The sequence below is a fragment of the Actinomycetota bacterium genome, from assembly GCA_035765775.1.
Lineage (GTDB): Bacteria > Actinomycetota > CADDZG01 > JAHWKV01 > JAOPZY01 > DASTWV01.
In genome coordinates this window covers 225,531-280,367 of the sequence record DASTWV010000059.1, presented here as the reverse complement: position 1 = coordinate 280,367, position 54,837 = coordinate 225,531, and the positions used below count along the sequence as shown (strand labels likewise).

Here is a 54,837-nt window from a genome sequence, read left to right as displayed (position 1 = left end):
TGGCCGCCCTCGTGCTGTCCGCCGTGCCCCTGGTGTCGATCCTCATCGAGGTGATCATCAAGGGGCTCCACGCCATCCACGGCGTCTCGTTCTTCACGCAGCCGCCGCCCGGCGACCCCACCTCGACGGCCGGGGGCGTGGGCAACGCCATCATCGGCACGGTGCTCATGGTGCTGCTCGCGTCGGTGGTGTTCATCCCCCTCGGCATCCTGGGAGCGGTGTACCTGGCCGAGTTCGCCCCCGGGACCCGCCTGGCCCGGCTGGTGCGCTTCTTCGCCGAGGTGATGACCGGGATCCCCTCGATTCTGTTCGGGGTCTTCGCCTACGGCCTCGTGGTGGTCTACGTCCACCACTACTCCGGCCTGGCCGGGGCACTCGCCCTCGGCATGATCATGTGGCCCATCGTGCTGCGCACCACCGAGGAAATGCTCCTGCGGGTGCCCTCCGGCATCCGGGAGGCGTCCCTGGCGCTGGGCACGCCCAAGTGGAAGACCGTGCTGAAGGTGGTCCTGCCCTCGGCGGGCGCCGGCATCACCACCGGCGCCATGCTGGCCGTCTCCCGGGCGGCGGGGGAGACCGCCCCACTGCTCTTCACCGCCCTGGACTGGCAGTTCATGTCGTTCAAGATCACGCAGCCCATCAGCTCGCTGCCGGTGGCCATCTTCAGCGGTGCTACCTCGGCCTACGACCCCCAGGTGGCCAGGGCGTGGGGCGCCGCCCTCACGCTCCTTGCATTTGTCCTGATCCTCACGTTGGCCGCGCGGTTCGTCACCGCCCGAAGGAGTGTCACCTGATGGCATCGAGCCTCGAGATCTCCAACCTGAACGCCTGGTACGGCAGCCGCCTCGCCATCGAGGACATGTCGCTCTCGGTCGAGCCCAACCAGGTCACGGCCCTCATCGGCCCCTCCGGGTGCGGCAAGTCCACGTTCATCCGGTGTCTCAACCGGCTGCATGAGCTGATCCCGGGCGCCCGGGCCGAGGGCACGGTCAGCCTGGACGGCGAGAACATCTACGACGACGCTATGGACCCGGTCGCCGTCCGGCGGGCTGTGGGCATGGTGTTCCAGCGCCCCAACCCGTTCCCGACCATGTCGATCGAGGAGAACGTGGTGGCCGGGTACCGCCTGAACGGCCGGAAGTCCCGCACGGAGATCAACGAGATCGCCGAGAAGGCGTTGACCGGAGCAGGCCTCTGGGACGAGGTCAAGGACCGGCTCGGCTCCCCGGCCACCGGCCTGTCCGGCGGGCAGCAGCAACGGCTGTGCATCGCCCGGGCCACCGCGGTCGAGCCCGAGATCCTGCTCATGGACGAGCCGTGCTCGGCCCTGGACCCGGTCGCCACCCTCAAGATCGAGGACCTGATCATGGAGCTACGCGAGCGCTACACCATCGTGCTGGTCACCCACAACATGCAGCAGGCCGCCCGGGTGGCGGACCGCACCGCCTTCCTCCTGGCCGAGAACACCGGCGACCCCGGGCGGATCATCGAGGTCGGCCCCACCAAGAAGATCTTCACTCAGCCCGAGGACAAACGCACCGAGGGCTACATCACGGGGCGGTTCGGCTGATGGTCGAGACCCGCAAGCGTTTCCACGAGCAGCTCGCCCACCTGGAGCAGCAGATCCAGGTGATGGGACGGGGGGCGAGCGACCTCTTCCGGGCCGGCCTCGCCACCATCGAGGCGGACGACCTCGCCAGCTGTGAGGCCGTGGTGGCGGGCGACGACAGCGTCGATGCCCTCTACATCGAGATCGAGCAGGGGGTCGTCGAGCTGTTTGCCCTGCAGGGCCCGGTGGCCAGCGATCTGCGCCTGCTGGCGGCGCTCCTCCACATCAACCTGCACCTGGAGCGCATCGCCGACATGGCGGTGAACGTCGCCAAGATCACGGCCGCCGCCCACGGGCTGCCCCAGCAGCCCACCGTGCTCGGCCACCTGCGCACCATGGGGGCCATCGCCCTCGAGATGCTGGCGGCCGCCATGGACGCCCTCGAGCGTCGCGACAACAATCTCGCCCGGGCGCTGCCGACGATGGACGAGCCGCTGGACGACCTGAACCGGGGCATGCTGGCCGAGATCCTCACCGAGTCCCGGGGCAAACCGATGCTGGAATGGGGCGTCCAGATGCACCTGGTGTCCCGCCAGATCGAACGGGTGGGCGACCACGCGGTGGACATCGGCGAGCAGGTGGCCTACCTGGTCACCGGCGTCTTCGAGGAGTTCACCGACGCCTCGCACCCCGAGGTGGAGGCCAATGCGAAGCTGACGGAGGCCGGACGTTGAGCAGCTCTGACCTGGCCACCGGTGCCGAGTTCCCCGAGGCACCCGCCGTCGCCGGACCCATCCTGGTGGTCGAGGACGAGGAGGCCCTGGTCGGGGCCATCTGCTACCAGCTGCAGCGGGAGGGCTTCGAGGCCCTGTCGGCGATGGACGGCGCGCGGGGCCTCGACCTGTTCCGGGAGCGCTCGCCTGCCCTGGTGATCCTGGACCTCATGCTGCCGCGCATGAACGGGCTGGACCTGTGCCGCATCATCCGGGCCGAGTCCGGGGTGCCCATCGTCATCCTCACCGCCAAGGACCGGGAGGCCGACAAGGTGGCGGGCCTGGAGATCGGCGCCGACGACTACGTCACCAAGCCCTTTTCCATGCGGGAGCTGGTCACCCGGGTCCGGGCGCACCTGCGCCGGGCCGGGATGCTGCCCGCCAAGGGCGGGGAGGGGGCCCGGGGCGGCAGCCTGGTGGTGGGGCCGATCGAGATGGACACCCAGCGCCACGAGGTCTCGGTGCGCGGCGAGCAGGTCGAGCTGCCGCCCAAGGAGTTCGCCCTCCTGGAGGCCTTCATGCTGCGCCCGGGCAAGCTCGTGACCCGCCAGGTGCTGCTGTCCGAGGTCTGGGGCGTGGAGTACTTCGGTGACACCCGCACCCTGGACGTCCACATCAAGCGGCTGCGGGCCAAGATCGAGCAGGACCCCCGGCAGCCGGAGCATGTGAAGACCATCCGGGGCCTGGGCTACAAGCTCTCGCCGTAAGGTTTCTAGCCGTAAGGCTTCTGGGCCGGGGCGCCGCTCGGGAGGGGCTCGAGCGGCGGAGAAGTAGGCACCTGCCCGCGCACGCTATACCCGTAGTGTATAGTTGCCCCGGGTGCGGGCGGCTGGTGAAAGGCAACCTCGATGATCGCCGTTGAAGTCCGCGGCCTGCGCAAGACCTACCGGGGTGGCTTCCGGGGCCAGCCCCGCCGGGCCCTCGACGGGCTGGATCTGACCGTCCCCCAGGGCGAGGTCCACGGCTTCCTCGGCCCCAACGGGAGCGGTAAGACCACCACCCTCCGGGTCCTGACCGGCCTGGTCCACGCCGACTCGGGGGCGGTCTCGGTGCTCGGCCACTCCCTGCCCGGCGGGCTCGCCGACGTCGTGAACTCGATGAGCTCGGTTGTCGAGAGCCCCCGGTTCTTCCCGCCCTTTAGCGGACGCTACAACCTCGGCCTGCTGGCCGATGTCGCCGGGTTCGACGCCAAGCGGGTGGACGAGGCCCTGGAGACCGTCGGGCTGATCGGTCGGGAGAACGACCCGGTCAGGGCCTACTCGCTCGGCATGCGCCAGCGGCTCGGCATCGCCGGTGCCCTCCTAAAGCGGCCCCGGCTCCTGCTGCTCGACGAGCCCACCAATGGCCTCGACCCGGGCGGCATGCGGGAGGTCCGCACGCTCATGCGCCGGCTGGCCGAGCAGGGCGTCACGGTGCTGCTCTCCTCCCACCTCCTCCATGAGGTCGAGCAGGTCTGCTCCTCGGTCACCATCGTGGCCCGGGGCCGGGCGCTGCGGACGGGCTCGGTGACCGAGGTCCTGGCCGGGGCCACGGGCGACGGGTCGGCGGCCAGGCGGGTCCGGGTCACCGTCGAGGACCCTGCCGCCGCAGCCGCCGTCCTGACCCAGGCGGGGCTCACCGCGGTCGCCGGCAATGGCCATTGCATGGTGGGCGGCGCCCCGCCCCGGGAGGTCAACCGCCTCCTGGTGGCCCAGGGGATCTGGCTGGACGAGATCACCGTGGACCAGGCCGAGCTCGAGGACGTGTTCATCTCGCTCACCGAGGACCCCTCCGCCCAGGGCACCGGTGTGCTGGCGCCGGTGGACCGGCCCGTGCCGGGCACGCCTGCCGGAGGGGCGCCGTGATCCGCCTCACGAAGGTCGAGCTCCGGCGCCTGTTCAAGCGCCGGCTGTTCCGGGTGCTGCTGGCCGCCCTGTTCCTGACCGTGCTGGCCATCATCGTCGTGAACGGGGCCCTCTCCAATCGCGACCTGGCGGGCGCCCACGCCAAGGCCCAGCAGGAGGCGCAGGGATTCCTGACCCAGCGGCCGCCCGGACTCGAGCAGGCGTGCGGGGGGTCGGTCACCATCACGCCCGCCCCGGCGAGTGCCTCCCGGGACGGTCCCGGGCCGGTGCTCAAGGGCGCTGGCCCGTGCACCATCTTCGCCCCGTCCGCATCCGACCTCTACCAGGATCCCCGCTTCTCCTTCGCCGACAACGGCACGCATCTGGTGGTCGCCGCCATCGCGCTGGTCAGCATCCTGGGCTTCGTCATCGGGACCGGGTTCATCGGGGCCGAGTGGACCGCCGGCACGTTCCCGCTCCTGCTCACCTGGGAACCCCGCCGGCTGCGGGTGCTGGGCTCCAAGCTGGCTGCGCTCATCATCACCTTCGTCGCCATCGGGGTGGTGACCACCGTGCTGCTCCTCTTCGGCGGCTGGCTGATTGCCGCCACCCGGGGCACGACGGCAGGCATCACGGGCGCGGTCAAGCACCACATCCTCATGTACTCCCTGCGCGGCCTGCTCCTCGTCGTGGCCCTGACCGGTGCCGGGGCGGCCATTGCCGGGCTGACCCGCCACACCGCGGCGGCCCTGGTCGGGGCGGTCGGCTACCTGGTGGTCTTCGAGATCGTCGTGCGCCGCCAGCACCCGGAGTGGATCCGGTGGCTGCTCACCACGAACGCCGGGGCCCTCATCGGTGGGTGGGTGCACGTCGATCCGGTGATCCGGGGGCCTGCCCGCTTCTTGTCGACCCCGCCGCCCTCCGTCTTCGTGCACGCCGATCGGGCGGCCCTGTTCCTCGGGATCCTGCTCGTGGTCCTGGTCGCCACCTGGGCGCTGGTCCTGCTGCGCCGGGACATCGACGAGTCGGCCCGCTAGGGACGGGGCCCTCCGACATGCGCGGCCGGGCATGAAGTTCTGGGGAAACTTTTCCGTCAAAAAAACGGCAAAAAGTCCCCAGAACCTTTGCCGAGCGAACTAAGGCTAGGAACGGCGCAAGGCCCGCTCGAAGGCGGCGTACGCCTCGTCGCCCAACAGCACGAAGCGGATCTCGTCGAAATCCCCGCCCGCCGCCCGGACCGTGGCCACCGCCACCGGCGCCGCCTCGGCCAGCGGGTAGCCGTACACCCCGGTGGAGATTGCCGGGAAGGCGATCGTCCGGGCCCCCAGCTCGCTCGCCACCCGCAGGGCATTCGTGTGGCAGGCAGCCAGCAGGGGGGAGCGGTCCTCCCTTGGCGACCATACCGGCCCCACCGTGTGGATCACCCAGCGGGCGGCCATCCGGCCGGCAGTGGTTGCCACCGCCTCGCCCGTCGGGAGCCCGCCCGGGTGGCTCGTCCTGCGCAGCTCCCGGCACGCCGCCAGGATCTCGGGGCCGCCCCGGCGGTGGATCGCCCCGTCCACGCCGCCGCCGCCCAGCAGCGAGGAGTTCGCGGCATTGACGATGGCGTCGACCTCCTGGGTGGTGAGGTCGCCCCGCACGATGCTGATCTCAGCCAAAGCCCCTCGGTTCCCCTTTGTGCGCCCCCCGTCGGGCGACGCTCGTTAGAGTTCCCCCATACAACCTAGCGGCGGTGCCCCTGGGTGGCTCGGTTCTGGTCAATCCGGATAGCATGTCGCCGCATGGCCCGTCTGGCCCTCGCCCGATTGGTGGGCGACCTCCGCAGCTCGCATCGAGCGCACCGCGCGCACCGGCGCACCGCAGCCGTGGCTGTGTTGGCCTGTGCCCTGGCTGTGCTCGCCCCGACCCTTCCCCCGCAATCGGCCGGGGCGGTCTCGCAGGCGACGGTCCAGGCCCAGATCGACACCCTGTCCAGCAAGATCGCCACCCTGGATGAGGAGTACAACCAGGCCGAGATCCACCTGCAGCAGGTGCAGGCCCAGATCAACGACGACAAGGCCCTGTCCGCCAAGGCGCAGGGCACCCGGGCGGAGCTGGTCCAGGTGGCCTCGCAGCAGGCGGCAGCGTTCTACAAGGTCGGGGCACCCACGGTCCTGGAGGCGTTCCTCAGCTCCAAGGACCTGAAGGAATTCAACCAGCGCATGGAGCTGATCACCCAGGTGAGCAGCTGGGAGTCGGGGATCATCACCAAGCTGCAGATCGCCGACCAGCGCGCCCAGAACGCCGGCACCGTCCTGGCCAGCGCGCTCAACCAGGCGCAGGCCATCAGCGCCCAGCTCGCCTCAGAACGCTCCAACCTCAAGACGCAGCTGGCCTCCGAGCAGGTGCTCCTCGGCCAGATCAACGCCGCCAGCCGGACCGCCGCCGCCCGGGCCGCCGCCGCCCGGGCCGCCCAGGTGCAGGCCCGCCTGACTGCTGCCACCGCCTCCGCCGCCAACCTCCCGGCCCTCCCCACCTCGGGCGCGGCGGGCGCCGCTCTGCGGGTGGCCATGGAGCAGATTGGCAAGCCCTACCTCTGGGCCGGGGCGGGGCCGGGCAGCTTCGACTGCTCCGGCCTCACGATGTTCGCCTACCGGGCCGCCGGGATCTCGCTGCCCCACTCGGCCGCCGCCCAGTACTACTCCGAGCCCCACGTCGCCCGCAGCCAGCTGCAGCCCGGGGACCTCGTGTTCTACGGGAGCCCGATCCACCACGTGGGCATCTACGTGGGCAACGGGATGATGGTGCACGCCCCCGAGACCGGCGAGCTGGTCCAGGTGGCGCCGCTGCAGGGCGACTACGTGGGCGCCGCCCGCCCGGGGGTGTAGACCCGTCCCGGCATAAGCCGGAGGGTGGGGTCACTCTGCCCGCATTCGCGTGCCAATCGACCTGCGATGATGTGGGCGGCGGCCCGAGTCCGGGCTGAGGTGGGGGACTTTCGTCCCGGCCAGTGGGACAAATGTCCCCCGAATGATGGGGGGCGGCGGCCCGGTGGCGTCTGACCCAAAAATTCCTGGCTCGGAGGCCAGCTTCGCCAAGCTGTGCGGCGCGGCCCCCCAAGTCCCCCCAACCGGTCGCCGCCACGGCTTGACGATCTATAGGAGCATCTCATAGCGGCCGACGGCGACCGACAGCGGCCCACGGGGCCGGGTTACGAGTAGAGGGCGCCCTGCATCCCCACCGATCGGTGGTACTTGCAGTAGAAGATGAGCGGCTTGCCGTTGGCCGGCAGGGTCACGGTCACCGTGTGCCGGTCGCCCTTCTTGCTGAGGGCCACGTCGATGTTCTGCCCATCGATCGTGAAGGTGTGGGCGACATCGCCCTCCTCGACCACGGTCACCGTCACCGCCGTACCGGGCGCCGCCTTGACGAAGGAGGGGGAGAACCAGTCGTCGCCCATGTTCACCGTGACCGACGGGGCAGCGGCCGAGCCGAGGTTGACCGTCCCCTTGTTCACCACCGAGCCCGGCATCGACACCGGGGTCGGCCCGCCGCTGCTGCACGCCGCGCACAGCACCAGCGTGGCTGCCAGAGCCACCCGCCGGAAGCCGTGCCCGCTCACGCCGCTGCGGCCGCGGTTGCCGACACCAGCCGGCGGAGCGTCTCGACGCCCAGCACCGGCTCGACGATGATCCCGTGCGGGTTGGCTACCACGCCGGCGCCCTCACCGTTGCCCTCACCATCGCCCAGCCCGTCCACCACCAGGTCGGCCCCGGTGAAGTCGTGGTGCCGCGTGTAGCTGTTGCGCACCGCCAGGCAGGCCAGGCCGGCCGCCTTCGCCGCCCGCAGCCCCACCGCGGAGTCCTCCACCGCCACCGCGTGGTCCGCTGGGCAGTCCAGGCGCTCGAGCGCGATGCGGTAGGCGGCCGGGTCAGGCTTGTGCACATCGACGTCCTCGCTGGTCACCACCGCCCCGAAGGTCCGGGTGCGCACCGGCCCGAACACGGTGCGCAGCAACTCGATCACCCACACCCGGCCCCCGGTGGTTGCCACTCCCAGGCGGACCCCGGCCGCGTTCAGCTCGTCGATCAGGCGCAGCATGCCGGGGCGGGGCGGGATCGCCCCGGCGCGCACGAGGGCCAGGAAATGGTCCTGCTTGCGCCGGTGCAGGGCGCGGGCCATCGATGCCGCCGCCCCGGCCTCGTGGCCCTGGGCGGCCAGGTAGCGGGCGATGCGCCCCTCGCCGCCGGGCAGCTCCAGCAGCACGCCATAGCTCTCGGCGTCCCACTCGTAGGGCAGGTTCGCCTCGGCGAACGCCTGATTGAACGCCACCCGGTGACCGTGGCGTTCGGTGTCCGCCAGGGTGCCGTCCACGTCGAACACCACCGCCTCCAGCGTCACCGGATCCACCCCTGTGCCAGGTACCAGTCGATGGTCTCCCGCATCCCCCGGGCCACGGCCTCGGCGGTCCCGTAGGCGAGGGCGTACCCGGTCCCCAGCAGGGCGTCGATGCTCAGGCGGTTGTTGCGGTTTTGCTTCTTCAGGAACCGCAGGCGCTCGTCGGTGAACAAGATGGCGGGCACCATGCCGCCTGCCGTCATCGCTTCCCAGGCCTTGCGCCGGGAGGTCAGCGACAGGCCGCAGGGCGGAGCCTCGCAGGCCTGCAGCTCCAGGCCGAGGTGGGTGGTGATCAGCGCGGCCAGCTCGAGGGCGGAGGGGTACCAGGGGGCGACCACGTTGTAAGCCTTCCCCTCGACCTGGGGGAGGTCCGCCGTCGCCAGATGCATGGCGGCCCCTACGACATCGGCGATGTGTACCAGCCGGAGCTCCACCGGGGCACGCTCGACGGCGAAGGTGGCCTGCCCGGCGAAGCGCTCGATGGCCACGTCCAGCACCGCGCTGGCCACCAGCTTGATGGCGCCCGGCCCGAACACCGACACGGGGCGCAGCACCACGGCCGGGAGGCCCTTGCGGGCGCCGGCCCAGACCGCCTGCTCCGCCAGCCACTTCGCCTTGCCGTAGCCCCGGCTGGGGTGTGGCTCGACGGTCTCGACCACGGGCTGGGGGAGCGGCTCCTCCTCGCCGTAGACCGATGTGGACCCCATGTGCACGAAGCGGCCCACGCCCGCCCCTAGCGCCCCCTCGACCAGGTTGGCGGTGGCGACCGCGTTGGACTGGTGCATCTCCTCGGGGGACGACAGCGAGCTGGTGGCGCCCGCCAGGTGGAAGACGGTGTCGACGCCGGCGCACACGGCTTTGAGGTCGGCGCCCGGGTCGGCCAGGTCCACCGATCCGTAGCCCACCGCGCCCGCCAGCCAGGCGGGCCGGGGTCCCCGTGCGGTGGCACGCACCTCCCACCCGCGGTCCAGCAGAGTGGGGATCAGGTGGTGGGCCATGAACCCGGTGGCCCCGGTGACGAGCGCGACGCGCTCCGACTGTGCGCTGAGGTGGGTGTCCAAGGAGCCCCGAATCCTACTGGAGCAGGCGGGCGCACCAGTCGTCGACGGTCGTCACCTCCGCCTGCCGGGGGAAGACCTTCTCCATCAGGACCCGGTGCACCTCGGGGTCGGCGTCCAGGCAGCCGTCCGCCAGCACGATGAGGCCGTAGTCCCGGTCGGCCGCTTCCCGCAGCGTGGAGAGAACGACGCCGCTCGTGGAGATCCCGGTGAGCACCAGGGTGGTGATGCCCTGCGCCCGCAGGACCACGTCCAGGTCGCTGCCGGTGAAGGCGCTCACCCGGCGCTTGAGGACGGTGATGTCGCCCGGCTCCGGGCCCAGGGCGGCCACGATCGCCGTGGCCTCGTCGGCCTCGGAGAATCCGCCCCGCTGCTGCAGGGTGCCGAAGAACCGGTTGCGGGAGCTGACCTCGGGATAGCCCTCGCGGAAGGCGATCCGCACGAAGATCACCGGGATGCCGGCGTGCCGGGCGGCGGCGATGGCCCCGCCCAGGGCCTCGAGCAGCTCTCCGGCACCCGCCTCGGCGTAGCGGGCGGCAATGCCCTGCATGAGGTCCATGACCAGCAGGGCGCTGCCCGCGAGGGTGGGGTCGGCGGGGGCCATGCCGGGAGCCTAACCGCCCGCCCCCGGCCTCCGGAGCTTGCAGCCTCCGCCCGGGCCGCGCTAATCTACCGGCCGGTAGACAGATCGGGGCCCCAGGCCATGCCGCTCAGGGGCTGACCACCACCACCCGCTCTCTACCCGCGCGCGGGGGCGCACAGGGACAATGATCCGAGAAGGCTTGGCAGGCAAGCGCATCTGCATGACCGGGGCCACCGGTTTCCTGGGCACCGCGCTCCTGCAACGCCTGCTGATCGACATCCCGGTCGAGCGCATCGACCTGCTCATCCGCCGGGACGGCCCGGCCCGGCTGAAGACCATCCTGTCGGGCTCGGCCTTCAAGCCGACGGTGGAGGCCATGGGCGTGGATGCCCTCCGGGAACTCGCTGCCGCCAAGGTCCGGCCCCTCACCGCCGACCTCACCAAGCCGGACACGATCCCGGTGGCCGACGACATCGACCTCATCATCCACACCGCCGCCACCGTCTCGTTCGACCCGGCGGTGGACGATGCCTTCGAGACCAACCTCAAGGGCACCCTGAACCTCTACAACGCCGGCGGTGGCAAGCCCTTCCTCCACGTCTCCACTGCCTACGTCGCCGGGCTCACCCGGGGCACGCAGCCCGAGGAGCTCCTCGTCCGGCGGGTGCGCTGGCGGGCCGAGGCCGAGTCCGCCTCCCGGGCCCGGGACGACATCGAGGCCGACTCCCGCCGCCCCGAGCTGCTGGCCAGCTTCGAGTCCAAGGCGCGCAAGGAGATCGGCCGGGCCGGCCCCCAGTCGGTGGCCAAGCGGGCCGAGCAGTTCCGGCGCAACTGGGAACGGGACCGGCTGGTGGAGTACGGCCGGGCCCGGGCGCGCAGCCTGGGCTGGCCCGACGCCTACACCTTCACCAAGGCGCTCACCGAGCTGGCCCTCGACGAGACCGCGGGCGACAACCCGCTCGCCATCGTCCGGCCCTCGATCATCGAGAGCGCCCTGGAGCGCCCCACCCCGGGCTGGATCGAGGGGTTCCGCATGGCCGAGCCCGTCATCCTGGCGTTCGGCCGGGGCGCCCTGCCCGAGTTCCCCGGCATCCCCGAAGGGGTACTGGACGTGATCCCGGTGGACCTGGTAGTCAACGCCATCCTGGCGGTGGCGGCCTCCCCGCCCAAACGCCGGGCGGTGCACCACGTCTCCAGCGGCTCCCGCAACCCGCTGAAGTACCGGGATCTCTACGACTACTGCCGGGCCTACTTCCTGGACGACCCCCTGCCCGAGCGGGGCCGGGGCGCCTACAAGGTCCCGGTGTGGACCTTCCCGGGGCGGCTGGCGGTCAAGCGCAAGATGGACTTCGCCGAGAAGGCGATCTCCACTGCCGAGAAGGCGGTCGGCCGCCTGCCGCACGGCGAGTTCGCCCGCAAGACCGCCCGCCGGGTGGACGACCTCCGGGGCCGGCTGGACTTCGCCAAGCGCTACGCCGAGCTCTACGGCCCGTACGTCGAGGCCGAGGTGATCTACACCGACCTGCGCACCAAGGAGCTGTTCGAGACGCTGCCCGCCGAGGACCAGGCCGAGTTCGGCTTCGACCCGGCGTGCTACACGTGGGCGCACTACTTCCGGGACATCCACCTGCCCCAGATCACGCGCTCGTTGCGCCGCGTCTCGCCCGCCCGGACCAAGCCGGCGGTGAAGCTGGCCCCACCCGCCCGGGATCAGCTGGTGCTCGCGGTCTACGACATCGACCGGGTGATCGTCGCCTCCAACGTCATCGAGCCCTACCTGTGGCTGAGGATGGCCGAGCAGGACGGCTTCGAGCGGGCGAGGGAGTTCGTGGGCCTGGCCGGGAAGGGCCCGGGCTTCCTCTCCGCCGAGCGCCGGGACCGGGGCGAGTTCCTGCGCAAGTTCTACCGCCTGTACGAGGGGGCCTCGGCCGCCGGCATCCGGGCGCTGGCTGACACCGTGCTGCCCGAGCTGATGCTGAAGCGCATGGCCCCGGCCGCCATCCGCCGCATCCGCCAGCACCGGGCCCTCGGGCACCGGGTGATCCTGATGACCGCCGGCCTCGACTTCTGCTTCGAGTGCCTGCGCCCGCTGTGCGACGAGCTGGTGTGCGCCTCGCTCGGCGAGCTCGACGGCGTCTTCACCGGCGACCTCGCCCGGCCCCCGCTGGTGGGCGAGGCCCGGGCGTCGTGGCTCAACGACTACGCCCGGGACACGGGGGCCGATCTCTCGGCCTCCTACGGTTACGCCGACTCGCTCACCGACCTGCCGATGCTGGAGGCGGTGGGGCACCCGGTGGCGGTGAACCCCGAGGTCCCGCTGGCCCGGATGGCGAACTCCCGGCGGTGGCCGGTCGAGATCTGGGAACCGGGCAAGGGCACCCCCAAGGTGCTGGTGCCGCCGACGCCCGAGGACTTCACCTGGTGAGCATGTCGCTGGAGCTGTACCGCTCCGTCCCCAAGTACCTCGGCGCCCGGGCGTTCGGCCATTCCATGCCCGGGCTGGTCGCCGGCCCGCTGTCGCCGCTGCGCTACGTCGACCGGCGGGAGCAGGCCCCGCCCGGCCCCGGCTGGGTGCGCATCGCTCCCCGCCTGTCGGGCATCTGCGGATCAGACCTCAACACGCTGGCCGGACGCTCCAGCTTCTACTTCTCGGCGCTGGTGTCGATGCCCTTCATCCCGGGCCACGAGGTGGTCGGGGACCTCCTGGACGAGGCGGGCGACCTGCACGCCGGCCAGCGGGTGGTCATCGACCCCGTCCTGTCCTGCGCCCCCCGGGGCCTCGACCCGGCGTGCGGGCCGTGCCAGAGCGGCCAGCCCTGGCTGTGCGAACGGGTCGTCGCCGGGCACCTGAAGGCGGGCCTGCAGACCGGCTACTGCAACTCCACCGGCGGGGGCTGGAGCGGGACGATGATGGCCCACACCAGCCAGCTCCACCCCGTCCCGCCCGGGATGAGCGACGAGGCGGCGGTGATGATCGAGCCGACCGCGTGCGCCATCCACGCCGTGCGCCGGGCCGGCGTCCAGCCCGGGGCCACCGTCTTGGTGGTGGGGGCGGGCACCGTCGGCCTGCTGACCATCGCTGCCCTTACATCGATGGTGCCCGACGTGGCGGTGATCGCCGTCGTCCGCCACGGCCGCCAGGCCCGCCTCGCCGCCGAGCTGGGCGCCACGGTGGTCAGCTCCAAAGAGGCCATCGGGGCCGTCCGCCGGGCCACCGGGGCCTTCCGCCTGCGCCCCGAGCGGGCCGAGCCCTTCCTGCTGGGCGGTGCCGACGTCTCCTTCGAGTGCGTCGGTTCCAAGGACGCGCTCGACCTGGCCCTGCGGGCCACCAAGGGCCGCGGCCGGATCGTGCTGGCCGGGATGCCCGAGGGGGCGGACCTGTCGCCCGCGTGGTTCCGGGAGCTGGAGCTGGTGGGGGCCTACACCGGGTCGGGAGCCTTCCCGGAGGCCACCCGGCTGGTGGCCGAGGCCGACCTCGGCCGGATGGTCAGTGAGGCCTACCCGCTCTCCCGGTACCGGGATGCGGTGGATCATGCGATGTCGGCGGGCCGGCTGGGGGGCGTGAAGATCGCCTTCGACCCCAGACTCGACGCCTGAGTCGACGCTACAGCTCGACGCTACAGAGAGGAGCAGGAGTGAGCAGACCGGGCTTCGTGCTGGAGGTGGACGAGCGCACCCCTCCGTTGCTGTTCCACAACGGCGAGGGGTTCCGCCTCGAGCGCCTCCCGCTGGGGAGCCGGGTCGTCTACCCGCCGGAGTCGCTGCCCGGCATCAAGGACGTCGATGCCGCCATCGACCACGCCCTCGACCACCCGCAGGGCAGCGAGCCCCTCACCGCCCTCCTCACGCGGGGGATGAAGCTGACCATCGCAATCGACGACATCTCAATCCCCCTGCCGCAGATGAAGACGCCCGACATCCGGGGCCGCATCCTGGAGCACGTCTTGGAGCGGGCCGCCCGGGCGGGCGTGGACGACGTAGAGATCATCATCGCCACCGCCCTGCACCGCCGGATGACCGCCGCCGAGGTCAAGCGGGCGGTGGGGGAGCGGGTCTACCGCTCGTTCTGGCCCCACGCCCTGTACAACTTCGACGCCGAGGACCCCGACGCCCTGATCCACGTGGGCAAGACCGAGATGGGTGAGGACGTCGAGATCTCCAAGCGGGCGGCCACCAGCGACCTTCTCGTCTACGTGAACATCAACCTGGTGGCCATGGACGGCGGCCACAAGAGCGTGCCCGTGGGCCTGGCGAGCTACAAGAGCCTGAAGCACCACCACAACGTCCACACGATGCTGCACAGCCGCTCCTACATGGACCCGCCGGCCAGCGCCCTGCACTCCTCGGCCACCCGCATGGGTCACCTGCTCGCCGAGCACGTCAAGATCTTCACCATCGAGACCACGCTCAACAACGACACCTTCGGCCCCCCGTTCGACTTCCTGATGCGCCGGGAGTGGGAGTGGTCGGCGAAGGACCAGGCCGCCTACCTGGCCACCAAGGCGTCCACCGACCGGGCGCCGGCCCACCTCAAGCGCTCGATCTTCCACAAGATCTACTCGCCCTACGGCATCACCGGGATCAACGCCGGCGAGACCGAGGCGGTGCACACCCGCACCCTCGCCAACCTGCACCGCCAGCAGCTGGTCGAGGTCAACGGCCAGTCCGACATCCTCATCGCCGGGCTGCCCTTCGTCGGGCCCTACAACGTCAACTCGATCATGAACCCGATCCTGGTGGTGTGCCTCGGGCTGGGCTACTTCTTCAACCTGTACCGCAACCAGCCCCTGGTGCGGCCGGGCGGCGTGATGATCATGTTCCACCCGGTGCGCCGGGAGTTCCACCAGGTGCACCACCCCAGCTACGTGGACTTCTTCGAGGAGGTGCTGGCCGAGACCACCGACCCGGCGGTCATCGAGTCCAAGTACGAGGAGTCCTTCGCCACCGATCCCTGGTACATCCACCTGTACCGGACATCGCACGCCTACCACGGCGTCCACCCGTTCTACATGTGGTACTGGGCGTCGCATGCCATGCAGCACCTGGGCGATGTGATCTTCGTCGGCGGCGACCGCAAGACGGTGGCCCGCCTCGGCTTCCGCTCGGCGGGGACGCTGGCCGACGCCCTGGAGATGGCGTCCGAGACCGTCGGCCGCACCCCCCGGATCACCGCCTTGAAGGTGCCGCCGCTGCTGCTGGCGGACGTCCGGTAGGGGGGCAGGAGATGGGCATAGCGGACGACGTCCGCCAGGTGGCCCGGGGCTGGCGCTGGACCCGGCGGCCGCTGGTCCCCGCCTCGGTGGAGCGCGAGCTGACCGCTCCGCACGACTTCCCCACCAGCTGGATCCGCACCCCGCTGGGCAAGGCCGCCCGGGAGGTGGCCCAGCGCTGGGCGCTCGGGCCGGTGCTGAACTACGAGGTGGACGTCGAGATCACCGGCGCCGACATCCTGAAGCCGCTGAAGCCGCCGGTGATCTTCGTGCTCAACCACTCCAGCCACCTGGATGCCGCCACCATCGTCACCAGCCTGCCCACCGAGTGGCGGCGCAAGGCGGCCGTCGGGGCGGCGGCCGACTACTTCTTCGATGTCTGGTACCGCTCGGTGGCCACCACGCTGTTCTTCAACGCCTTCCCCATCGCCCGGGGTGGGGGCCTGCGCTCCGCCCGCCTGGCCCGCAAGCTGCTGGCCGATGGCTGGTCGCTGGTCCTCTTCCCGGAGGGGACCCGCACCAAGGACGGCTGGATCGGCCAGTTCCGCACCGGCGCCGCCTGGCTGGCCATCGAGGCCGGCGTGCCGGTCGTCCCCGTCGCCCTCACCGGCACCTACCAGGCCATGCCCCGGGGCCGCTCGTGGCCCAAGCCCGGCCGGCCGCCCGTGGGGGTGCGGTTCGGGACGCCGATCTGGGCCGAGGACGGCGAGCGGCCGCAGTCCTTCAGCGACCGCTTGCGCCTGGGGCTGGGCGCCGTCATCGAGGAGGACCGCACCGGCTGGTGGCAGACGTTGCGGGCCGGGGCCGAGGGCGAGCTGCTCGACCCGGGCGGGCCGCAGGTCGCCCAGTGGCGGCGGATGTGGGAGGGCTCCCGGCCCGCCCGCCGCTCGCACGCCCGCTCGGTGTGGGAGCCGGAGAAGGACGAGTGGAGCCACGAGGCGCCCTGGTCCGCCGGCGAGCTGCTGGCCGGCGGGTTCCCGGGCGAGGGCCCGGAGGCTTTCGATGCGGGGGACGACGAGGAGCCGTGAGCCGCCTCCCCCGTGAGCAGCGGCATCAGGAGCTGGTGCGGGAGGCGCTGCGCGCCTTCGGCGATCGGGGGTACGAGGCCACCACCCTCGATGCCATTGCCGAAGCGGCGGGGGTCCGCAAGCAGACCCTCCTGTACTACTTCCCCACCAAGGACGACCTCTTCGACGCCTGCGTCGACGCCCTGATCGAAGGCCTGGAGCGCTCGCTCAGCAAGGTGCTGGTCAGCCGGGACGAGGGCCTGGATCGGGTGGAGTTCGTCATCCGCACGCTGTTCCGCCTCGCCGAGCACTGGCCCGAGTTCCCCCTTTTCATCCGCGAGGCCGCCCGGCGCAGCCCGCTGGTGGTACAGCGCATCGCCGACGCCCTGGAGCCCTTCCGCAAAGCGGCCATCGGCTTCCTGGAGCGGGGGATGGAGGTGGGCGAGTTCCGCCGCCAGGACCCCGGCCTGCTGCTCTTCACCCTGTACACCGCCGTCGTCGGCACCCTGGCCGAAGCGGGCACCTTGCGGGCGGTGGCAGGCGACGCCAGCGGCCACACCGCCCTGCGCCAGCGGGAGCAGGAGCTGGTGACCTTCGTCCGCCACGCCCTGGAGCCGTAGGGCGCCTGTACGGGCCATAGTTGGTGGAGTGGTACATCCACCAGCTGTACTACTCCACCAACAAGGGGGGGGCGGCTCGATCCCCAGACGGTAAGTTGACCTGCCGATACCGCGTGGAGGTCTGACGCATGCTCGTGTTGTCCGCCGATGATGTTGCCGCTCTCCTCGACCTCGATGAGCTGGTCGGCGCGGTAGAGGCGGCCATGGTCGATCTCAGCGCAGGCCGGGCGTCGATGCCCTCGCGGGTGGCGGCGAGCGTTACGGATCGACGGGCAATGCTCGCGGCAATGCCGGCGTTCTTGCCCTCGGCGGGGGCGCTGACCACCAAGCTGGTCAGCTTGTTCCCTGAGAATACCGATCGACCTACCCACCAGGCGCTGATCTGCTGTTTCGATCCTGTTACCGGCAGCCCGCTGGCCGTCATGGACGGAACCTATGTGACCGCGACGCGCACCGCTGCCGGTTCGGCGTTGGCCGCCCGCCTGCTCGCCCGCAAGAACGCTGAGGTGGTGTCGGTGATCGGGACGGGTGTACAGGCCGGCACCCATGCCCGAGCGCTGATCCGGCTGCCCCAGGTCAAGTTGGTGCAGATCGCCGGGCGCGACCGGTCGAAGGTCGCCCGACTCATCGACGACCTTGCCGAAGCCGCCGTCGCAGCACAACCGGCGTCGTCGATCGAAGACGCCGTCCGCTCGGCCGACATCGTTTGTGTCGCCACCCACGCCGACGCGCCGGTCGTGCGCCGCGCATGGCTGCGGCCCGGCACACATATCAACTCGGTCGGCTACAACACCGCCGGGGCAGGCGAGATCGACGGCGAAACCGTTCGCGACGCCCTCGTGGTCGTCGAGTCGCGCGCGGCCGCGCTGGGCGCACCGCCATCAGGAGCCGTGGAGCTGCGCCGAGCCATCGAAGCGGGCCTGATCGGCGCCGACTACATACCCACCGAGATCGGCGAGATCGCCGCGGGGCAGGCCACCGGCCGCATCGATGATGAGCAGCTGACCCTGTACAAGTCGGTCGGCGTCGCCGTCCAAGATGCCGCCGCGGCGGCCTTGATTCTCCAGGCGGCCCGCGCACGCGGAGGGGGCCTCAGCGTCGACATGTGACGGCCGGGCCACTGGCCCTCCCCGATAGCCTTTGCGCTATCGTATGGGTGATGGACGCCTCCGAGATGCTCCGGCAGGCCCGGCGGCGGGCCGGGCTCAGCCAGCGCTCACTCGCCGCCACCACCGGGGTGGCCCAGCCCACCATTGCCCGGATCGAGTCCGGGCACGCCGACCCGCGGGTGGCCACCCTCGCCCGCCTGCTGCAGGCATGCGGCCAGGCCCTGCAGGCGGCCCCCGCCCCCGCAGCGACACCGGCCACCGCACCCCTACCTGGGGCGGGCATCGATCGCACCGCCATCGGGGAGCTGCTCGCCCTGACCCCGGCGCAGCGGCTGGAGGCCCTGATGGACGAGTCCCCCGTTCTGGAGCGCCTCGACCGGGCCCGCCGAGTCGAGTGACCGCCGCCCCGGCGCGCTTCGACCCGTTCGCCGCCCTGCGCGCCCTGCAGGCCCACCAGGTGCGCTTCGTGGTCATCGGTGGGGTGGCCGGGCGGCTCTGGGGATCCCCCACCATGACCAATGACCTCGACGTCTGCTATGCCCGGGACCCCGAGAACCTTACCCGGCTCGCCGCCGCCCTCACCGAGCTCGGGGCGACGCTGCGCGGGGCTGAACCAGACCTCCCCTTCCACCTCGACGCCAAGACGCTCGGCCGGGGCCAGAACTTCACCTTCACCACCACTGCCGGCTCGCTCGACGCCCTCGGTGTTCCGGAGGGCGTCAAAGGCTTCGGCGAGCTCGACGCCCACGCCGTGGCCTTCGACCTGGGGGACGGCCTGGTGGTCCCGGTCTGCGATCTCGACGACCTCATCCGGATGAAGCGGGCTGCGGCCCGGCCCAAGGACCGGATCGAGGTGGAGGTGCTGGCGGCCCTGCGGCAGGAACGCGGCTAGTTCCGGGACCGGTGGATACTGGGCGCACAACCCCAGAGGCGGGAAAGGATTCCTATGACGACGCCCACAGCCCCGGTGCGGGGCTTTGCCTTCCCGTCGACCGGTGACCTCGGGCTGGTCGCCACCATCGCCGGCAGCGCCGAGGAGTTCGGCTACCGAACGGTCTGGACCAACGACGCCCCACCGGGCGACGGGTTGGCGTGCGCCACCGCGATGCTCGAGGCGGCGCAGCACATCCGGGTAGGGGTGGGGGCGGTCGCGGTGGACCGCAGGCCTCCCACCGTGATCGCCCAGGCCCTTGACGGGGCAGCCCGCGGGGCCGCGGGCGAGCGCCTCGTGGTGGTCCTCGGGGCGGGGATGAAAGCCACGGTCAACCAGGTCCGGGCGGCGGTCGGCGAGCTGCGCGACCTCGCGCCCGACCTCACCGTCGGGGTGGCCGCCATGGGGCCGAAGATGTGCCGGATGGGGGGCGAGGTGGCCGACTTGGTGCTCCTCAACTGGATGAACCCGGAGCGCATCGCCTGGGCCCGGGAACGGATCCGGGAAGGGGCGGCCAACCGGCTCGCCGGCCTCCGGGCGCCGGAGCCCGAGGTGGCCTCCTACGTGCGGGTGGCCCTCGGCCAGGGCGCCGGGATGCGGGTGGCCGCCGAGGCCTCGCGGTACAACCAGATGCCGCAGTACGCGCAGAACTTCGCCGCCATGGGGGTGGCCTCGGCTGGCATCGGGGCCCCCGACCCGGAAAAGGCGATAGCCATGGCTGAGCCCTACGAGGCGGTGCTGGACGAAACCGTCCTGCGCTGCATCGTGAACATGCCCGCCGGCGAGAACCCCGAGCTCGATGAGGTCTTCGAGGCCCTCGGGGTGCTGATGGAGACCGCCAGCCGTTTCGCCCCCGCCCCGCCCGCCGACCCGGACCAGATCGCAGCTGAGGAGGGCTGAACCCCATGTGCCGCAGTATCAAGACGCTCCGGGGTGCTGACCCCACTCCCGAGGAGATCCACGCCGCTGCGCTCCAATACGTGCGCAAGGTGAGTGGCTACCGGGCACCTTCCCGGGCCAACACGGCAGCGTTCGAGGCGGCGGTCCAGGAGATCACGCAGGCCTCTGCCCGTCTGCTCGACTCCCTGCAACCTGGCGTTCGCCAGGAGATTTCCGGGTCCTAGCTCGCAAAATCCAGCCGATTTGCCCCAGCAAGGCTGCAAACGCTGGACATCGGTCCCCACGGGATGGCAGGATGGTCCAGACGAGGGCCAGACCTCGCGCGCGCCGGAACGCGGATGCTGGCTCGACGACCAGTCCGTACAGGGAAGGAGCATCCCGAGCAATGGAGCAGTCCACCTCACGGGCGCGCCGTGCGGCGGTGCTGTCCACCGTGTTCGTCCTGCTGCTGGCCGCGTGCAGCAAGAGCACCAACCACTCGACCGGTGGTTCCACGCCCAGCGGCGGGACCACTGCCAGCCCCACCGCGGTCAACGGCAACGGCCAACCGGTCAACGTGCTGTACGCCGGCTCGCTGGCCGGCCTCATGACCAACCAGATCGGACCGGCCTTCCAGGCGGCCACCGGCTATAAATTCAACGGCACAGGCGCCGGCTCCACCGCCCTCGCCAGCGGCATCAAGAGTGGCGTGTACCAGGGCGACGTCTTCCTCTCCGCCGCCGCCGCCCCCAACGCCTCCCTGATGGGGTCGGCCAACGGCAACTGGGTCTCGTGGTATGCCACCATCGCCACGTCGGGCTTGGTGCTCGGCTACAACCCCAGCAGCACCTATGCCTCGGCGATCACCAGCCGGCCTTGGTACAACGCCGTGACCCTGAACGGCTTCAAGCTGGGCCGGACCGATCCGAAGACCGACCCGAAGGGGGTCCTGGCCGCCCAGGCGGTCACCACCACTGCGGCGGCCGGCGGCCTGTCGCCGGCGGTGTCCAACCCGACGGCGCTCAAGGCCCTGGTCGCTGCCACCAACACCGGCAACGTCTTCGACGAGACCTCGCTGGTCGCCCAGCTGCAGACCAAGCAGCTCGATGCCGCGTTCTTCTACACGATCGAGGCGCAGGCGTCCGGCATCAAGACGGTGCCGCTCACCGGGCCGGCTTCCACCCTGCATGCCACCTACACCATCACCATCCTGAACAAGGCGTCCGATGAGGCCGGGGCGGAGGCCTTCGTCAACTTCCTCCTCGGCAAGACCGGCCAGGCCTTCATGACCACCGACCAGTTCCAGCTCGTCACCCCGCCCTCGGTGACCGGCACCGGGGAACCGGCGGGTCTCAACACGGCGTTGGGTATGTGATCGCAGGGCGGCGTCATGCCCTGACCTACCCGTGAACTTCCGGGCAGCCCGCAGCCCCCTCATGTGGCTGGGGGGGCTGCTGGCGTTGTACCTGCTCGTGCCGGTCCTCGCCTTCCTGGTCCGGCTGTCCCACCAGGCACCCCTGCCCAGCACGCCCGGGCTGTGGGACGCGGTCTGGGTCTCGTCGTCCAGCGCCACCATCTCGGTGCTGGTGATCGCCCTGGCGGGCATCCCGCTCGCCTACGCCCTGGCCCACAGCCGGAGCTGGATCGCCACGGCCGTGGGGGTTGCGGTCTACCTCCCCCTGGCCCTGCCGCCTCTGATGAGCGGCATCCTCCTGCTGTTCCTCGTCGGCCCCTACACCACCGTCGGGAGGCTGTTCGGGGGGCACCTGACCGGGACGCTGGCCGGGGTGGTCATCGCCCAGAGCTTTGTCTCGGCGCCGTTCCTGATCGTCGCCGCCCGGTCGGCGTTCGAGGCGGCCGATCCCGCCCTCGAGGACGTCGCCGCCACGCTGGGCCGCCGCCCGCTCGCCCGCTTCTTCCAGGTGAGCCTGCCCGCCGCCGCTCCCGGCATCCGGGCCGGGCTGCTGCTCGCCTGGCTCCGGGCCTTCGGCGAGTACGGCGCCACGGTCATCCTCGCCTACCACCCCTACACGCTGCCGGTCTTCAACTATGTCCAGTTCCAGGCCGTCGGCCTGGACGCAACCGTGGCTCCCACCGCCCTGGCCCTGTGCATCGCCGCCCTCCTCGTCGGTCTGGAGCACATCCGGCCCGGCGTGCGCTACCGCCGCAAGGCGGTCCTGCCGCTGGCGACACCCCCGGCGCCCGCGCCGCACACGCCGGTCGGCTTCGACCTGGACACCGCGGTCGGCTCGTTCCACCTGCGCCTCGCCCACCAGTCCACCCGGTTCCGGGTGGCGATCCTGGGCGCGTCAGGGTCGGGGAAGTCCATGACGCTCAAGTGCCTGGCCGGGCTGATGGGGCCGAAGTGCGGCCCGGTGCTCTACGACGGGGAGGTGGTCAACCGGGTCCCGGTCGAGGCCCGCCGGATCGGCTACGTGCCCCAGACGACCGGCCTCTTCCCGCACCTGACCGTGTGGCAGCAGCTGCGTTTCGCCCCGGACGCCGACCCCGCGGTCGCCGCCTGGTGGCTGGACACCCTGCACCTCACCGGGCTGGAGGACCGCCTTCCCTCGCAGCTCTCAGGCGGCCAGCGCCAGCGGGTGAGCGTCGCCCGGGCGATGGCCCGGGGGCCCCGGCTGCTGCTGCTCGACGAGCCCTTCTCGGCCCTCGATGCCCCGGTGCGCGACGAGCTGCGCCGGGAGCTGCGCCGGCTCCAGCTGCAGACCGGGCTGTCCTCGGTGCTGGTCACCCACGACCCCGAGGAGGCCGCCCTGCTGGCGGACGAGGTCATCGTGATGGATCACGGGCGGGTCCTGCAGGCCGGGCCCCTGCCCGAGGTCTACGCCCGCCCGGCGTCGCCCCAGGTGGCCCGCCTGCTGGGGATCCAGAACCTACGGGAGGGCATCGTGGGGGCGGACGGCGGCATTGATGTGGACGGTGTGACGATCTCGGTGCCCACTCCTGGCCTCAGCCCCGGCAGTGCCGTGCTCTGGTCGATCCGCCCTGAGTACGTGGCGCTCGACGGGCTGCAGAGAGGGGCGCGCTACGGGGCGCGGGTCCTGGACATCGTGAACATGGGGGCGGTGAGCGACCTGGTGCTGCGCCTGGGCGACGGGGTGGGCCCCGAGTTGCGGGCACGCTCGGTGACCGCTCCGTCGGTACGTCCGGGGGATCTGGTGGACGTTTCCCTGCCCCCGGGCCACATCACGGTATGGGCTGTGGCTGAACCAGCCCCGGATCCCGTGCAGCGAAGCGCCACCCCAGTTCGCTGATTTCTGCACGTTTCAGTAGAGTCGCCCCGTGCCCCAGTACCGGATCGGTCAGGTCGCTGAGGTCCTCGGCGTGAGCGCCGACACCGTGCGGCGCTGGGTCGATGCCGGCAAGCTGCCCGCCGAGCGCACCGGCGGCGGGCAACGCATGATCGACGGGGCCGAGCTGGCCCGCTTCGTCTCCTCCGGCACCCACGAGATCGAGGGGCTCCGGGTGCAGTCCACCCGCAACCACCTGACGGGCATCGTCACCCGGGTGGTGCGCGACGGGGTCGCTGCCCAGGTCGAGCTCCAGGCCGGGCCCTTCCGCATGGTCTCCCTCATGACGCGGGAGGCGGCGGACGACCTCGGCCTGGAGCCCGGGATGCTGGCGGTGGCGGCGGTGAAATCGACGAGCGTGATGATCGAGCTACCCGCCGACCACTAGGCGCATGACCTGTTGACCAGACCTAACCGGCAGTAACGATCGTTCCCACGTGCTCGCCCGCCAGCGCCCTGGTGATGGCACCCGGCCGCAGCCCGTTCACCACCTGGATCTGCTTGATGTGCTTGGCCGAGGCCATGAGCTCCAGCACGATCCGGTCAATCGGCAGCGTCGCCAGGCCCTGCAGCTCTGCGGCGGTGGCCTGCGGGATCAGGGTCGCCCCCGGGTCGGTCGCCGGGTCGGCCGTGAAGATGCCGTCCACGTCGTCGGCGTACACCAGCCTCGCCGCGCCGTAGGCGTCGGCGAGGAGGAAGGCCCCGGCATCGGTCCGGTGGGGCGGGATCCGCCCGACCTCGGGGGGGAACTCGTACAGCCCGTAGGGCGGGTAGCCGTTGGCGACCACGGCCGGCACCGCCGCCAGGAAGACCGGCAGGTGGTGGCCGACGCTCTGGTGCGGCAGGTAGACGACGCCCTCCTCGGCCAGCAGGGCCGCAAGCATGTGGCCGTTCTTCTCGGCGTCCACTGACGCCAGGCCTGCCAGGACGCCGGTCGGCAGGCCGAGGTCGAGGCCCACCTCGAAGACGTGCCGACCCCGGATGCCGGTACCGGTGGTGATCAGCAGCTTGTGCTCCTTCATGGCGCCCTTCAGCTCGTCGACCACCGGGAGGATGGCGTCCCGGCCCCGGTCGAAAACCGAATGGCCGCCGATCTTCACGACGTGCAGGTTGGGCAGCAGCCGGATGACAGGGCGGGCGGTCGCCGGGGCGACGAGGTCCCGGTCCAGCAGGGTCTGGCGCATGAGGGCGGACTCGACGTGCAGTGCTTCGCTCATTGGGGATCCCTCCTTGATGGGGTTGTCGGTGCGGCCTAGCCGGCCGTGATGATGGTGCCGACGTGCTCGCCGTCGAGTGCCCGGGTGATCGAGCCCGGCTTCAGCCCGTTGACCACCTGGATCTGGCGGACATGGCGGGCCTTCGCCAGCAGGGATAGGAGCGGCCGCTCGACGACGAGATCGGGCAGGTCCATGGCCAGCAACTCGCTGACGGTGATCTCGGGGATGAGGGTCGCCGAGTCGTCCCGCTTCGGGTTGGCAGTGAACAGCCCGTCCTCGTCCTTGGCGAAGATCATCGACCGGCACCCGTAGGCCTCGGCCACCAGGTAGCAACCGGCGTCGGTGCGGTAAGGCGGGATGATGCCCTCGCGCGGCACGTGCTGCCACATGTCGTAGGGCGGCATGCCGGGGAAGATGGCGGCGTTGCGCTCGGCCAGGTGCAGGGGGAGCCCACTGAACCCGCCGACCCCCACCACGCTGATGCCGTGCCGGGCCATCAGGTAGCCCAGCATCTCGGCGTTCTGGCCGGCGACCGCGGTGCCCAGGTCGGTCAGCACACCGGTCGGCAGCCCGAGGTCGGCGGCGGTGGCGTACAGGTGGCGGGCCCGGGTGCCGGCCCCGGTGCCGATCAGGATCTTGTGGCGCTTGGAGGCCTCCACCAGCTCCTCGACGATCGGGTAGACCGCAGCCCGGCCCCGGTCGATCAGGCTCTGGCCGCCGATCTTGACCACGCTCACGGTGGGCAGGATGCGGAAGTCGGCGGCCTGGGCGGTGGCCTCCATGAGGGCGCTGTCGGTCAGGGACCGGTGCATCAGCAGGTCGTGCAGGGCGCTTTCCATGCGGTTCCTCCTTGTGATGTGGGTTGCGCGGTGGGCACCTGGCTCGTGTGGTTGGGGCCAGTATGCGGCGGCGGAGTTGGGCTGTGCGGGCAGTGCGGCCGCCTGGAAAGCCTGCATCTGCTGCCCTCTTACCGGCTGAGGGTCCGAGACGCGGACGACCATCGGCGTGGGGCTCGCGGGCGAGACCCTGCACATCTTTTCGAGAAAAATTGCTGGCAGGAAGCCGTCCCGACGACGCCGAGGGCCCGCAGTAGCCGGGCTTACAGAAGTGAGGCGTGACTCGGTCGGTCGACGGATCCGGCCGCAAGTACGCTGGGCGCCATGCCCCCGTCCGTGGAAGGCCACTCGGGCAGGACGGAGCTCCGCCCCGACTGCAGCCGCTGCTTCGGGCTGTGCTGCGTCGCACCGGCCTTTTCGGTCTCGGCCGATTTTGCCCTCGACAAGCCCGCCGGGCGCCCGTGCCCGAACCTGGCCCCGGATCACCGCTGCGCCATCCACCCATCGTTGCGCGCCCAGGGGTTCCCGGGGTGCGCCGCCTACGACTGCTTCGGGGCGGGGCAACGGATTGCGCAGGCGACCTTCGGGGGCCGGGACTGGCGCAGCGCCCCGGGGACCGCCCGGCAGATGTTCGCCGCCTTCGGGGTCATGCGCCAGCTCCACGAGCTGCTCTGGTACCTCACGGAGGCCGAGGCGCTGACCGGCGCCGAGGCCTTGCCGGGCGCCGAGCTCCTCGCGCCGCGCCTGGCTGAGGCCCGCGAAGCAACAGAAACGATGGCTTCCGGAGACGCAGCCAGGCTGGTGGCGCTCGACCTCGACGCGCACCGGCGCGGGGTCAACGAAACCCTGGTCGCGGTGAGCGTGGTCGTCAGGGGCGCCCGCGGGGGGCTCGGGCCCGACCGGCGGGGGGCACTGCTGATGGGGGCCGACCTCCGGCGGCAGGATCTCCGCAACGCCAGCCTGCGGGGGGCGCTCCTGGTGGGGGCCAACCTGCAGGGACTCGACCTCGGCGCCGCCGATCTCACGGGCGCGGATCTGCGCGGGGCCGACCTGCGCGGGGCCGGGCTCGGGGCCTGCCTATTTGTCACCCAGTCCCAGATCGATTCTGCCCGGGGCGATACCCGTACCCGGATCCCTGCCGGGTGCCAACGGCCCACCCACTGGGATTGACGACTCCGGCGAGGCTAGACCTTCTTCGTGTCCCGCTGGTAGACCTTGCCCCCCAGCACGGCGAGGCCCAGCGTCCAGGCGGCCACCACGACCCACCCCTCGGTGGCCCACCCCTTGCCCCCCAGTGCCGCCTGCCCGGCCTGCACCAGCCAGTAGGACGGGATGAGCTTCACCACCTTGGCGATGGAGCTGCCCGCCTTCACGATCGGCCCCCACGAGCCGCCGATCAGGGCGAAGAGTGCCATGGCGCCGCCCATGGCCGGCCCGATGGCGTCGGGGGTCAGCAGGTGGCCGGCGACGATGCCCAGGGCGGCGAAGGGGGCGAGGGCGACCAGCATCAGGAAGGTCATGCGGACCCAGTCGCCGGCGGGCATGTGCACCCCGAGCGACAGCCCGGCGGCGTACAGCAGGCCGATGGACAGCACCGACATCAGGTAGCTGGCGACGATCTTTGCCCGGAAGTAGTTCCGCGTGCTGAGCGGCGTGATGCGCAGCTGGCGGTTCCAGCCCACCTGGCGCTCGGCCGAGATGCGGGCGCCGCCCGAGATCGCCGCCCCCATCGCTCCGAAGCCGGCCATGCCCACCATGAGGTAGGTGGCGGCGGAGATCCCGGTGCCCTCGAAGTTGTGGTTCCCGCGCAACGGCCCGGCGATCAGCAGGAACAGGATCAGGGGGAAGATGAGCGAGAAAATGAAGAACCGCCGGTTGCGGAAGGTGCGGATGATCTCGTAACGCAGGTAGGTCAGGTTCATGCGGCCCCTCCGGCGACGCCCCCGGAGGCCGTCTCCGCCTCCGTCTCCCCGGTCAGCAGCATGAACGCCTCTTCCAGGCCGGCGCCGGTGATCTCCAGGTCCCGCACCTGCGGGTAGGCGGCCAGCAGCGCCCGGACGGTGGCGTCGGAGTCCGGGCAGCGCAGGATCACCGCCTCCCCCCGGCGCTCGGCGGTGGCGACCCCGGGCAGCGCGCTCAGGGCATCGACGCCCACCTCGGGCAGTGTCGCCCGCATCGTCCGGCCCTTCACCGCCGACTTGATCTCGGTCGAGGGGCCGTCGGCCACGACCACTCCCCGGGCCATGAGCACGATGCGGTCGGCGTAGGCGTCGGCCTCCTCCAGGTAGTGCGTGGCGAAGACCACCGTGTTGCCCGCCGAGGCGAAGCCCCGCATCGAGGCCCAGAAGTCGTGGCGGCCCTCGACGTCCAGGGCGACCGTCGGCTCGTCGAGCACCAGCAACTCGGGCCGCGAGACCAGGGCGATGGCGGCCCGTACCCGCTGGGTCTGGCCGCCGGACAGCTTCTGGGTGCGGCGGTCGGCGATATCGGCGATGCCCGCCTGCGCCATCACGTCGTCCACGCGCAGCGGGTTGGGGTAGAGCGACGCCATCACGGTCACCAGCTCCCGTACGCTCAGGTCCCGCAGCAGCGACCCGGTCTGCAGCATGGCGCCCACCGCCCCCCGCCGGATCGCGTCCGACGGGCTCGTGCCGAAGATGGTGACGCTGCCGGCATCGGGCGCCAGCAGGCCGAGCAGCATGTCGATGGTGGTGGACTTGCCGGCGCCGTTGGGGCCGAGCAGCGCCACGGTCTCGCCGGCGTCGATGGTCAGGTCGACCCCGGCCACCGCGTGCACCGGCCCGAAGGACTTGTGCAGGTTGGTGAGGCGGATGCCTTTCCCGGCCCCCGGCCCGATCCCCCCTGCCGGGTGTCCGTTCTGCGACATGCCCGCCAGGTTACTCGCTTCCGAGCAGGCGATCTAGCAGGTAGGCAGTGGGTTACGGGACGAGTTCGGCGGGGTCGATCGAAAAGGCGAAGGGCTACGCGACCGGACCCGCCTGGCTGAGGTCGTAGCCGCCCAACGCCTTCAGGCGGTGCCGGAAGTTGTCGGAGAAGAAGAGCTCAAGCAGGGCGTGGGCACCCGGATGGTCCTGCCACTCATCGGACACCCGCAACTCGACCCGGTGCTCCTCGAGCGGTGCGAAGACCAGACCGTAGGCCAGGGCGGCCGCCTCGATGGTGATGCCGACGTCCACCAGGCCCTCCGAGACCCGCCGGGCGGCGTCCAGGTGGCCCGAGGCCGAGAGACCGCTGAGCTTGGCGACGCCTCCGTAGGGGGTCAGCGCCCGCTCCAGCGCCTTCTGCGATTCGGCACCCGGATCGCGCGTCGCGGCCTTGAGCTGGCCGCTGGCGAGCTGCTCGAGTTCGGCGGGCAGCCCGACCCGGGAGGCGAGGCCCACCCGCCAGCCGGTCAGCACGAAGCGCCGCACCGGGCGCGCGGTGCGCCGCAGGTGCCCGGGGCGCCCGTGGGTGACGGCGCCGTGGATGCGGCCGGCATTCAAGGCATCGATGGCCTCGCCGCTGGTGGCCGGCATCGCCACCAGTCGCTGCGGGCCCGACTTCGGCAGGAGCGCGGCGGCCAGACCGAGGGCCGGCTCGCAGCCGGCGACCGCGAAGCCCGAGGCATCGGCGTCGGGGAACAGCTCGACCCGGCCGTTGACGTAGAGGCCGTCCGCCTTCTCCCAGGACGTCGCCGCGGCGCCGCCGTGGTCCAGTGGGTGGTAGGACAAGACGTCGCCCACCCGCGCCACCATCACGGGCACCGTGCCCGCCGGGGCGGTGCCCAGGGCCGGGACGTGGACCTCCTGGGCTTCGCTGCTGCCGAAGATTTCCTCGACCGTGCCGCCCAGGACTTCGGAGATGGCGATGGCCGCCTTGACGCTGGGGACGTGGCGGCCGGTCTCTACCGCACTGATCAGCGGGCGAGAAAGCCGGCTGGCAAGCGCCAGTTCGGTCTGGGTGAGTCCCAACGCCTTGCGCCGCTCCGCAACGGTATTCCGCATGTCCGCAGTCTAGTTCTAATTCTATCAAGCGGGCGGGATTATGGACAAATCCAGGACATATGAGAAGAAATGGAAACCCCCATAGTCAAGGTGCCCCTCCGCCGGTGGCAGCATCCGGAATCCCAACCTTTCATACAGCGATTTCGCCGCCGACATGGCAGGGGTGGTGTTGAGTGCCACCCCGGCCGCCCCGGTGGCGCGGGCCTCGGAGAAGCACGCCTCCATGAGGGCCCGCCCCACGCCCCGCCCCCGGGCGGCGGGATCGACCGCCAGCGCACGGATGTAGCCGTAGTCCGCCGGCCACCACCACCAGTCGCCGCGGGGCCCGTCTGGCCCGTCCGCCACATGGCGGTAGTAGGTCACGACCCCGCTCAGGGCGCCGCCCGCATCCTCGGCGACGAACACCGTGCCGCGCTGCGCCCGGCCTGCAATGTCGGCGAGGTCGCTGCGGTACTCATCCCATTGCTCAGCCGTTAGGAGGGGCTGGTATTCGGCGTACGCCGCGACCGTGAGAGCGGCGATTGCCTCGTACTCCTCCGCGCGGGCTGGCCGGACGGCGACGTGGTTGGCCGGGCTCACCCATGCTCCCGCACGGTGAGGTGGTCGTGGGGCTTGACGGCGTCCAGGGTGCCGGTGATCCCGGACTCAACGAACACGATGATGTCGCCCACCAGCACCACCTCGTCGCCCGGCGACGGGTGGTCGGCGAATCCGACGTCCACCCGGGGGCCCACCCGGGAGACCCGCAGCTTCACCGAGGGGTTGAAGCGGGCGGCGGCGTCGTAGGCGCGCTCGAGCACGGTGGCGGCGTCGTCGGTGATTTGCAGGGGCATGGGCTCCAGTATCCTCCCGGCGGTGAAAGCGGTCGGCATCACCGGTCCCCCCGGCGGCGGCAAGACGACGCTCTGGCGCGCAATCACCGGCGGCGGCGCCCGGGGCGAGGTCGGCGTGGTCGATGTCCCCGACCCTCGCCTGGATGTCCTCGTGGCCATGGAGAGCTCGCGCAAGCGGGTGCCGATCCAGATCCAGGTGGCCGACGTCCACGCCGCTGCCCGCAGCTCGGCGGCCGCCTTCGCCGAGCTGCGCACCATGGACGCCCTCATGGTGGTGGCGCCGGCGTTCGGGGGCCAGGACCCCGCCCCCGAGATCGCCGCCTTCGGCGAGGAGCTGATCCTGGCCGACCTCGGCCCGTTCGAGACCCGCCTGAACCGGGCGCGCAAGGACCCGGCCGCCCGGGCCGACATCCCCTTCCTGGAAGCCGGGATGGCCCACCTCGAGGGCGGCCAGCCCCTGCGCTCCCGGGTCTGGGAGCCCGAGGAGCTCCGGGCCTTCGCCGGCCTCGCCCCGCTGACGCTGAAGCCGGCGGTGGTGGTGCGCAACGTGGACGAGGGGGGCCTGGACTCGCCCGCCCCCGACGGGTTCTCGGTGGCTGCCGCGCTGGAGGCCGAGGTCACCGGGCTGGACCCGGGCGAGGCCGCCGACCTGCTCGCCGCCTACGGCGTGGCCGAGCCGGTGGCCGGACGGGTGGTGGACGCGGTGTACCGCCTGCTGGACCTGATCACCTTCCTCACCACCGGGGACACCGAGTCCCGGGCCTGGGAGGTCCGCCGGGGGGCGACCGCCCCCGAGGCAGCCGGGGTGATCCACTCCGACATCCAGCGGGGGTTCATCCGGGCCGAGATCATCGGCTACGACGACCTGGTGGCGGCGGGGTCGTGGAACGCCGCCAAGGCGAAGGGTGTGCTGCGCCTGGAGGGCAAGGAGTACCGCATGGCCGAGGGTGACGTGTGCCACTTCCGCTTCGCCGTGTGAGGTGGCGCCGTCCCGACCCGACCCGCACCTAGCGCAGGGCGTCCACCTTCGCTGCCATGGCGAAATCGTTGTCGGTCAGGCCCCCGGCCGAGTGCGTGCTGAAGGTCACGGACACCCGGCCCCAGCCCACCTCCAGGTCGGGGTGGTGGTTCTCGCCTTGCGCCAGCAGGGCGATGCGGGTGGCGAAGCCGAAGGCATCCACGAAGTTGGGGAAGGAGAAGGTCCGGCGGATGGAGGCGGTGCCGGCGCGCTCCCAGGCCGGGTCAAGGCCCGCCTGAGCGGCCGCCGCGGCCGCCTCGTCGAGCGCCATCAGAGGTACTGGCCCGGCCGGGTGTCGGGTCCGGGGGGGCCGGGACGGCGCAGCGGGTGCGGCACCCCGCCTGGCCCCTGACCCATCATCGAGCCCATCTGCTGGCCCATGAGCGTGGCTTGCATGCCGTGGAACAGACCCTCGAACCAGCCGACCAGCTGGGCCTGGGTGAGGCGCAGCTCGGACTGCGACGGGGGCTCGGTGCCGAAGGCGAGGTTCACCCGGTCCAGCTCGGCCTGCAGGTCTGGGGAGATCGCCTCCTTGAGCTCGGCGATGCAGCGCCCGAGCAGGGCAACCGCCCGCTGGCGGGCGTCCTGGTCGAGGGAGTCCCGCCGGGTCTCGTCCAGCATCTCGCGCAGCATCCCGCCCACCCGCAGCAGCTTGCCCACGTTGTGGACCTGCTCGGTCGGGCCGGGGGCATCGGCATCGGACAGGGAGCCCGGCAGGGGGCCGGAGGGCGGGTCGAGGCGGAACGGGGTTTCCTCCATGGCTCTCGATACTATGCGTCTGTGGCCCCGTCGTGGGAGGCAACCTTGGAGGCAGTCCAGCGCTTCGCCGCGTTGGTGGCGCTGCCGCCGGCCGATGTCGACCTCGGGGCGGGAGCGTTCCTGATCGCCGAGGCGGGGGATCCGGGCATCGATCTCAAGCCCTGGCAGGGCCAGCTCGACGTGTGGGCGGACGGCATCGGGGACCTGGACGCTCTGCGCCATCGCCTGTTCGCCGAGCTGGGGCTGCGGGGCGCCACCTCCGACTACTACAACCCGGCCAACTCCTTCCTGCACCGGGTCATGGCCCGGCGGGTCGGGATCCCGATCTCTTTGTCGGTGCTGGCCATGGAGGTGGGTTGGCGGGCCGGAGTGGCGCTGGAGGGCGTCGGCATGCCCGGGCATTTCCTCCTGCGGGTGCCGCACAGCGGGGTGTACCTCGACGCCTTCGCCGGCGGGGCGGTCCTCACCGAGGCCGGCTGCGAGGCCCGCTTCCGGGAGTCCACCGGCGCCGGGCCCGAGATCGAGTTCGGGTCCCACCTGCTGCAGGCGGTCGGGGCGCAGGCCATCCTGGGCCGCATGCTGGCCAACCTGGCCTCGATCTACCAGCTGCGGCGGGCCGGCCGGGACCTGGAGTGGGTGGCCCGGATGCAGCTCGCGCTCCCGGGCGCCGGGGTGGCCGAAGCCCTGATGCTGGCCGGGGCCATCGAGCTCCAGGGCCGCTTCGGCGACGCCGCCCGGGAACTGGAACGGCGGGCGGAGGCCCGCCCGGAACTGGCTCCCCAGCTGACCGCGGCGGCCAATGCCCTGCGGTCCCGCAACAACTAGCTCGTCCACCGACGACACAGAGGAGGTTCCCCATGGAGGTGCACCGCAGCGACGCCGTCACGTCGGCCTTCGGCGGCGGCCATTTCACCGGCCGGGTCCACCTGGACACCCTGCTCGACGAGCCGGGCGACGACGGCATGCGCTTGTACCGCGTGGTCTTCGAGCCCGGGGCCCGCACCAACTGGCACCGGCACCCGGGGGGCCAGGCGCTCTTCGTGCTGGCGGGCACGGCCCGGGTGGGGGTCGAGGGCTCGACGCAGATGGCCGGCACCGGCGACGTTGTCTACTCCGCCCCGAACGAGTGGCACTGGCACGGCGCCGACGCCGGAGGCGTGATGATGCACCTGGCGGTCAACCCGGGCGGCAAGACCGAATGGGGCGATGACCGCCCGGTCACCGACGAGGAGTACCGCTCGGTCTAGTTCGTGGCTCCGGCCGGTAGGCGGCACTGACCCCGCTGCCGCCGGCGGGTGGGGTGGGCGAGCCGCCGTTGCCGCAGGAGGCGCCGTTGGCCGGCGCCGACAGCGAGATCAGGTAGGTGGCCTCGGCGTTGGTCACGCAGTCGCTCCCCTGCCCGAGGGAGGTGTGGCCCTGCCCGACGTGCTTCAGCAGCACACCCGAGCTGAGCTCCGACGCCAGGGAGACGGCCAGCGGGTAGGGGGTGGCAGGGTCCCCGGTGGTACCCACCACCATGATCGGTGGGGCTCCGATGGCGTGCACCGGGGCCGGCGTGATGACCGGAGGCACCGGCCAGAAGGCGCAGACCAGGCTGCTCCACACGATTGCCGGGCCGAAGATGGGGGCCTGGGCGGCGGCCGCTTGGGCGTCGGCCTGGAAGGTGGCGACGTCGGTGGGGTACGTGCTGTCCACGCAGTCCACCGCCGGGCCCGCCGACGTCAGGGCGTCGTAGGTACCGTTGGAGGAACGGTCGGTGATCTCGTCGGCCAGCCCCAGCAGCTTGGCCCCGTCGCCGTTGCTGGCAGCCTGGAGAGCGCTGGCCAGGGTGGGCCACTCCGCGGGTTGGTACATGGCATCGGCCACCCCGTCCAGGAACAGCGCCTGGTTCAGCATGCGGCTGCCCACCTTCAGCGGGTTGGCCGTGACCTTGGCCTCGAGGGCCTGGAACGCGGCCCTCACGTTGGTGCCGTTGGCGAAGGCGCAGCCCGAGGCGCAGCTGGCGAAGAACTGACCCATCTCGTTGTCGAAGCCCTGTGCCTGCTGGGCGTCGAAGGCCAGGGCGCCGACCGCCGGGTCCACCGCCCCATCCAGCACCAGCGCCCGGACGTGGGTGGGGAACAGGTTGGCGTACTCCGCCCCCAGGAACGTGCCGTACGAGTAGCCGACATAGGTGAGCTTGGCGTCGCCCAGGGCGGCGCGGATGAAGTCCATGTCCCGGTCGGCGTCCAGGGTGTCGATGTGCGCCAGGAAGGCGCTGCCGGCAGCCGCCAGGCACCCGGCGTCGAACTGCTTGTCCGCCGCCACGACGGCGTCGATGTCCGCCTGAGTGCTCGGCGCCGGGTTGGAGGCCAGGAAGGCGTCCATCTGGGGCCCGCTCAGGCAGCTGATCGGCTGGCTGTGCCCCATCCCCCGGGGGTCGAAGCCCACGATGTCGAACCGGCGCAGCACCGAGTCCGGCAGCACAAACTGGATGCTGCGCACGAAGTCCACCGCCGAGGCGCCCGGGCCGCCCGGGTTGACGAAGAGCGAGCCGATCCGCTCACTCTTGGCCCCCGAGGCCGGGAGCCGGATGAGCGACAGCGTCACCGTGGGGGCGGAGGTGGGCTTCGACCAGTCCAGCGGCACCTGGATCGACGAGCACTGGAACGGGGCGGTGCAGGTGTGCCAGGTAAGAGCCGGGACGGCGAGCCCGCCGAAGCCGCCGCCCGGGGCGGGGCTGGCCGCCGTGCTGGGCGCGGTGCTGGGGCCGCCCAGGCTCGGGCTCGGGGTCGGGCTGGGGACGGGGCTGACGCTCGGCGTAGGGGTGGGCGTCGGGGTGGGGGGCCGGGCGGCGGACTTCTTCGAGGCCCCGCACCCCGCGGCAAGCAGGGCAAGCGCAACGAAGACGGTGAGCACGGGGGTGCGGTGGGGGCCGCGACGGCGGGGAGCCATGAGCGACCCAATGTAGCGCCGTTTTCTGGGGTCAGGGCTGCCAGCCCGCGCCGGTGGGGCGCCGGCAGGCTCGACCTGGCGGTGGCCCGGACCTAGGGGCTATCCCGCTCGAAGCCGCGGCGGGCCCTCTTTTGTTCTCAGATACCGGCCCCCGCCGGGCCACCGCGCCAGGCCGAGAACTCGTCCCACACGTCGTCGAGCGCCCGGTCGGTGATGAATTCGCCCAGCGCCCGGTAGGCCGCCACCCGGCCGGCGTCGTAGAGCTGGTCGAGGGTGGGGTCGGTGGGGAACTGGCTGTGGGCCTCGGCATAGTCCCGTACGTCCCACGGGGCGTCGGACGGGACTCCGGCCTTGACGTACACGAGGGTGCCGGGCTCGGCCTGGCCCGGGTAGTGGATCGTTCCCGTGCACCAGGCCTGCGCCACCCAGGGCTGATGGTCGCCAGGCCGGAGGTCGCTCACCGGCGCCATCGCCCGCCCCGGGTCGATGTCGATCTCGACGCCCAGCTCGGACCGGGCGATGGCCAGGGCGTCGCCCAGGGTGTGGAAGCTCGTGACCGCGTCGCCCGCCGCGTCGAGACAGAAGACCCACCGGCAGCCCCGCCGGAGCTGCTCGACCAGGCCCAGGTTCTCGTAGTGGCCGCCGTCGGTGACGTAGAGGTAGGGGGCGTCGAGGTGGTTGAGCCCGAACATCTCCCGGAAGAGGTACGTGGGCCGGGGGAAGGCAGGCGACCGCTTGCCGCCGTGCTGGTCCTTGAGGTGGCGGGGGTTGATGATCCAGACCCCGAGACGCACGTTCGCCACCGTCAGCACGAACCGGAGGGCACCCCGGGTCATCTTCCCCATGGCCGGGGCGGCCGCCGCCCCGGCGATGCTGACTGCCTCCGGCAGGTTGATCACCAGGCCCCCGAGGGCCGCCTCGTACTCATCGGTGGGCACCGCCCCCACCAACGGGCCCCCGACCATCCGGCTGGAGAACACGAACGAGGTGGCGTTGAACCCGGTCGGGATCGACCCGTAGTCGTTCACATTGGCGCAGGCGCAGATGAGGACCTCGGGGAAGCGCTCTGGCTGGGCACGCCCCAGCTGGAGTCCCGGGTTCTCCAGGTTCCAGGGCAGGGCACCCACCGGCTCGCCGTGCCAGGTCACCAGGCTGGACGGGTCGGTGGAGCCCCGGAGCCGGGGGTCGGGCCGCCCGGCTGCCTGCCGGCCGACGGCGAACACCGAGCCCAGGCGCTCGTAGTAGTAACTGTGCGGCGACCAGGCGTTGAGATCGCCCACCAGCCACAGCCCCGCCAGCACCACGACCAGGAAGATCCACCACTCGATGTCCGTCCCCCAGCGCGTGCCGCCGTGCGCCGCCGCCCCCGCCGCACTGGTGGCGAGGGCCGCGAACGTGGCGCCGATCAGCAGGGGGCCGGCGACCGAAGCGACGGCGTTGAGGATGGCAGTCTTGTGGCTCAGCAGGAACCCGCGGACCCCGCCGGTGGGGAGGTCGCTCAGCTTGGGCCGCCCGGCCCATAGGCGGCGGATCTGGGCAAGGCCCACCACCAGGCTCAGGCCACCGCCGGCACTGGCGGCGACCCCGAGGCGGGCGGTCGTCTGGCCCACCCGCTGCGTCGCCACCGCCGGGTCCAGCAGCCAGCGCACCGCCACCAGCACGAAGGGGAACCCGATGATCACCAGCCAGACGAGCGCGGCGTTGAGGAGGCCGAGGGAGGCCCGCCCCAGCCACCGGGTCTCCTCGCCCGAGGGGCGTAGCACCGACAGCACCCCGGCCAGCACCGCCAGGCCCCCGAGCACCGCCAGCACGATCCACTCCCAGGGCAGGATCGAGATCGCGTGCACGTGGTCGCCCTGGCCCAGTGCTGCGGGGTGCAGGCGCCCGGCGAGCCAGCCGGCCGGGCGGGCGACGGCGTCGGTCGTCAGCACCAGGAGGGCGAGGTTGACCAGGATGCCCATCGTCAGATGCCACAGCGCCCCGGGCGCGCCCCCCGGGCCGTGCTCCAGGTAGAGGGTGTGGTCGACCAGGTAGCGCTCCTCCGGTGTGGCGGGCAGCCGGGCCCGGGAGGGGTCGGAGCCCGCCCGGTCGAGGCGGGCGAAGGGAGGGACATCCGCCATCGGCGGCTCCTGGTGGGGCGGGTCTGCCGGGTCACCCTCCCGGGGCTGGAGCTGGCGGGCCAGGATTGTGTAGGCCCCGGCGGCGTACGAGCCGCCCGACACCGCCGAGAGGTAGGTGGCGTGCTGCTCGCCGGTCAGCATGCCCCGGCGGTCCATCGCCTGGAGAGCCCCCAGAGCCATCGACGCCGCCCGGATCCCGCCGCCTGACAGGCAGATCCCCCAGGGCTTGTCGTGCGGGCCCCGCTCCGCCCGCAGTGGCGGCCGCCCGGCCGCCCGGGGCTCGGCCCGGTGGTAGGGCCAAACGTCGAGGAGGCGCTCGGGGCCTGCCGCCACGCCGCTCCCGGGCTCGCCGTTGCCGGGCTCGTTGTTCCCCGTCACGCTGTTCCCCGTCACGCGGTGGCAGTCACCGAGAACACGGGAGGCATGCGGGAGGCCACGGTCGTCCAGGTGGCGCCCGCGTCGCCCGAGCCGAAGACCTCGCCCGATGTGGCCCCGAAGTAGAGCTGGAGCCCCTGCCCCTCGCCGGCGCGGGCAAAGGCCTGGCGCAGGACCGTGAGGTAGGTGTCCCGGTCGGGGAGCCCCTCGCCCCGGGCGGTCCAGGTCTCCCCGGCGTCGCGGGTCTCATAGACCCGGAGCCGGCCGTCGGGCATCACCCGGTCGGTGTCGGCGGTCATCGGGATGACGAAGGCGCTGTCCGGGTCGGCGGGGTCCACGACCGCCGGGAAGCCGAAGTCGGACGGCAGCCCGGCCCCGATGTCCACCCAGCTCTCGCCGGCGTCATCCGACCGGTAGACGCCGCCGTGGAACTGCATCACCAGCCGCTCGGGGCGAGCTTGTGCCCGCTGCAGGTTGTGCACGCAGATCTGGCGGGCGTCCGGCCGCGCTTCCTCGGGCAGGTAGCGGGGCACGATGCCCCGGTTGCTCGGGCGCCAGGATGCGCCCCCGTCATCGGTCAGCCAGATGCCCGCCGCCGAGATCCCCAGTGCCAGCCGGTTCGGGTCCCCGGGCCACGGAACGACGGAGTGGATGCACAACCCGCCGCCGCCCGGGTCCCACGAGGGCCGGCTGGGGTGGTCCCATAGGCCCTGGTTGACCGCCCAGCTGGCGCCGCCGTCCCGGCTCTCGAAGAGCACACCCGGGTCGCCGCCGGCATACACCAAGCCCTCGGACTCGCCCACCACGATGCTCCAGATCCGTACCAGGGCGTCGTCGCCGCCCTCCGGCAGGGCCGTGCCCGACGCCTGCGTCCAGGGCCCCGCCGGGTCCTCGGTCCACCAGATCTTGGGCCCATAGAAGGGCGAGGTCACCGAGGCCAGCAGGCGCCCGGTCCTCGGATCCCGGCGCCCGAACTCGACCGGCTCACCGGCGAATGCCCGGGCGGTGATGTCAAAGCCCGTCTCCGGGCTGCCCTGCAGGACGAACAATCCCTTCTTGGTACCGATCACCAGCTCGGCCATGGCGACTTCCTCCGGAGATGGCGGGTAGGACGTCCACCTGGTCGCCGGTGGCCAGGGGTGTCGCCGCCACCGCCAGCTCGGCGTTGACGAAAACGTTGATGTGCTGCCGTATGCGGCCCCGCTCGTCGAGGATCCAGCCGCTGGTTGCGGGGTGGATGTCTTCGAAGAGCCGCAGCAGCTCCAGCACGGTACCGGCCTCCACCTCGTGCTCGGAGTTCCCTCCGGCGAGCGCTCGTAGGGGACCCGCGACCCGGAGCACTGCCATGGGCCGATCCTACGCCTCCGGCGCCCGCAGGAGGGTTCGGGTCTTGGCTGGGTATGTTGACTCCACCCTCCCCGACGTCCGGGAATACGGGCGGGCGACCTGCAGATCGATGGAGGTTCTATGTCTGGCAACACGGATATGGGTGCCCACCGCCAGCTCTCCGCCGGCAAGCGGGCAGTGATCGCCGCCGCCGGCGGCGTCGTGGTCTTGGTGGTGGCTGCCTTCACCGCCCCCTGGCAGGCCGCCGTCCTGGGCGGCTGGGATGTTGCCGCAGCCATTTTCGTGCTCTCCGCCCTGGGGTCGGTCATCGGCCGCGACGGCGCCGAGACCGCGCGCATCGCGGTGCGGGAGGACAGCAGCCGGACGGCCGCCGACTCCATGCTGATGGGCGCCAGCGCCGCCAGCCTCCTGGCCGTGGGGCTGACGGTGCTGAAGGCCGCCAACGAGAACGGGGCGGCGAAGGCCCTGCTCACCGTTATCGGGGTGCTGAGCGTCGTGGTGTCGTGGAGCGTGGTGCACACGATCTTCACGCTGCGCTACGCCCGGCTCTTCTACGCCGAGCCCAAGGGGGGCATCGACTTCCACGACGACCGGGAGCCCACCTACGCCGACTTCGCCTACCTGGCATTCACCGTCGGCATGACTTACCAGGTGTCCGACACCGACATCATCGCCCGCCACATCCGGCGGACCGTGCTCCGCCACGCGGTGCTGTCCTACGTGTTCGGCACTGCGATCATCGCCATGACCATCAACGCGGTGGCGGGCCTGGCGCACTAACGGCAACGAGCCTCCCACCGGAGGCGCTCCCTACCGGCGGTGGCGGGGCTTCCTCGGCGCCTTGTTGGGGTCCCGCCAGCCCCGCCGGTTGTCCAGCACGCCGTCGGCGGCCGCCGGGCCCATGCTCCCCCGGGCGTAGACGTGCAGCGGGCCGGGGTGGTCCAGCAGCGGCTGCACGATCTCCCACTGGCGCTCGACGGCGTCCTCCCGGGCGAAGCGGGCGGCGTAGCCCTCGAGGGCGTCGCACAACAAGCGCTCGTAGGCCTCGTGGCGGGCCCCGAAGACTTGCTCGAAGTTCACATCGAGGCCCACGGGCTGGCTGACGAGGTCGTCGCCCGGAGCTTTGGCCTGCAGGCGCAGCGACACGCCGTCGTTGGTCCCCAGCCGGAAGGTCAGGAGGTTGGCGTGCGGGCGGTGGTCGGTGGAGGCGAAGAGCAGCCGCGGGGGAGCGGCGAACTCGACCGTCGCCTCCAGCGTCGTGGAGGCCAGGGCCTTGCCCGCCCGCACGAAGAACGGGACGCCCGCCCAGCGCCAGCTCTCGATGTCGAGGCGCAGGGCGGCGTACGTTTCGGTGTCGGAGTCGGGGGCCACCCCGGGCTCGCTCAGGTAGCCCTCGTAGCGGCCCCGCACCAGGTACTTGGGGTCGGCGGGGCGCATCGCCTTCAGCACCCTGGCCTTCTCGTCCCGCAGCGCCTCGGCATCGGTGCCCAGGGGGGGCTCCATCGCCAGCAGCACCGCCACCTGGAGCAGGTGGTTCTGCACGACGTCGCGGATGCAGCCCACCTTGTCGTAGAACGTCCCCCGGCCCTCGACGCCGAAGGACTCGGCCATCGTGATCTCCACCCGCTGGATATAGCTGCGGTTCCACACCGGCTCCAGCAGCGAGTTGGCGAAGCGGAACACCATCAGGTTCTCCACCGACTCCTTGCCGAGGTAGTGGTCGATGCGGTAGATCGCCTCCTCGGCGAAGGCCTTGTGCAGCACGGCGTTGAGCTCCCGGGCCGAGGCGAGGTCCCGCCCGAACGGCTTCTCGACCACCACCCGGGCGTCGGTGTCCAAGCGGACGGCGGCAAGAGCCTCCACGACGGTCTCGAAGAGCACCGGCGGGATGGCGAGGTAGTGCATCGGGCGCGCCGCCCCCGCCTTCTGCAGGCGGTCGGCCAGGGCTTGGAAGGTGGCGGCGTTGCGGTAGTCGCCCTCGACGAAGGTGAGATGGTTCAGCAGCTTCGTCAACGCCCCGCTGTCGGGGTTGGGGAGCGCCGCCTCCACCGCCTCCCGGGCGTACGCCCGGACCTGCTCGTCGCCCCAGCCGGGAGACGACGCCACGCCCACGATGGGCACGCCGAGCTTCCCGTCCACGGTCAGGTGGTAAAGGGCGGGGTACAGCTTCTTGCGGGCCAGGTCGCCCGTGGCCCCGAAGAGCACGAGGGCATCGGCCCGGGCGTGGTTCTTCTTCATCTTCATGCCCCTCCCGACGCGGGCTTCTCGGCGTGGCCACCGAACTCATGGCGCATGGCCGACAGCACCTTGCCGGCAAACGCCGCCCGGCCCTGGGATGCGAAGCGCTCGAAGAGCGCGGCGCTGAGGACGTGGGCCGGAACCCCCTCGTCGACTGCCGCCAGCACCGTCCAGCGGCCCTCGCCCGAGTCGGAGACCCGGCCGGTGAAGGCGCTGAGCTCCGGGTCGGCCGCCAGGGCCTCGGCGGTCAGGTCCAGCAGCCAGGAGGCCACAACGCTGCCCCGGCGCCACAGCTCGGCCACTGCCGGCACGTCCAGGTCGTACTGGTAGTACTGCGGCTCGCGCAGGGGGGCGGTCTCGGCGTCGGTCTCCCGGCGCTGCGTGCCCGCGTTCGCCGCCTCGAGCACGCCCAGGCCCTCGGCGAAGGCCGCCATGAGGCCGTACTCGATGCCGTTGTGCACCATCTTGACGAAGTGCCCGGCGCCGGCCGGCCCGCAGTGCAGGTACCCCTGCTCCGCCGTGGTGGGCTCCCCGGTGCGTCCCGGCGTGCGCGGGGCGGCGTCGACGCCCGGAGCGATGGTGGCGAAGACCGGGTCCAGGTGGGCGACCGCGTCGCGGTCGCCGCCGATCATCAGGCAGAAGCCCCGCTCGAGTCCGAAGACACCCCCTGAGGTGCCCACGTCCAGGTAGCGGATCCCCTGTCCAGCAAGGGCAGCCGCCCGGTCGATGTCGTCCCGGTAGTAGGAGTTGCCGCCGTCGATGATGATGTCGCCCGCGGCCATGAGGCCCGCCAACTGGTGCACCGTGTCGCCCACGTAGGCCGCCGGGATCATCACCCAGGCCGCCCGGGGAGCCTCGAGCTGGGCGACGAACTCCTCGAGCGAAGCGGCCCCCGTCGCCCCCTCCTGCACCATCGCCTGCACGGCGTCGGCGGAATGGTCGTACACGACGCATGTGTGGCCGTCCCGTATCAGGCGCCGCACGAGGTTGGCCCCCATGCGGCCGAGACCGATCATGCCGAGTTGCATTGGTTACCTCCCGAGTCGGCCGAGCCCACCCCGCCCGCCCCCGAGGCCACTCTAGCGGCCCCGTCCTACGGGTTCGGGCCGTCCGGCCCGCCGTGCACGAACACCGTCAACCCCACCGACGTGTCGTGGGCGTAGATGGCGTCGGCGAAGGGCATCGGGACCCGGATGCAGCCGTGCGACGCCGGCTGGGGCGGCACCTCCGGGTACCCGTGGATGGCGATGCCCAGGGAGTCGTCAATGAACGACGGCTTGTACATCTGGCCCAGGGGCGAGGTCCACCAGCCGTTGTGTTTCCACAGCACGCTGAAGACACCGTTGGGCGTCACCGCCTTGTGGGGCCCGGGCGAGTCCTTCTCAGTGAACTTCTTGTCGGTGCCCGTCGACACGGCCACGGTGGCGGTCACCTGGCCGTTGTCCACGATGAGCATGACCTGGTGGGCGATGTCCACTTCAATGTGGTCGGGCGGGGCGGCGTAGGCCGGTGCCGGCACGCCGGCGGTCTGCATCGCCGACCGGGTCAGAGCATCGACGACGCCGGTGCGGGGCAGGCCCTCGACCTTCTGGAAGGCGGTGACGGCGTAGGACATCGCCGCGCCGTAGTTGCCGTCCACTGGCCCCACCATGTACGAGAGGTTCGCCAGGCGCTGCTGGAAGGCGGTCACCGCCGGGCCGGTCGCCCCGGGGCCGAGGGCCGCGATCACCACCGGCAGGTCAACCGCCGGCCCGGCGGGGGCCTGCGCCGTGGAGGTGGGGATCGGGGCCTGGGAAGGGTTGGGGGCTACCGAAGCCGGTGGTGTGAAGCTGGGAATGGCGACCGGGTTGTCCGCCTGGTTGATCGCCCAGCCGCCCAGGGCTCCGAGCCCGGCGAGCAACATCAGCCCGAGGAACCCGATGAGCACGATCTTCCCGATCGGGGGCCCTGTGGGCCGCGGTGGGTCCGCACGATGCCGGGGAGGATGGCGGTACTGGGCCACGCGGCCACCGTACCATCGGGCCCCGCCATACGGGGGGTGCTGAGGAGCGCCGCGGGCGAGCACCAGCCGGTGCTCCAGGCGCAGCCAAGGCAGGGAGCGGATGATGCCGGGCGTGGCCCCCGACGACGCCTCTTCGCCTCCTGCGACCCGGGAACCCCCGGCGCCGTCCAACGGGGCCCGCGGGGCACGACACGTGCTCGGGGTGCTCCTGCGGTACGGGCTGGGCGTGGTGGCGGCCGGGGTGGCGCTCGACGCCGTCTTCGGCCGGCGCAACGAGCTCTCCGGTGCCTTCGCCACCCTCGGCCACGTGTCCGGTGCCTGGATCGTGGTGGCGCTGGGCGCTGAGCTGGCCTCGATCATCGCCTACGCCGGCATGGAGCGCCGGCTGCTCACCGCCGGCGGCGCTCGGGTGGGCCTCCGCCCTCTGACCGGGATCACACTGGCCGCCAACGCCATCCAGAACTCGCTGCCGGTGGGGCCCGCCTGGTCGACCATCTACGCCTTCCGCCAGTTCCGGCGGCGGGGGATCGATGCGACCCTGGCGGGCTGGGTGCTGGTGGTGTCCACGGTCGTGGCGTTCGCCGCCCTGGCGCTGGTCGCCCTGGTGGGGTTGGGCCTCGCCGAGGGCCAGGCGAGCTCTCTCGACCTCGTCCGGGGCATCGTCGTGGTGGCGGTCCTGGGGGCCGGACTGGTCGAGGTGGTGCGCCGGGGCCTGCTGACCCGGTTCGTCCGGGTAGTCCTCGTGGCCCTGGTACGGCTCGCCCAGCGCGTCGCGCACCGCCCCGAGGGCGACGCCGGAGAGCTGGGCGCCCGGGCGATGGAGCGCCTGGGTGCGGTGCAGCTCTCGAAGGTGACCCTGGCCCGGGCGGCGGGGTGGTCACTGGCCAACTGGCTCCTCGACCTGTCCTGCCTGGCCATCGCGTTCCTGGCGGTCCATGCCCGGGTGCCCTGGCGGGGGCTGCTGCTGGCGTACGGGGCGGCGCAGCTGGCGGCGAACCTGCCGCTGACCCTCGGGGGCCTCGGCGTGGTGGAGGGCAGCCTGACGGTGGCCCTGGTCTTCTACGGCGGGACGCAGTCCGCCACCGTGGCGGCCGTCCTCCTCTACCGGATCCTCGGTTTCTGGCTCCTGCTCCCGGCGGGCTGGCTGGCCGCCCTGGTCCTGCGGGTGCAGGCCCGCAAGGACCACACGGGCCTGGTGGCGCCGTGAGGCGGCTCCTGGTCGTCGCGGTGGCGGCCCTCGCGCTCGCCGGGTGCGCCGGGCAGCGCAACTCGCTCGGTACCGGGTCCAGCGCGTGCTTCCGGGCGCTCCCTGCTGCGCGGGCCGCGGTGCACCAGCAGGGCCGGTACCTCGGCGTGCGGCAGGTGAAGGCCTCGGCGGTGGCGAAGCGTCACGCCGAGTTCGCCGCCTTCGGCAGCGAGACGCTGTGCATCGTGGCCTTCCAGGGCAGCTTCGAGCCGGGATCGGTGAACGGGGCCAACCCGGCGAAGGGCGGAGCGTACGCGGTGGTGGCCGTGGACGCCAAGACGGCGAAGGCCGTGGCGGCGTTCGTCGTCGACCGCCTCCCGCTGCGCTTCACCCACCCGGTCTAGCTCCTGGGTCGCCGGCTCGAGCCGGCTCGAGCCAGGAGTCGGCAGCAGGGGTATGTTCCATCCGTGATCTCTGCCACCCGCCCCCTGGGCGCCACCGGCTTCGACCTCACCACCGTCGGGTTCGGCGCCTGGGCCACCGGCGGGGGCGGCTGGAGCTTCGGTTGGGGGCCGCAGGACGACGAGGCCTCCATCGCCGCCATCCGCCGCGCCGTGGAGTCCGGGGTCAACTGGGTGGACACGGCCGCGATCTACGGCCTGGGCCACTCCGAGGAGGTGGTCGCCGAGGCCCTCGCCCCGTTCAGCGACGCCGATCGGCCCTACGTCTTCACCAAGTGCGGCCTGCGCTGGGACGACGGCGATCCCATGGCACCCGCCCGGCGGGTGGGCAGGCCGGAGTCCATCCGCTGGGAGGTGGAGCAGTCCCTGCGCCGCCTGCAGGTCGAGGGCATCGACCTCTACCAGATGCACTGGACCCCCGAGGACGGCGCGCCGGTCGAGGACTACTGGGGCACCATGCTGGAGCTGAAGGCCGAGGGCGTGGTGGCTGCGGTCGGGCTATCCAACCACACGGTGGAGGAGGTGTCCGCCGCCAGCCGGATCGGCCACGTGGACTCGCTCCAGCCCCCGCTCTCCCTGATCAACCGCGAGGCCGCCGGCGGCCTCGTCTCCTGGTGTGCCGAGCACCACACCGGGGTGATCGCCTACAGCCCCATGCAGTCCGGCCTGCTCACCGGCTCGTTCTCCCGTGCCCGGGTGGAGGCCCTGGCGCCGGACGACTGGCGCGCGCGCAACCCCAACTTCACCGGCGAGGGCTTGGAGCGCAACCTCGCCCTGGCCGAGGCGCTCCGTCCCATTGCCGAGCGCCATGGCGTCACCCCGGCGGCAGTGGCGGTGGCCTGGGTGCTGGCGTGGCCGGGGGTCACGGGGGCAATCGTCGGCGCCCGGAGCCCGGAACAGGTGGATTCCTGGGTGGCGGCGGCCGACCTGGAGCTGCCCGCCGCCGATTTGGACGAGTTGGCTAGGGCGATCTCGGCGACGAGGGCGGGGTCGGGACCTGCCCGCCCGCCGGCGCCGGACTCGGCCACGAGATCGTGACCTCGGTGTCCCGCTCCGGCCACCAGCGCAGCCGGGTCGGGGTGACTTCTTCGGGCGGACCGTAGAGCCGGAACAGGTCCCGCGCCATCGACCGGCACGCTGCCGGCCAGTTGCGCACGACCCCTTCCCAGTCGGCACCGCTCGTCCCCGCTTGTAGGTCACTCTCGAACCAGACCAGAGTGGAGCCGTCCCGGACGACCCCCCATCGGTCCGCCAGGCGGTTGACCAGCCAGAGCCCGGAACGGGACTCCCCGGGGCTGGTCGGACGCTCGGGCTGGAAGCCGTGCCCGTGATCGGAGACTTCCACCCGGATCGAGGCGTCGGCCACCCGGGCGCGGAGGACGATGTGGTCCTCCCGGTCCAGGGCGGCGTGCCGCACGCTGTTGGCCACCAGCTCGCTCACCAAGAGCTGGAGGTCCCACTGCAGGTCGGCCGGAAGGTCAGCGGCCAGAGAGGCCAATTCCCGGCGTGCCGCCCCCGGTGACCGCGGATCGACGGGCAGTTCGACGTTCAGGGTCCGGGGTGCGCTCACCGCGGCGCTCTACCCATCGGAAGAGATGAACAAACCTTTATGTGATCGCAAGACCTACAAGCACGTCATTTTGTGACGAAAATATTGTTTGTCTTGTCAATCCCAACGATATCCAGCGTGCGGCCGACACCGGGTTGCGGTTCCCGCAGGATCAGGCGGCCGCCGTCGAGGGCGTGGGCCACCCGCACGAAACTGCGCAGGCCCACGCTGTCGATGAAGTCCAAGGCGCCGAGGTCCAGCGTCAAGTCGCCGCCCGACGCCAGCTCGGGATCCAAGTCGATGAGGAGGTCGTCGGCGTTCGAGGCATCCAGTTCCCCCACCAGCCGGATCGTTCGGGGCTGGCCCGTGCGGACGACCTGCAGGAGGGCACTCACCGGCGGGAAGTATAGGCGGGCGAGGGGTGCCTGGAGAAACCTAGCACCCGATGGGGCCGCCCTTCTGGCGGCACTTGGGCGGCGCCCCCGGGCGGCCCGGGTAGATTCGGGGATCATGCGCGCTGGCCGGCGGTGGAGACGCCTTGCGGGCGCCGCGCTGGTGGTGCTCGGTGCGTGCTCCTCCGGGCACCGGGCGGCGGCACCCGCGGCCCCCAGCCGCGCGGCCCCCTCGCCCGCTTCGTCGCCCGCCCGCTCGCCGGCGCCCTCTACCGGCCCGGTGGTCTACGTAGCCATCGGGGCGAGCGAGTCGCTGGGCGTCGGCAGCAGCGATCCGGCCCAGGACGCCTGGCCGGCGGTCTTCGCTCGGGGCTTCCTGCCCCACTCGGCGACCTTCGACAACGTGGCGGTGTCCGGCGCCACCGTCGAGGATGCCCTGCAGGACCAGCTGTCCCAGGCGCTGGCCGCCCACCCGACCCTGGTCACGGTGTGGCTCAACGTGAACGACCTCATTGCCAGCGTGACGCCCGCCGACTACCAGCACGAGCTCCAGTCCCTGATCTCGCAGCTGCGCCAGAAGGGGGGCACGACGGTGCTGGTGGCCAACACGCCGCCGCTGGACCAGCTGCCGATCTACCTCGCCTGCCGCTCCGGGTCCTTCGGGTTGGGCACCGGGAGCCTCTGCCCGGCCCCGGCGGCCCTGGACGCGTCGGTCGACGCCTACAACCGGGCGACCTCGGCGGTGGTGGCCTCAACCGGCGCCATCCTCGTCGACCTGCACGCCGCCGGAGCGGAGGCCGAGAAGGACGGCACCTACGCCTCGCTGGTCAGCGCCGACGGGTTCCACCCCTCGGACGCCGGCTATGCCCTTGTCGCCCGCACCTTCGGCGCCGCCCTCCAGAAGGCCGCCGCCGCGTCCTGACGGAACTTTCGCCCGGCACGGCCCCGTCTAAGCCTCATCACGTTCCCCGACACGTGCCAGACAGGGAGGCCAGAGATGGGACTCAACCAGCGGAGCCGCAGGCGGAGCGCCACAACCACCATTCGGGTGCTGGCGGTCGGCAGCGCCCTCGGCCTGCTGGTGCTGATCGGGGCGGGGCCCGCCCTGGCCTGCGGGGGGCTGATCGGCCCCAACGGGGGCGTGAGCCTCCAGCGCACCACAACCCTGGTGGGCTACCACAACGGCGTCGAGCACTACATCACCGCCTTCACCTTCGAGGGCGGGACGGGCAACTTCGGCTCGATCACGCCGTTGCCCGCGGTGCCGACCGCCATCGAGAAGGGCGGCGCCTGGACCCTGCAGCGCCTCGTGCGCGAGACCGAGCCGATCAACGCCGCCTTCGACACCGCCGGCCGCGCCGCCGCCGCAGCGGCTCCGGTGCCTGCCCAGGTCATCCAGCAGACCACCATCGGGGCCCTCGACCTCACGGTCCTCAAGGGCGGCGGCTTCGCCGTCGGCGAATGGGCCAAGAACAACGGGTTCAGCCTGCCGCCCGACGCGCCGGCCCTGCTCGACTTCTACGCCCACCGGTCGCCCATCTTCATGGCCGCCAAGTTCAATGCCGATGCCGCCGCCGCCCAGGGTCAGCAGGCCGGCGCCATCACGCCCATCGCCCTGACCATCCCCACGAAGCAGCCCTGGGTGCCCCTGGCCATCCTGGGCCTGGGCAAGACGCAGTCCGACTTCGTCAGCGCCGACATCTACCTGCTCACCGACCAGGCCCCGGCGATGCTGCCCGACCCGACGCCGCTCAGGTCCAACCGCACCTCGACCAACGGCCTCGTGCTCAACACCAGCGAGCAGGCGTCGGCCAGCCTCATCAGCGACCTGCGGGAGGACCAGGGCGGGTCGTGGATCCCGGCGTCGGGCATGTGGCTCACCTACCTGCGGCTGAGCACCCCCGAGGTCAACCTGCGCTACGACCTCTCGGTGGGGGTCAACGGGGTGGCCCCGTCCGCCCGGGCCGCCGGGCTGGCGTCCAACCCGGCGCCGTCCACCCCCACCCCGCCCTCGGGCGGCGGCTCGGCGTGGGTCTGGTGGGCCAGCGCCCTGGGCGCTGCCGGCCTGGCGGCGGCGTGGGGCTGGAGCTGGCGGCGCAGCCTTCGGGTCCCCGGGCTGCCGGCATGAGACTGCGCCACGGGGCGGGGATCGGTCTGGTCGTCGTCCTGGCCTCTTTGGGGGCCGCCGCCCACGCCGGGGTCATCGGCCCCCAGCCGGTCCCCACCGTGGCCATCGCCATCCACTACTCCCGCTTCTCACCGTCGGCGGTGACGGTGAAGGAGGGATCGACGGTGCGCTTCGTCATCACCAACACCGACCCCATCGACCACGAGTTCATCGTGGGCAACGAGGCCCTGCAGCAGGCCGAGGAGGCCGGCACCGACACCGTGCACGACGGGTCGGTCCCGGGCGAGGTCTCGGTGCCCGCCGGCACCACCCGGTCCACGACGGTCAGCTTCCCGTCCAACCCCATCACCTGGGTCTTCGCCTGCCACCTCCCGGGGCACTACGCCTACGGGATGCGGGGGCTGATCGCGATCACCTCGTAGCAGTCGCAGGAGAGCCGGGCGAGGGTCCGGCGGTCGGCGACGTGCAGCCGTCCCCGGCGGTAACGGATCGCCCCGGCCTCCTGCAGCGTGCGGGCGGCGCCGACCACGCTCGCCCGCCGGGTGCCCAGGAGGTGGGCGATCTGGTCCTGGGTCAGGGGGAAGTCGGGCGCCCCCACGCGGTCCTCGGTCTGGAGCAGGAGGCAGGCGCAGCGTTGCAGCACGGTGTGGCGCCGGTTGCACGCCGCCTCCTGCGCCGTCCGGGTGAGCAGGGTGTGAGCGTAGGCCTGGAGCAGCATGTGGAGACCCGCGGGCGGCCGTGACCGGCGCCGGAGCTCAAGCGCCCCGACGGTGAGGGCGGTGCCGGGCACCTGCACGGCGGCGGTCAGGTTGGGGCTGCTGGCCTCGCCCAGGACGATGGGCAAGCCCACCATGCCCTCCCGGCCCACCGAGGCCACCGCCACCCCGGCGCCGTCGGACGTGCGGGCCACCAGAGAGATCACCCCGGCGAGCGGGAACCAGGCCCTGTCGATGAGCTGGCAGGGCTCGAAGATGACCTGCCGGGGGGCGAGGGCCACCTGCTCGGCCACCAGCAACAGGTCCCGCTGCTCCCAGCTGGGGAGGCGGTCGAGGAGGTCGTTGCCGGTGGGCGCGGACTGGTACAGCAGTGCCTGGGTCATGGCGGAGAGGTGACCGGCGGGAGCGGCCGACAGGAAACGCCTCTAGCGCACTATGAGAGCTTTCTCACCACACGCTCCTAGTTTGTCCGTTTCGTTCTGGGGAGTTTTTGATCCCATTTCGGGCCAGAATCCTCCCCAGAACTTCTCCCGAGGCCGGTTCACGGTCAGCCGCGGGCACGGATCGCCAGGGATCGCCGGACGAGGTCGGCCACTTGGTCGGGATGGTCATGGAGCAATCCCCAGGTGATGGCGAGATAGTCCCAGCCGGCGGCAACCAGCTCGTTGTGGCGGGCCCGGTCCCGTTCCCACGCCTGCCGGGACCCGTGCCAGATGAAGCCCTCGGCCTCGAGGCCGAAGCGGAGGCGCGGGTAGCCGAAGTCGATGTAGCGCACTGTCCCGTCCGGCAGTACCACCCGGCACTGCGGGACCGGGCGCTCGATCCCGGCGGCGTCGAGGCAGCGATACAGCTCCAATTCGAACTCGCTGCCGATGGGCCGCTGGGAGATGGGCCAGGCGGCGAGAAGTTCCCGGAGTGTCCCGATGCCGGGGTGGCCGCGGGCCACCAGAGCACTCCGGCGCTCGAGATCGGCTCGCGAAACCAGTCCGTGAATCAGGCAGTGGGCCAGCGCCCGTCCGAGGCGCTCGGCGTGGAACAGTCCCGCGAGGTCGAGCAGCGTCCGGGTGGGCGTGGTTGCCGGGATTCCCCGAACCATGGCCCGGTCGTCGTCCGGCAGATCCCGGGCCCGGTGCGCGGTGAGCCCCGGCACCTCGATCCGGCGGTCATGCGGTACCGTCACCTCCGCCCAGCGTGCGATACCGGGGAGCCCGTGGAGGTTGGCCGCAGCCCGGTGCGATGCCAGTGCTCCCGGCCCAGCCGCCAGTGTCGCGGCCATGGCTCTCTGCTCAAAAGGCGGTTCGCCCGGCCCGAGGCGGTACACCCGGGGAAGCACCTCCACCAACTGGCTCCGGCCAACCCGGCCCCGGATGAGCTTGCGGCTGAACCCGAGATCCATCACCTGCCCAAGCTCGACGACCCCATGCTGGCGATCGGCGAGATCCGTTATACGGTGGTCTAGATCGTTCATGTCACCATTGAAATGGTGACCACCGACAAAAAGGGCAGGAATTCGCGAGATCGCGGAAAAACCTTAGATCAGGGCCGACCGCCGTGGAGCCGGGCTCAGCCCGGCTGGTTGACCAGCATCTGGGCCGCCATGGCGAAGTAGTCCAGCAGCTCGGCCTGCTCGATCGGCCCGGCCCCGCTCTCCCGCACCGCGTCGGTCATGTGCCGGAGCCAGGCGTCGCGCTCCGGCCCTCCGATGGCGAACGGGTGGCGCATGCGCAGGCGGGGGTGGCCCCGGCGCTCGCTGTAGCGGCGTGGGCCGCCCCAGTACTGCACCAGGAACTCGGCCAGGTGGTAGGCGGGTGGGCCGAGGTCCTCCGGGTACAGGTGCCGGATCACCGGGTCCTCGGCGACCGCGACGTAGAAACGGTCGACGAGAGTGTGGAAGTACTCGTCGCCCCCCACCCGCTCGTACAGGGGCGGGGTCTCGGTGTCCGCCATGGCATCCACGATAGATGGTCCGAGCCGGTGCCAGCAGGTCCCAGTGGGGCGGTAGGGTGGCCCTGACGTGCTCATCGAGCTGGACATCACCAATCTCGCGGTGATCGACCACGCCCGCATCGGGTTCGGCCCCGGGCTCAACGTGCTGACCGGCGAGACCGGTGCCGGCAAGTCGATCGTCATCGATGCCCTGGGCCTGCTGGTGGGCGACCGGGCCGACGCCGGGATGGTGCGGGCGGGAACGAGCGGGGCCCGGGTGGAGGGGTTCTTCGCCGCCTCGGTGCTCGATCTCGTCGACCTCATCGAGGAGGGTCTCGCCGCCCCCGAGGACGAGGTCCTCATCCTCGGCCGGGAGATCACCGCCGCCGGGCGCAGCGTGTGCCGGGTCAACGGGCGTGGGGTCCCGGTGCGCATGCTCCAGTCCCTGGGCGAGCGCCTCGTGGACCTGCATGGCCAGAGCGCCCACCTCTCGCTGCTCCGGGTGACCGAGCAGGCGGACCTGCTGGACCGCTGGGCGAACCTCGGCGAGTTGCGCGCCCGCATCCAGGGCCTGCGCAGCACCCACCGGCGCATCGAGCGTGAGCTCGCCGAGCTGCGGGGTGACGACCGGGAGCTCGCCCGCCGGGCGGACCTGCTGCGCCACCAGATCGGCGAGATCGCCCAGGCCCGGCTGGCGGCGGGTGAGGAGGAGGAGCTCCGCCGGGAGCAGCGCCTGCTGGCCAATGCCGAGGAGATCCTGACCCTGGCGGCCGGGGCCTACGAGGCGGTGGCGGGGGAGGAGGGCTCGGCCCGCGACCGGGGCTCGGCCGCCGTCCACCTGCTCGGCCAGCTCGAGGGGCTCGACCCGGGGGCGGCGCCGCTCAATAGCCTGGCCACCGAGATCGCCCTCCAGCTCGAGGATCTCGCCGAACGGGTGCGGGCCTACCGGGAGGCGGTCGAATTCGATCCCGGCCGCCTGGCCCACACCGACGACCGCCTGGCCGCGATCGTTGCCCTGAAACGCAAGTACGGCGCCAGCGTCGAAGAGGTGCTGCGCTTCGGCGAGGGCGCCCGGGCGGAGCTGGCCGATCTCGAGGGCCGGGGCGGGACGATCGCCGGCCTGGAGGCCGAGGCGGTGGCCACCCGCGGCCAGTTGGCCGGGGCCGTCGCCGAGCTCAACGCCGGCCGGCGGGAGGCAGCCCGCTCGCTGGAGCAGCGGGTGGAGGAGCAGTTCGCCGCGCTGGCCATGGCCGGGCGCTTCGCAGTCGGCTTCGGGGAGGCGGCCTCCCCGATCGATGCCCAGCCGCTGGAGTTCCTGCTCTCGCTCAACCCCGGGGAGCCGCCCCGGCCCCTGGCCAAGGTGGCATCGGGCGGCGAGACCTCCCGGGTGATGCTGGCGGTCAAGGCCGCCCTGGCCGGGGCAGAGGGCCGGCCGATCCTGGTGTTCGACGAGATCGACTCAGGCATCGGAGGCCGGGTGGGCGAGACGGTCGGGGCCAAGCTGCGGGATCTTGCCCGCCACAGCCAGGTGCTGGCGGTGACCCACCTGCCGCAGCTGGCCGCCTACGGGGATGTGCACCTGCACGTCGGCAAGGAGGTCACCGATGGGCGGACAGTGACCCGGGTGACTGCCCTCACCGACGAGGACCGGCTGAACGAGCTGAGCGACATGTTCGGCGCCGACCGGGAGGCGGGGCGTCTGCAGGCCGGGGCCGTCCTGGAGCGCGCCCGGGCCGGCGCGCCCCCCCGGTAGGAGGTCACCGGCAGCGGCCCCCGCCCCCCCGGCCTCCCGCGGCCTCCCGCGGCAGCCGGGACATGCCCCGTCCCAGGTGCGGGAAGGGCTCCCGGAATAGCGCCCGGCCCCCGCTGGTTCCCCTTCGTGAGAGGAGGAACACATCATGAAGCTGGAAGGTATCCATCACATCACCGCCATCACGGGCGACGCCCCCCGCAACGTCGAGTTCTACGCCGGGGTCATGGGGCTGCGCCTGGTCAAAAAGACTGTCAACCAGGACGATCCCACCGTGTACCACCTGTTCTATGCCGACGAGGCCGGCAGCCCGGGCGCCGACCTCACCTTCTTCGAGTACCCGGGCGCCGGGCGCGGAGTCGCCGGGGCCGGAATGGTGCACCGCATCGTCTGGCGGGTGGCCTCCGAGGCGGCGCTCGACTTCTGGGCCGACCGCCTGGGCCGCGAGGGCATCGCCACCGAACGCCGGCCCGGGCTCCTGGAGTTCACCGACCCCGAGGGCCTCGGCCTGGCCCTCCACGTGTCCGCCGCCCCGGACCAGCCCCTGATCGCCGATCACCCCGAGGTCCCCGGGCACCTCGCCCTGCAGGGCTTCGACGGCGCCCGGGCATACGCCGCGGTGGCGGACCGCTCGCAGGCCTTCCTCACCGAGACCCTAGGCTTCACCTCCACCGCCCCCCAGAGCTACGAGTCCCGGGGCGAGCGGCGGGGATCGTTCTGGGTGTACGACCAGGCCCCGGGGCGCGGCATGCCGGGCGCGGGCACCGTCCACCACATCGCCTGGGCGGCTCCGATGGCCGACCACGAGGCCTGGCGGGTCCGGGTCGAGGCCGGCGGGGCCCGGCCGACGCCGGTGATCGACCGGTTCTACTTCCGCTCGATCTACTTCCGGGAGCCCAGCGGGGTGCTGTTCGAAATCGCCACGCTCGGGCCGGGATTCTCGGCCGACGAGGACCCGGCCCACCTGGGCGAGGGCCTGAGCCTGCCGCCCAACTACGAACACCTCCGCGGCCAGCTCGAACAGATCCTGACCCCGCTACCCGACCCGAGGGCCGGCCGGGTGCCGGAGCTGCGATGAGTGGTCTCGACGCCCTCGTCCACCTGACCCGGAAGCCAGCCCGCCCGCCCGAGGGCGCCCTGGTGCTCTTCCACGGCCGGGGCTCGGACGAGCACGACCTGTACGGCCTTCTCGGCTACCTCGATCCCGAGCGGCGCCTCTTGGGCGTCACGGCCCGGGGGCCGCTGTCCCTGCCCCCGGGCGGGGCGCACTGGTACGCGCTCGGCGGCGTGGGCACGCCGAACCCCGAGACCTTCCTGGCGACGTACGGGAGGCTCGGTGACTGGCTCGACGCTCTGGCAATCGAGACCGGGATCCCCACGAGCCGAACCATCCTGGGCGGGTTCTCGCAGGGCGCGGTGATGACGCACGCGATGAGCCTGGGCGAGGACCGCCCCCGCCCGGCGGGCATGATCGCCCTCAGCGGCTTCATGCCCACGGTGGCGGGCTTTGCCTTCGACCTCTCCGCCCCGTTGCCCCCGGTGGCCATCGGGCACGGCACCAACGACGGCGTGATCCCGGTGACCTTCGGGCGCAGCGCGCGGGACCGGCTGGTCGCCGCCGGGGCGGACGTCACCTACCGGGAGTCGCCGATGGGTCACGGCATCGACCCGGGGTTCCTGGACACGCTGGCGGACTGGGTGACCGCGGCGCTCGCCCGCTCGATCCCGGCGCGGTAGGCGGCGGCCCAACCCTCCACCGCCGCCACGTAGGCGGACGAGTCGTTGTACGCCCGCAGCGCGGCGTCCAGGGCCGCCGGAT

61 protein-coding genes (2 of these 61 running past the window's edge) are annotated in these 54,837 nt (G+C 71.9%); 34 read left to right on the top strand and 27 right to left on the bottom strand.

From position 1 onward, the window contains the following. From pstA to VFW71_15095, 6 genes are all read left to right on the top strand, one after another. A protein-coding gene (pstA, locus tag VFW71_15120; GenBank protein ID HEU5004092.1) for a phosphate ABC transporter permease PstA crosses the window boundary here: on the top strand, positions 1–794 show its 3' portion. The gene continues 70 nt to the left of window position 1, outside the view; only the last 794 of its 864 coding nucleotides appear in the window; the start codon falls outside the window, past its left edge; its stop codon occupies positions 792–794. Continuing rightward, on the top strand, positions 794–1,570 hold the full coding sequence (gene pstB / locus VFW71_15115) for a phosphate ABC transporter ATP-binding protein PstB (protein HEU5004091.1): 777 nt from the start codon (positions 794–796) through the stop codon (positions 1,568–1,570). Before pstA ends, pstB begins: the two co-directional genes overlap by 1 nt. Continuing rightward, entirely contained in the window at positions 1,570–2,283 is a 714-nt protein-coding gene (gene phoU, locus VFW71_15110; protein ID HEU5004090.1) for a phosphate signaling complex protein PhoU, read from the top strand. The genes pstB and phoU overlap by 1 nt, the downstream gene beginning before the upstream one ends. A 59-nt stretch (positions 2,284–2,342) precedes the next feature. Next, positions 2,343–3,029 carry a response regulator transcription factor gene (locus VFW71_15105; GenBank protein ID HEU5004089.1) on the top strand — a complete coding sequence of 229 codons (687 nt, stop codon included), beginning with the start codon at positions 2,343–2,345 and terminating at the stop codon, positions 3,027–3,029. Positions 3,030–3,170: 141 nt separating this feature from the next. Then, positions 3,171–4,166 carry an ABC transporter ATP-binding protein gene (locus VFW71_15100; protein ID HEU5004088.1) on the top strand — a complete coding sequence of 332 codons (996 nt, stop codon included), beginning with the start codon at positions 3,171–3,173 and terminating at the stop codon, positions 4,164–4,166. Continuing rightward, a complete protein-coding gene (locus VFW71_15095; protein ID HEU5004087.1) occupies positions 4,163–5,182 on the top strand; it encodes an ABC transporter permease subunit in 1,020 nt (339 codons plus the stop codon). Before VFW71_15100 ends, VFW71_15095 begins: the two co-directional genes overlap by 4 nt. A gap of 105 nt (positions 5,183–5,287) precedes the next feature. Here the strand turns inward: VFW71_15095 and VFW71_15090 are convergent, their stop codons facing one another. Then, the gene (locus tag VFW71_15090) at positions 5,288–5,803 is read right to left on the bottom strand and encodes an O-acetyl-ADP-ribose deacetylase (GenBank protein ID HEU5004086.1); all 516 of its coding nucleotides are present in this window, start codon (positions 5,801–5,803) and stop codon (positions 5,288–5,290) included. A 123-nt stretch (positions 5,804–5,926) separates the two neighbouring features. On the opposite strand from VFW71_15090, the gene VFW71_15085 reads away from it, so the two are divergent. Next, positions 5,927–7,012 (top strand): NlpC/P60 family protein, encoded by a 1,086-nt coding sequence (locus VFW71_15085; GenBank protein HEU5004085.1) that lies wholly within the window; start codon positions 5,927–5,929, stop codon positions 7,010–7,012. A gap of 323 nt (positions 7,013–7,335) precedes the next feature. Here the strand turns inward: VFW71_15085 and VFW71_15080 are convergent, their stop codons facing one another. Genes VFW71_15080 through VFW71_15065 form a run of 4 tightly spaced genes read right to left on the bottom strand, consistent with a single transcriptional unit; the run spans position 7,336 to position 10,184 of the window. Beyond that, on the bottom strand, positions 7,336–7,746 hold the full coding sequence (locus tag VFW71_15080) for a cupredoxin domain-containing protein (GenBank protein HEU5004084.1): 411 nt from the start codon (positions 7,744–7,746) through the stop codon (positions 7,336–7,338). Continuing rightward, positions 7,743–8,525: an HAD-IA family hydrolase gene (locus VFW71_15075; GenBank protein HEU5004083.1), complete on the bottom strand. Its 783-nt coding sequence runs from the start codon at positions 8,523–8,525 to the stop codon at positions 7,743–7,745. The genes VFW71_15080 and VFW71_15075 overlap by 4 nt, the downstream gene beginning before the upstream one ends. Next, the gene (locus VFW71_15070; GenBank protein HEU5004082.1) at positions 8,522–9,583 is read right to left on the bottom strand and encodes an NAD(P)-dependent oxidoreductase; all 1,062 of its coding nucleotides are present in this window, start codon (positions 9,581–9,583) and stop codon (positions 8,522–8,524) included. The genes VFW71_15075 and VFW71_15070 overlap by 4 nt, the downstream gene beginning before the upstream one ends. Positions 9,584–9,596: 13 nt before the next feature. Next, positions 9,597–10,184, bottom strand: coding sequence for an isochorismatase family cysteine hydrolase (locus tag VFW71_15065; GenBank protein ID HEU5004081.1), 588 nt, complete (start codon positions 10,182–10,184; stop codon positions 9,597–9,599). Positions 10,185–10,362: 178 nt separating this feature from the next. On the opposite strand from VFW71_15065, the gene VFW71_15060 reads away from it, so the two are divergent. From VFW71_15060 to VFW71_15000, 13 genes are all read left to right on the top strand, one after another. Then, entirely contained in the window at positions 10,363–12,588 is a 2,226-nt protein-coding gene (locus tag VFW71_15060) for an SDR family oxidoreductase (GenBank protein ID HEU5004080.1), read from the top strand. A 2-nt stretch (positions 12,589–12,590) separates the two neighbouring features. Continuing rightward, positions 12,591–13,760, top strand: coding sequence for a zinc-binding dehydrogenase (locus tag VFW71_15055; protein ID HEU5004079.1), 1,170 nt, complete (start codon positions 12,591–12,593; stop codon positions 13,758–13,760). Between the two features lie 38 nt (positions 13,761–13,798). Beyond that, entirely contained in the window at positions 13,799–15,376 is a 1,578-nt protein-coding gene (locus tag VFW71_15050) for a lactate racemase domain-containing protein (GenBank protein HEU5004078.1), read from the top strand. Positions 15,377–15,387: 11 nt separating this feature from the next. Continuing rightward, on the top strand, positions 15,388–16,401 hold the full coding sequence (locus VFW71_15045; GenBank protein ID HEU5004077.1) for a lysophospholipid acyltransferase family protein: 1,014 nt from the start codon (positions 15,388–15,390) through the stop codon (positions 16,399–16,401). Beyond that, a complete protein-coding gene (locus VFW71_15040; protein HEU5004076.1) occupies positions 16,398–17,000 on the top strand; it encodes a helix-turn-helix domain-containing protein in 603 nt (200 codons plus the stop codon). The genes VFW71_15045 and VFW71_15040 overlap by 4 nt, the downstream gene beginning before the upstream one ends. Before the next feature lie 128 nt (positions 17,001–17,128). Next, the gene (locus VFW71_15035) at positions 17,129–18,109 is read left to right on the top strand and encodes an ornithine cyclodeaminase family protein (GenBank protein ID HEU5004075.1); all 981 of its coding nucleotides are present in this window, start codon (positions 17,129–17,131) and stop codon (positions 18,107–18,109) included. Positions 18,110–18,159: 50 nt separating this feature from the next. Continuing rightward, on the top strand, positions 18,160–18,507 hold the full coding sequence (locus VFW71_15030) for a helix-turn-helix transcriptional regulator (protein HEU5004074.1): 348 nt from the start codon (positions 18,160–18,162) through the stop codon (positions 18,505–18,507). Then, on the top strand, positions 18,504–19,001 hold the full coding sequence (locus VFW71_15025; protein ID HEU5004073.1) for a hypothetical protein: 498 nt from the start codon (positions 18,504–18,506) through the stop codon (positions 18,999–19,001). Before VFW71_15030 ends, VFW71_15025 begins: the two co-directional genes overlap by 4 nt. A 54-nt stretch (positions 19,002–19,055) precedes the next feature. Beyond that, a complete protein-coding gene (locus VFW71_15020; protein HEU5004072.1) occupies positions 19,056–19,940 on the top strand; it encodes an LLM class flavin-dependent oxidoreductase in 885 nt (294 codons plus the stop codon). A 5-nt stretch (positions 19,941–19,945) separates the two neighbouring features. Further along, the gene (locus VFW71_15015; GenBank protein ID HEU5004071.1) at positions 19,946–20,164 is read left to right on the top strand and encodes a DUF2277 domain-containing protein; all 219 of its coding nucleotides are present in this window, start codon (positions 19,946–19,948) and stop codon (positions 20,162–20,164) included. 161 nt (positions 20,165–20,325) lie between these two features. Beyond that, complete coding sequence (locus tag VFW71_15010) at positions 20,326–21,294, top strand: extracellular solute-binding protein (protein HEU5004070.1); 969 nt, start codon at positions 20,326–20,328, stop codon at positions 21,292–21,294. Between the two features lie 31 nt (positions 21,295–21,325). Then, positions 21,326–23,191 (top strand): ATP-binding cassette domain-containing protein, encoded by a 1,866-nt coding sequence (locus VFW71_15005; GenBank protein HEU5004069.1) that lies wholly within the window; start codon positions 21,326–21,328, stop codon positions 23,189–23,191. Positions 23,192–23,219: 28 nt separating this feature from the next. After that, complete coding sequence (locus VFW71_15000; protein HEU5004068.1) at positions 23,220–23,615, top strand: TOBE domain-containing protein; 396 nt, start codon at positions 23,220–23,222, stop codon at positions 23,613–23,615. A gap of 22 nt (positions 23,616–23,637) precedes the next feature. Here the strand turns inward: VFW71_15000 and VFW71_14995 are convergent, their stop codons facing one another. Beyond that, positions 23,638–24,444 carry a molybdenum storage protein subunit alpha gene (locus VFW71_14995; GenBank protein HEU5004067.1) on the bottom strand — a complete coding sequence of 269 codons (807 nt, stop codon included), beginning with the start codon at positions 24,442–24,444 and terminating at the stop codon, positions 23,638–23,640. 35 nt (positions 24,445–24,479) lie between these two features. After that, entirely contained in the window at positions 24,480–25,283 is an 804-nt protein-coding gene (locus tag VFW71_14990) for a uridine kinase (protein HEU5004066.1), read from the bottom strand. Positions 25,284–25,604: 321 nt separating this feature from the next. Here VFW71_14990 and VFW71_14985 point away from each other — a divergent pair, with 321 nt between their 5' ends. Further along, a complete protein-coding gene (locus VFW71_14985) occupies positions 25,605–26,450 on the top strand; it encodes a pentapeptide repeat-containing protein (protein ID HEU5004065.1) in 846 nt (281 codons plus the stop codon). A gap of 14 nt (positions 26,451–26,464) precedes the next feature. On the opposite strand, the gene VFW71_14980 is transcribed toward VFW71_14985, so the two are convergent. The 5 genes from VFW71_14980 to VFW71_14960 form a co-directional block, all read right to left on the bottom strand. Further along, entirely contained in the window at positions 26,465–27,202 is a 738-nt protein-coding gene (locus VFW71_14980; GenBank protein ID HEU5004064.1) for an ABC transporter permease, read from the bottom strand. After that, the gene (locus VFW71_14975) at positions 27,199–28,167 is read right to left on the bottom strand and encodes an ABC transporter ATP-binding protein (protein HEU5004063.1); all 969 of its coding nucleotides are present in this window, start codon (positions 28,165–28,167) and stop codon (positions 27,199–27,201) included. Before VFW71_14975 ends, VFW71_14980 begins: the two co-directional genes overlap by 4 nt. Positions 28,168–28,261: 94 nt before the next feature. Beyond that, positions 28,262–29,284 carry a substrate-binding domain-containing protein gene (locus tag VFW71_14970; protein ID HEU5004062.1) on the bottom strand — a complete coding sequence of 341 codons (1,023 nt, stop codon included), beginning with the start codon at positions 29,282–29,284 and terminating at the stop codon, positions 28,262–28,264. A gap of 24 nt (positions 29,285–29,308) precedes the next feature. Continuing rightward, the gene (locus VFW71_14965; GenBank protein HEU5004061.1) at positions 29,309–29,863 is read right to left on the bottom strand and encodes a GNAT family N-acetyltransferase; all 555 of its coding nucleotides are present in this window, start codon (positions 29,861–29,863) and stop codon (positions 29,309–29,311) included. Next, on the bottom strand, positions 29,860–30,117 hold the full coding sequence (locus tag VFW71_14960; GenBank protein HEU5004060.1) for a hypothetical protein: 258 nt from the start codon (positions 30,115–30,117) through the stop codon (positions 29,860–29,862). Before VFW71_14960 ends, VFW71_14965 begins: the two co-directional genes overlap by 4 nt. Here VFW71_14960 and VFW71_14955 point away from each other — a divergent pair. After that, the gene (locus VFW71_14955) at positions 30,116–31,096 is read left to right on the top strand and encodes a DUF933 domain-containing protein (protein ID HEU5004059.1); all 981 of its coding nucleotides are present in this window, start codon (positions 30,116–30,118) and stop codon (positions 31,094–31,096) included. The genes VFW71_14960 and VFW71_14955 overlap by 2 nt on opposite strands. Before the next feature lie 28 nt (positions 31,097–31,124). Here VFW71_14955 and VFW71_14950 read toward each other — a convergent pair whose 3' ends face one another. After that, positions 31,125–31,406 (bottom strand): 4a-hydroxytetrahydrobiopterin dehydratase, encoded by a 282-nt coding sequence (locus VFW71_14950; protein HEU5004058.1) that lies wholly within the window; start codon positions 31,404–31,406, stop codon positions 31,125–31,127. Beyond that, positions 31,406–31,894, bottom strand: coding sequence for a proteasome activator (locus VFW71_14945; GenBank protein ID HEU5004057.1), 489 nt, complete (start codon positions 31,892–31,894; stop codon positions 31,406–31,408). Before VFW71_14945 ends, VFW71_14950 begins: the two co-directional genes overlap by 1 nt. Before the next feature lie 21 nt (positions 31,895–31,915). Between VFW71_14945 and VFW71_14940 the strand changes: the two genes are divergently transcribed. Beyond that, the gene (locus VFW71_14940; protein HEU5004056.1) at positions 31,916–32,719 is read left to right on the top strand and encodes a transglutaminase-like domain-containing protein; all 804 of its coding nucleotides are present in this window, start codon (positions 31,916–31,918) and stop codon (positions 32,717–32,719) included. A 32-nt stretch (positions 32,720–32,751) separates the two neighbouring features. Next, positions 32,752–33,141 carry a cupin domain-containing protein gene (locus VFW71_14935; protein ID HEU5004055.1) on the top strand — a complete coding sequence of 130 codons (390 nt, stop codon included), beginning with the start codon at positions 32,752–32,754 and terminating at the stop codon, positions 33,139–33,141. Here VFW71_14935 and VFW71_14930 read toward each other — a convergent pair. The 4 genes from VFW71_14930 to VFW71_14915 all read right to left on the bottom strand — a co-directional run bounded on the left by VFW71_14930 (position 33,113) and on the right by VFW71_14915 (position 38,670). Continuing rightward, positions 33,113–34,828: an alpha/beta hydrolase gene (locus VFW71_14930; protein ID HEU5004054.1), complete on the bottom strand. Its 1,716-nt coding sequence runs from the start codon at positions 34,826–34,828 to the stop codon at positions 33,113–33,115. The two genes, VFW71_14935 and VFW71_14930, sit on opposite strands and share 29 nt — an antisense overlap. Before the next feature lie 137 nt (positions 34,829–34,965). After that, the gene (locus VFW71_14925) at positions 34,966–37,326 is read right to left on the bottom strand and encodes a hypothetical protein (protein ID HEU5004053.1); all 2,361 of its coding nucleotides are present in this window, start codon (positions 37,324–37,326) and stop codon (positions 34,966–34,968) included. A gap of 11 nt (positions 37,327–37,337) precedes the next feature. After that, complete coding sequence (locus VFW71_14920) at positions 37,338–38,405, bottom strand: exo-alpha-sialidase (GenBank protein HEU5004052.1); 1,068 nt, start codon at positions 38,403–38,405, stop codon at positions 37,338–37,340. Next, a complete protein-coding gene (locus VFW71_14915; GenBank protein ID HEU5004051.1) occupies positions 38,335–38,670 on the bottom strand; it encodes a MoaD/ThiS family protein in 336 nt (111 codons plus the stop codon). The genes VFW71_14920 and VFW71_14915 overlap by 71 nt, the downstream gene beginning before the upstream one ends. A 120-nt stretch (positions 38,671–38,790) precedes the next feature. Here VFW71_14915 and VFW71_14910 point away from each other — a divergent pair, with 120 nt between their 5' ends. Then, complete coding sequence (locus VFW71_14910) at positions 38,791–39,450, top strand: DUF1345 domain-containing protein (protein HEU5004050.1); 660 nt, start codon at positions 38,791–38,793, stop codon at positions 39,448–39,450. Positions 39,451–39,480: 30 nt separating this feature from the next. On the opposite strand, the gene zwf is transcribed toward VFW71_14910, so the two are convergent. From zwf to VFW71_14895, 3 genes are all read right to left on the bottom strand, one after another. Then, positions 39,481–40,908 carry a glucose-6-phosphate dehydrogenase gene (gene zwf, locus VFW71_14905; GenBank protein ID HEU5004049.1) on the bottom strand — a complete coding sequence of 476 codons (1,428 nt, stop codon included), beginning with the start codon at positions 40,906–40,908 and terminating at the stop codon, positions 39,481–39,483. A gap of 2 nt (positions 40,909–40,910) precedes the next feature. Then, complete coding sequence (gene gnd, locus VFW71_14900) at positions 40,911–41,936, bottom strand: decarboxylating 6-phosphogluconate dehydrogenase (GenBank protein HEU5004048.1); 1,026 nt, start codon at positions 41,934–41,936, stop codon at positions 40,911–40,913. A 65-nt stretch (positions 41,937–42,001) separates the two neighbouring features. After that, positions 42,002–42,835, bottom strand: a complete 834-nt coding sequence (locus tag VFW71_14895) for a peptidoglycan-binding protein (GenBank protein HEU5004047.1) — start codon at positions 42,833–42,835, stop codon at positions 42,002–42,004. Between the two features lie 187 nt (positions 42,836–43,022). Here VFW71_14895 and VFW71_14890 point away from each other — a divergent pair, with 187 nt between their 5' ends. The 3 genes from VFW71_14890 (at position 43,023) to VFW71_14880 (ending at position 45,595) form a co-directional block, all read left to right on the top strand. Next, complete coding sequence (locus VFW71_14890) at positions 43,023–44,117, top strand: YbhN family protein (GenBank protein ID HEU5004046.1); 1,095 nt, start codon at positions 43,023–43,025, stop codon at positions 44,115–44,117. Further along, the gene (locus VFW71_14885; GenBank protein HEU5004045.1) at positions 44,114–44,500 is read left to right on the top strand and encodes a lipoprotein; all 387 of its coding nucleotides are present in this window, start codon (positions 44,114–44,116) and stop codon (positions 44,498–44,500) included. The genes VFW71_14890 and VFW71_14885 overlap by 4 nt, the downstream gene beginning before the upstream one ends. Before the next feature lie 63 nt (positions 44,501–44,563). Then, on the top strand, positions 44,564–45,595 hold the full coding sequence (locus VFW71_14880) for an aldo/keto reductase (protein HEU5004044.1): 1,032 nt from the start codon (positions 44,564–44,566) through the stop codon (positions 45,593–45,595). On the opposite strand, the gene VFW71_14875 is transcribed toward VFW71_14880, so the two are convergent. Then, complete coding sequence (locus tag VFW71_14875; GenBank protein ID HEU5004043.1) at positions 45,519–46,127, bottom strand: ATP-binding protein; 609 nt, start codon at positions 46,125–46,127, stop codon at positions 45,519–45,521. The two genes, VFW71_14880 and VFW71_14875, sit on opposite strands and share 77 nt — an antisense overlap. 65 nt (positions 46,128–46,192) lie before the next feature. Beyond that, entirely contained in the window at positions 46,193–46,501 is a 309-nt protein-coding gene (locus tag VFW71_14870; GenBank protein ID HEU5004042.1) for an STAS domain-containing protein, read from the bottom strand. 115 nt (positions 46,502–46,616) lie between these two features. Between VFW71_14870 and VFW71_14865 the strand changes: the two genes are divergently transcribed. The 3 genes from VFW71_14865 (at position 46,617) to VFW71_14855 (ending at position 49,048) form a co-directional block, all read left to right on the top strand. Then, on the top strand, positions 46,617–47,420 hold the full coding sequence (locus tag VFW71_14865) for an SGNH/GDSL hydrolase family protein (protein HEU5004041.1): 804 nt from the start codon (positions 46,617–46,619) through the stop codon (positions 47,418–47,420). 75 nt (positions 47,421–47,495) lie between these two features. Further along, on the top strand, positions 47,496–48,626 hold the full coding sequence (locus VFW71_14860; protein HEU5004040.1) for a DUF2330 domain-containing protein: 1,131 nt from the start codon (positions 47,496–47,498) through the stop codon (positions 48,624–48,626). Continuing rightward, on the top strand, positions 48,623–49,048 hold the full coding sequence (locus VFW71_14855; protein ID HEU5004039.1) for a plastocyanin/azurin family copper-binding protein: 426 nt from the start codon (positions 48,623–48,625) through the stop codon (positions 49,046–49,048). The genes VFW71_14860 and VFW71_14855 overlap by 4 nt, the downstream gene beginning before the upstream one ends. On the opposite strand, the gene VFW71_14850 is transcribed toward VFW71_14855, so the two are convergent. The 3 genes from VFW71_14850 to VFW71_14840 all read right to left on the bottom strand — a co-directional run bounded on the left by VFW71_14850 (position 49,012) and on the right by VFW71_14840 (position 51,289). Further along, on the bottom strand, positions 49,012–49,725 hold the full coding sequence (locus tag VFW71_14850) for a Crp/Fnr family transcriptional regulator (GenBank protein ID HEU5004038.1): 714 nt from the start codon (positions 49,723–49,725) through the stop codon (positions 49,012–49,014). The genes VFW71_14855 and VFW71_14850 overlap by 37 nt on opposite strands. 164 nt (positions 49,726–49,889) lie before the next feature. Then, positions 49,890–50,810 (bottom strand): hypothetical protein, encoded by a 921-nt coding sequence (locus tag VFW71_14845; protein ID HEU5004037.1) that lies wholly within the window; start codon positions 50,808–50,810, stop codon positions 49,890–49,892. A 95-nt stretch (positions 50,811–50,905) separates the two neighbouring features. Then, positions 50,906–51,289 carry a globin gene (locus VFW71_14840; GenBank protein HEU5004036.1) on the bottom strand — a complete coding sequence of 128 codons (384 nt, stop codon included), beginning with the start codon at positions 51,287–51,289 and terminating at the stop codon, positions 50,906–50,908. A 67-nt stretch (positions 51,290–51,356) separates the two neighbouring features. On the opposite strand from VFW71_14840, the gene recN reads away from it, so the two are divergent. The 3 genes from recN to VFW71_14825 all read left to right on the top strand — a co-directional run bounded on the left by recN (position 51,357) and on the right by VFW71_14825 (position 54,755). After that, positions 51,357–53,021 carry a DNA repair protein RecN gene (gene recN / locus VFW71_14835; GenBank protein ID HEU5004035.1) on the top strand — a complete coding sequence of 555 codons (1,665 nt, stop codon included), beginning with the start codon at positions 51,357–51,359 and terminating at the stop codon, positions 53,019–53,021. A 145-nt stretch (positions 53,022–53,166) separates the two neighbouring features. Then, the gene (locus VFW71_14830) at positions 53,167–54,096 is read left to right on the top strand and encodes a VOC family protein (protein ID HEU5004034.1); all 930 of its coding nucleotides are present in this window, start codon (positions 53,167–53,169) and stop codon (positions 54,094–54,096) included. Continuing rightward, entirely contained in the window at positions 54,093–54,755 is a 663-nt protein-coding gene (locus VFW71_14825; GenBank protein ID HEU5004033.1) for a phospholipase, read from the top strand. Before VFW71_14830 ends, VFW71_14825 begins: the two co-directional genes overlap by 4 nt. Here VFW71_14825 and VFW71_14820 read toward each other — a convergent pair. Further along, positions 54,674–54,837, bottom strand: the end of a protein-coding gene (locus VFW71_14820) for a hypothetical protein (protein HEU5004032.1). Its footprint extends 529 nt past the window's final position; only the last 164 of its 693 coding nucleotides appear in the window; the start codon falls outside the window, past its right edge; the stop codon is at positions 54,674–54,676. The two genes, VFW71_14825 and VFW71_14820, sit on opposite strands and share 82 nt — an antisense overlap.

Bases quoted from the DNA above. Each gene is read 5' to 3' on its own strand.
- VFW71_14840 (HEU5004036.1), bottom strand. From the start codon at position 51,289: ATGGCGGACACCGAGACCCCGCCCCTGTACGAGCGGGTGGGGGGCGAC.
- VFW71_14845 (HEU5004037.1), bottom strand. From the start codon at position 50,810: ATGAACGATCTAGACCACCGTATAACGGATCTCGCCGATCGCCAGCAT.
- VFW71_14975 (HEU5004063.1), bottom strand. From the start codon at position 28,167: ATGTCGCAGAACGGACACCCGGCAGGGGGGATCGGGCCGGGGGCCGGG.
- VFW71_15015 (HEU5004071.1), top strand. From the start codon at position 19,946: ATGTGCCGCAGTATCAAGACGCTCCGGGGTGCTGACCCCACTCCCGAG.
- VFW71_15085 (HEU5004085.1), top strand. From the start codon at position 5,927: ATGGCCCGTCTGGCCCTCGCCCGATTGGTGGGCGACCTCCGCAGCTCG.
- VFW71_14980 (HEU5004064.1), bottom strand. From the start codon at position 27,202: ATGAACCTGACCTACCTGCGTTACGAGATCATCCGCACCTTCCGCAAC.
- VFW71_15020 (HEU5004072.1), top strand. From the start codon at position 19,056: ATGACGACGCCCACAGCCCCGGTGCGGGGCTTTGCCTTCCCGTCGACC.
- gnd (HEU5004048.1), bottom strand. From the start codon at position 41,936: ATGCAACTCGGCATGATCGGTCTCGGCCGCATGGGGGCCAACCTCGTG.
- pstB (HEU5004091.1), top strand. From the start codon at position 794: ATGGCATCGAGCCTCGAGATCTCCAACCTGAACGCCTGGTACGGCAGC.
- VFW71_14950 (HEU5004058.1), bottom strand. From the start codon at position 31,406: ATGGCGCTCGACGAGGCGGCCGCGGCGGCCGCTCAGGCGGGCCTTGAC.
- VFW71_14935 (HEU5004055.1), top strand. From the start codon at position 32,752: ATGGAGGTGCACCGCAGCGACGCCGTCACGTCGGCCTTCGGCGGCGGC.
- VFW71_14825 (HEU5004033.1), top strand. From the start codon at position 54,093: ATGAGTGGTCTCGACGCCCTCGTCCACCTGACCCGGAAGCCAGCCCGC.
- VFW71_14920 (HEU5004052.1), bottom strand. From the start codon at position 38,405: ATGGCCGAGCTGGTGATCGGTACCAAGAAGGGATTGTTCGTCCTGCAG.
- VFW71_14865 (HEU5004041.1), top strand. From the start codon at position 46,617: ATGCGCGCTGGCCGGCGGTGGAGACGCCTTGCGGGCGCCGCGCTGGTG.
- VFW71_14960 (HEU5004060.1), bottom strand. From the start codon at position 30,117: ATGCCCCTGCAAATCACCGACGACGCCGCCACCGTGCTCGAGCGCGCC.
- VFW71_14930 (HEU5004054.1), bottom strand. From the start codon at position 34,828: ATGGCTCCCCGCCGTCGCGGCCCCCACCGCACCCCCGTGCTCACCGTC.
- VFW71_15030 (HEU5004074.1), top strand. From the start codon at position 18,160: ATGGACGCCTCCGAGATGCTCCGGCAGGCCCGGCGGCGGGCCGGGCTC.
- VFW71_14830 (HEU5004034.1), top strand. From the start codon at position 53,167: ATGAAGCTGGAAGGTATCCATCACATCACCGCCATCACGGGCGACGCC.
- VFW71_15100 (HEU5004088.1), top strand. From the start codon at position 3,171: ATGATCGCCGTTGAAGTCCGCGGCCTGCGCAAGACCTACCGGGGTGGC.
- VFW71_14850 (HEU5004038.1), bottom strand. From the start codon at position 49,725: ATGACCCAGGCACTGCTGTACCAGTCCGCGCCCACCGGCAACGACCTC.
- VFW71_14915 (HEU5004051.1), bottom strand. From the start codon at position 38,670: ATGGCAGTGCTCCGGGTCGCGGGTCCCCTACGAGCGCTCGCCGGAGGG.
- VFW71_14860 (HEU5004040.1), top strand. From the start codon at position 47,496: ATGGGACTCAACCAGCGGAGCCGCAGGCGGAGCGCCACAACCACCATT.
- VFW71_14970 (HEU5004062.1), bottom strand. From the start codon at position 29,284: ATGCGGAATACCGTTGCGGAGCGGCGCAAGGCGTTGGGACTCACCCAG.
- VFW71_15065 (HEU5004081.1), bottom strand. From the start codon at position 10,184: ATGGCCCCCGCCGACCCCACCCTCGCGGGCAGCGCCCTGCTGGTCATG.
- VFW71_14955 (HEU5004059.1), top strand. From the start codon at position 30,116: ATGGGCTCCAGTATCCTCCCGGCGGTGAAAGCGGTCGGCATCACCGGT.
- VFW71_14855 (HEU5004039.1), top strand. From the start codon at position 48,623: ATGAGACTGCGCCACGGGGCGGGGATCGGTCTGGTCGTCGTCCTGGCC.
- VFW71_15045 (HEU5004077.1), top strand. From the start codon at position 15,388: ATGGGCATAGCGGACGACGTCCGCCAGGTGGCCCGGGGCTGGCGCTGG.
- zwf (HEU5004049.1), bottom strand. From the start codon at position 40,908: ATGAAGAAGAACCACGCCCGGGCCGATGCCCTCGTGCTCTTCGGGGCC.
- VFW71_14995 (HEU5004067.1), bottom strand. From the start codon at position 24,444: ATGAGCGAAGCACTGCACGTCGAGTCCGCCCTCATGCGCCAGACCCTG.
- VFW71_15035 (HEU5004075.1), top strand. From the start codon at position 17,129: ATGCTCGTGTTGTCCGCCGATGATGTTGCCGCTCTCCTCGACCTCGAT.
- VFW71_14985 (HEU5004065.1), top strand. From the start codon at position 25,605: ATGCCCCCGTCCGTGGAAGGCCACTCGGGCAGGACGGAGCTCCGCCCC.
- VFW71_14990 (HEU5004066.1), bottom strand. From the start codon at position 25,283: ATGGAAAGCGCCCTGCACGACCTGCTGATGCACCGGTCCCTGACCGAC.
- VFW71_14910 (HEU5004050.1), top strand. From the start codon at position 38,791: ATGTCTGGCAACACGGATATGGGTGCCCACCGCCAGCTCTCCGCCGGC.
- VFW71_15010 (HEU5004070.1), top strand. From the start codon at position 20,326: ATGGAGCAGTCCACCTCACGGGCGCGCCGTGCGGCGGTGCTGTCCACC.
- VFW71_15055 (HEU5004079.1), top strand. From the start codon at position 12,591: ATGTCGCTGGAGCTGTACCGCTCCGTCCCCAAGTACCTCGGCGCCCGG.
- phoU (HEU5004090.1), top strand. From the start codon at position 1,570: ATGGTCGAGACCCGCAAGCGTTTCCACGAGCAGCTCGCCCACCTGGAG.
- VFW71_14945 (HEU5004057.1), bottom strand. From the start codon at position 31,894: ATGGAGGAAACCCCGTTCCGCCTCGACCCGCCCTCCGGCCCCCTGCCG.